General features: G+C 70.3%; 63 protein-coding genes (2 of these 63 only partly in view). 29 read left to right on the plus strand and 34 right to left on the minus strand.

The genetic code is table 11. The features are described 5' to 3' along the window. A protein-coding gene (locus AB0I43_RS32660; RefSeq protein ID WP_357433223.1) for a DUF4173 domain-containing protein crosses the window boundary here: on the plus strand, window positions 1–840 show its 3' portion. The gene continues 624 nt to the left of window position 1, outside the view; only the last 840 of its 1,464 coding nucleotides appear in the window; its start codon lies off the left edge, out of view; it ends in the stop codon at window positions 838–840. A gap of 2 nt (window positions 841–842) precedes the next feature. Here AB0I43_RS32660 and AB0I43_RS32665 read toward each other — a convergent pair whose 3' ends face one another. After that, window positions 843–1,607, minus strand: coding sequence for an SDR family NAD(P)-dependent oxidoreductase (locus AB0I43_RS32665; protein WP_357433225.1), 765 nt, complete (start codon window positions 1,605–1,607; stop codon window positions 843–845). 116 nt (window positions 1,608–1,723) lie between these two features. On the opposite strand from AB0I43_RS32665, the gene AB0I43_RS32670 reads away from it, so the two are divergent. After that, window positions 1,724–2,566, plus strand: coding sequence for a helix-turn-helix transcriptional regulator (locus tag AB0I43_RS32670; protein WP_357433260.1), 843 nt, complete (start codon window positions 1,724–1,726; stop codon window positions 2,564–2,566). A gap of 2 nt (window positions 2,567–2,568) precedes the next feature. Here the strand turns inward: AB0I43_RS32670 and AB0I43_RS32675 are convergent, their stop codons facing one another. Beyond that, window positions 2,569–3,216, minus strand: a complete 648-nt coding sequence (locus AB0I43_RS32675) for a GNAT family protein (protein WP_357433227.1) — start codon at window positions 3,214–3,216, stop codon at window positions 2,569–2,571. 126 nt (window positions 3,217–3,342) lie between these two features. Here AB0I43_RS32675 and AB0I43_RS32680 point away from each other — a divergent pair, with 126 nt between their 5' ends. Beyond that, a complete protein-coding gene (locus AB0I43_RS32680; RefSeq protein ID WP_357433229.1) occupies window positions 3,343–5,382 on the plus strand; it encodes a hypothetical protein in 2,040 nt (679 codons plus the stop codon). Here AB0I43_RS32680 and AB0I43_RS32685 read toward each other — a convergent pair. Further along, complete coding sequence (locus AB0I43_RS32685) at window positions 5,379–5,777, minus strand: VOC family protein (protein ID WP_357433230.1); 399 nt, start codon at window positions 5,775–5,777, stop codon at window positions 5,379–5,381. The two genes, AB0I43_RS32680 and AB0I43_RS32685, sit on opposite strands and share 4 nt — an antisense overlap. Before the next feature lie 141 nt (window positions 5,778–5,918). Between AB0I43_RS32685 and AB0I43_RS32690 the strand changes: the two genes are divergently transcribed. Genes AB0I43_RS32690 through AB0I43_RS32705 form a run of 4 tightly spaced genes read left to right on the plus strand, consistent with a single transcriptional unit; the run spans window position 5,919 to window position 9,700 of the window. Continuing rightward, a complete protein-coding gene (locus AB0I43_RS32690; protein WP_357433232.1) occupies window positions 5,919–7,058 on the plus strand; it encodes an LLM class flavin-dependent oxidoreductase in 1,140 nt (379 codons plus the stop codon). A 38-nt stretch (window positions 7,059–7,096) separates the two neighbouring features. After that, entirely contained in the window at window positions 7,097–7,879 is a 783-nt protein-coding gene (locus tag AB0I43_RS32695) for an ABC transporter permease (protein WP_357433262.1), read from the plus strand. Then, window positions 7,876–8,910: a glycine betaine ABC transporter substrate-binding protein gene (locus AB0I43_RS32700; protein WP_357433234.1), complete on the plus strand. Its 1,035-nt coding sequence runs from the start codon at window positions 7,876–7,878 to the stop codon at window positions 8,908–8,910. The genes AB0I43_RS32695 and AB0I43_RS32700 overlap by 4 nt, the downstream gene beginning before the upstream one ends. Beyond that, window positions 8,897–9,700: an ABC transporter ATP-binding protein gene (locus tag AB0I43_RS32705; protein WP_357433236.1), complete on the plus strand. Its 804-nt coding sequence runs from the start codon at window positions 8,897–8,899 to the stop codon at window positions 9,698–9,700. The genes AB0I43_RS32700 and AB0I43_RS32705 overlap by 14 nt, the downstream gene beginning before the upstream one ends. 1 nt (window position 9,701) lies before the next feature. On the opposite strand, the gene AB0I43_RS32710 is transcribed toward AB0I43_RS32705, so the two are convergent. After that, the gene (locus tag AB0I43_RS32710; protein ID WP_357433238.1) at window positions 9,702–10,199 is read right to left on the minus strand and encodes an SRPBCC family protein; all 498 of its coding nucleotides are present in this window, start codon (window positions 10,197–10,199) and stop codon (window positions 9,702–9,704) included. Window positions 10,200–10,361: 162 nt separating this feature from the next. After that, window positions 10,362–10,556 (minus strand): hypothetical protein, encoded by a 195-nt coding sequence (locus AB0I43_RS32715; protein WP_356976570.1) that lies wholly within the window; start codon window positions 10,554–10,556, stop codon window positions 10,362–10,364. Between the two features lie 153 nt (window positions 10,557–10,709). On the opposite strand from AB0I43_RS32715, the gene AB0I43_RS32720 reads away from it, so the two are divergent. After that, a complete protein-coding gene (locus tag AB0I43_RS32720) occupies window positions 10,710–11,345 on the plus strand; it encodes a class I SAM-dependent methyltransferase (protein WP_357433240.1) in 636 nt (211 codons plus the stop codon). Between the two features lie 13 nt (window positions 11,346–11,358). Here the strand turns inward: AB0I43_RS32720 and AB0I43_RS32725 are convergent, their stop codons facing one another. The 5 genes from AB0I43_RS32725 to AB0I43_RS32745 form a co-directional block, all read right to left on the minus strand. Beyond that, a complete protein-coding gene (locus tag AB0I43_RS32725; RefSeq protein ID WP_357433241.1) occupies window positions 11,359–11,556 on the minus strand; it encodes a hypothetical protein in 198 nt (65 codons plus the stop codon). A 112-nt stretch (window positions 11,557–11,668) separates the two neighbouring features. Next, entirely contained in the window at window positions 11,669–13,105 is a 1,437-nt protein-coding gene (locus AB0I43_RS32730; RefSeq protein WP_357433243.1) for an FAD-dependent monooxygenase, read from the minus strand. Between the two features lie 112 nt (window positions 13,106–13,217). Then, on the minus strand, window positions 13,218–14,201 hold the full coding sequence (locus AB0I43_RS32735) for a cyclase family protein (RefSeq protein ID WP_356976577.1): 984 nt from the start codon (window positions 14,199–14,201) through the stop codon (window positions 13,218–13,220). An 85-nt stretch (window positions 14,202–14,286) separates the two neighbouring features. Beyond that, on the minus strand, window positions 14,287–15,117 hold the full coding sequence (locus AB0I43_RS32740; RefSeq protein WP_356976579.1) for an SDR family NAD(P)-dependent oxidoreductase: 831 nt from the start codon (window positions 15,115–15,117) through the stop codon (window positions 14,287–14,289). Between the two features lie 109 nt (window positions 15,118–15,226). Beyond that, window positions 15,227–15,727 carry a GNAT family N-acetyltransferase gene (locus AB0I43_RS32745; RefSeq protein ID WP_356976581.1) on the minus strand — a complete coding sequence of 167 codons (501 nt, stop codon included), beginning with the start codon at window positions 15,725–15,727 and terminating at the stop codon, window positions 15,227–15,229. Window positions 15,728–15,933: 206 nt separating this feature from the next. Here AB0I43_RS32745 and AB0I43_RS32750 point away from each other — a divergent pair, with 206 nt between their 5' ends. Next, a complete protein-coding gene (locus tag AB0I43_RS32750) occupies window positions 15,934–16,422 on the plus strand; it encodes a DinB family protein (RefSeq protein WP_356976582.1) in 489 nt (162 codons plus the stop codon). 10 nt (window positions 16,423–16,432) lie between these two features. Here the strand turns inward: AB0I43_RS32750 and AB0I43_RS32755 are convergent, their stop codons facing one another. From AB0I43_RS32755 to AB0I43_RS32805, 11 genes are read right to left on the minus strand one after another with little or no spacing between them, the layout of a single operon-like run. Further along, entirely contained in the window at window positions 16,433–16,729 is a 297-nt protein-coding gene (locus AB0I43_RS32755; protein WP_356976583.1) for a hypothetical protein, read from the minus strand. Continuing rightward, entirely contained in the window at window positions 16,726–17,349 is a 624-nt protein-coding gene (locus AB0I43_RS32760) for an SRPBCC family protein (protein ID WP_356976584.1), read from the minus strand. Before AB0I43_RS32760 ends, AB0I43_RS32755 begins: the two co-directional genes overlap by 4 nt. Then, window positions 17,346–17,900, minus strand: a complete 555-nt coding sequence (locus tag AB0I43_RS32765; RefSeq protein WP_356976585.1) for a hypothetical protein — start codon at window positions 17,898–17,900, stop codon at window positions 17,346–17,348. Before AB0I43_RS32765 ends, AB0I43_RS32760 begins: the two co-directional genes overlap by 4 nt. A 22-nt stretch (window positions 17,901–17,922) precedes the next feature. Beyond that, a complete protein-coding gene (locus tag AB0I43_RS32770; protein ID WP_356976587.1) occupies window positions 17,923–19,185 on the minus strand; it encodes an MCE family protein in 1,263 nt (420 codons plus the stop codon). Next, the gene (locus AB0I43_RS32775) at window positions 19,182–20,264 is read right to left on the minus strand and encodes an MCE family protein (RefSeq protein ID WP_356976588.1); all 1,083 of its coding nucleotides are present in this window, start codon (window positions 20,262–20,264) and stop codon (window positions 19,182–19,184) included. Before AB0I43_RS32775 ends, AB0I43_RS32770 begins: the two co-directional genes overlap by 4 nt. Further along, window positions 20,261–21,361 (minus strand): MCE family protein, encoded by a 1,101-nt coding sequence (locus tag AB0I43_RS32780; RefSeq protein WP_357433245.1) that lies wholly within the window; start codon window positions 21,359–21,361, stop codon window positions 20,261–20,263. Before AB0I43_RS32780 ends, AB0I43_RS32775 begins: the two co-directional genes overlap by 4 nt. Beyond that, window positions 21,352–22,440: an MlaD family protein gene (locus tag AB0I43_RS32785; RefSeq protein WP_357433247.1), complete on the minus strand. Its 1,089-nt coding sequence runs from the start codon at window positions 22,438–22,440 to the stop codon at window positions 21,352–21,354. The genes AB0I43_RS32780 and AB0I43_RS32785 overlap by 10 nt, the downstream gene beginning before the upstream one ends. Beyond that, entirely contained in the window at window positions 22,440–23,465 is a 1,026-nt protein-coding gene (locus AB0I43_RS32790) for an MlaD family protein (RefSeq protein ID WP_357433249.1), read from the minus strand. The genes AB0I43_RS32785 and AB0I43_RS32790 overlap by 1 nt, the downstream gene beginning before the upstream one ends. Before the next feature lies 1 nt (window position 23,466). Then, window positions 23,467–24,804: an MCE family protein gene (locus AB0I43_RS32795; protein WP_356976595.1), complete on the minus strand. Its 1,338-nt coding sequence runs from the start codon at window positions 24,802–24,804 to the stop codon at window positions 23,467–23,469. An 8-nt stretch (window positions 24,805–24,812) separates the two neighbouring features. Next, a complete protein-coding gene (locus AB0I43_RS32800; protein WP_356976629.1) occupies window positions 24,813–25,652 on the minus strand; it encodes an ABC transporter permease in 840 nt (279 codons plus the stop codon). A gap of 23 nt (window positions 25,653–25,675) precedes the next feature. Beyond that, window positions 25,676–26,503: an ABC transporter permease gene (locus tag AB0I43_RS32805; protein ID WP_356976631.1), complete on the minus strand. Its 828-nt coding sequence runs from the start codon at window positions 26,501–26,503 to the stop codon at window positions 25,676–25,678. A gap of 238 nt (window positions 26,504–26,741) precedes the next feature. Here AB0I43_RS32805 and AB0I43_RS32810 point away from each other — a divergent pair, with 238 nt between their 5' ends. The 4 genes from AB0I43_RS32810 (at window position 26,742) to AB0I43_RS32825 (ending at window position 29,435) form a co-directional block, all read left to right on the plus strand. Continuing rightward, window positions 26,742–27,527: a TetR family transcriptional regulator gene (locus tag AB0I43_RS32810; RefSeq protein WP_356976596.1), complete on the plus strand. Its 786-nt coding sequence runs from the start codon at window positions 26,742–26,744 to the stop codon at window positions 27,525–27,527. Beyond that, window positions 27,524–28,573 carry a serine/threonine protein phosphatase gene (locus AB0I43_RS32815; protein ID WP_356976598.1) on the plus strand — a complete coding sequence of 350 codons (1,050 nt, stop codon included), beginning with the start codon at window positions 27,524–27,526 and terminating at the stop codon, window positions 28,571–28,573. The genes AB0I43_RS32810 and AB0I43_RS32815 overlap by 4 nt, the downstream gene beginning before the upstream one ends. A gap of 10 nt (window positions 28,574–28,583) precedes the next feature. Continuing rightward, window positions 28,584–28,976, plus strand: coding sequence for a PPOX class F420-dependent oxidoreductase (locus AB0I43_RS32820; protein ID WP_356976600.1), 393 nt, complete (start codon window positions 28,584–28,586; stop codon window positions 28,974–28,976). An 87-nt stretch (window positions 28,977–29,063) separates the two neighbouring features. Beyond that, complete coding sequence (locus AB0I43_RS32825; protein ID WP_356976601.1) at window positions 29,064–29,435, plus strand: VOC family protein; 372 nt, start codon at window positions 29,064–29,066, stop codon at window positions 29,433–29,435. On the opposite strand, the gene AB0I43_RS32830 is transcribed toward AB0I43_RS32825, so the two are convergent. Together AB0I43_RS32830 and AB0I43_RS32835 are read right to left on the minus strand one after the other, a co-directional pair. Further along, complete coding sequence (locus AB0I43_RS32830; RefSeq protein WP_356976603.1) at window positions 29,413–30,222, minus strand: LLM class flavin-dependent oxidoreductase; 810 nt, start codon at window positions 30,220–30,222, stop codon at window positions 29,413–29,415. The genes AB0I43_RS32825 and AB0I43_RS32830 overlap by 23 nt on opposite strands. A 35-nt stretch (window positions 30,223–30,257) precedes the next feature. After that, window positions 30,258–30,458 (minus strand): hypothetical protein, encoded by a 201-nt coding sequence (locus AB0I43_RS32835; protein WP_356976604.1) that lies wholly within the window; start codon window positions 30,456–30,458, stop codon window positions 30,258–30,260. Between the two features lie 216 nt (window positions 30,459–30,674). On the opposite strand from AB0I43_RS32835, the gene AB0I43_RS32840 reads away from it, so the two are divergent. From AB0I43_RS32840 to AB0I43_RS32860, 5 genes are all read left to right on the plus strand, one after another. After that, a complete protein-coding gene (locus tag AB0I43_RS32840; RefSeq protein ID WP_357433251.1) occupies window positions 30,675–31,688 on the plus strand; it encodes a TIGR03617 family F420-dependent LLM class oxidoreductase in 1,014 nt (337 codons plus the stop codon). Next, window positions 31,685–32,482: an enoyl-CoA hydratase-related protein gene (locus AB0I43_RS32845; protein ID WP_356976607.1), complete on the plus strand. Its 798-nt coding sequence runs from the start codon at window positions 31,685–31,687 to the stop codon at window positions 32,480–32,482. The genes AB0I43_RS32840 and AB0I43_RS32845 overlap by 4 nt, the downstream gene beginning before the upstream one ends. Before the next feature lie 112 nt (window positions 32,483–32,594). Next, window positions 32,595–33,377: an SDR family oxidoreductase gene (locus tag AB0I43_RS32850; protein WP_356976609.1), complete on the plus strand. Its 783-nt coding sequence runs from the start codon at window positions 32,595–32,597 to the stop codon at window positions 33,375–33,377. Between the two features lie 103 nt (window positions 33,378–33,480). Continuing rightward, on the plus strand, window positions 33,481–35,472 hold the full coding sequence (gene ligA, locus AB0I43_RS32855; protein ID WP_356976610.1) for an NAD-dependent DNA ligase LigA: 1,992 nt from the start codon (window positions 33,481–33,483) through the stop codon (window positions 35,470–35,472). A 50-nt stretch (window positions 35,473–35,522) separates the two neighbouring features. Next, the gene (locus AB0I43_RS32860; RefSeq protein WP_356976611.1) at window positions 35,523–35,885 is read left to right on the plus strand and encodes a hypothetical protein; all 363 of its coding nucleotides are present in this window, start codon (window positions 35,523–35,525) and stop codon (window positions 35,883–35,885) included. A 24-nt stretch (window positions 35,886–35,909) separates the two neighbouring features. Here the strand turns inward: AB0I43_RS32860 and AB0I43_RS32865 are convergent, their stop codons facing one another. Then, window positions 35,910–36,965 (minus strand): saccharopine dehydrogenase, encoded by a 1,056-nt coding sequence (locus tag AB0I43_RS32865; RefSeq protein WP_356976612.1) that lies wholly within the window; start codon window positions 36,963–36,965, stop codon window positions 35,910–35,912. A gap of 82 nt (window positions 36,966–37,047) precedes the next feature. Between AB0I43_RS32865 and AB0I43_RS32870 the strand changes: the two genes are divergently transcribed. The 3 genes from AB0I43_RS32870 to AB0I43_RS32880 all read left to right on the plus strand — a co-directional run bounded on the left by AB0I43_RS32870 (window position 37,048) and on the right by AB0I43_RS32880 (window position 40,389). After that, window positions 37,048–37,629 carry a TetR/AcrR family transcriptional regulator gene (locus AB0I43_RS32870; protein ID WP_356976613.1) on the plus strand — a complete coding sequence of 194 codons (582 nt, stop codon included), beginning with the start codon at window positions 37,048–37,050 and terminating at the stop codon, window positions 37,627–37,629. Window positions 37,630–37,870: 241 nt separating this feature from the next. Then, a complete protein-coding gene (locus AB0I43_RS32875) occupies window positions 37,871–39,052 on the plus strand; it encodes an MFS transporter (RefSeq protein WP_356976615.1) in 1,182 nt (393 codons plus the stop codon). 86 nt (window positions 39,053–39,138) lie between these two features. After that, entirely contained in the window at window positions 39,139–40,389 is a 1,251-nt protein-coding gene (locus AB0I43_RS32880) for an SGNH/GDSL hydrolase family protein (protein ID WP_356976616.1), read from the plus strand. 52 nt (window positions 40,390–40,441) lie between these two features. Here the strand turns inward: AB0I43_RS32880 and AB0I43_RS32885 are convergent, their stop codons facing one another. Together AB0I43_RS32885 and AB0I43_RS32890 are read right to left on the minus strand one after the other, a co-directional pair. After that, the gene (locus tag AB0I43_RS32885) at window positions 40,442–41,128 is read right to left on the minus strand and encodes an MspA family porin (RefSeq protein WP_356981337.1); all 687 of its coding nucleotides are present in this window, start codon (window positions 41,126–41,128) and stop codon (window positions 40,442–40,444) included. Further along, complete coding sequence (locus tag AB0I43_RS32890) at window positions 41,128–41,769, minus strand: MspA family porin (RefSeq protein ID WP_357433253.1); 642 nt, start codon at window positions 41,767–41,769, stop codon at window positions 41,128–41,130. The genes AB0I43_RS32885 and AB0I43_RS32890 overlap by 1 nt, the downstream gene beginning before the upstream one ends. A 689-nt stretch (window positions 41,770–42,458) precedes the next feature. Here AB0I43_RS32890 and AB0I43_RS32895 point away from each other — a divergent pair. After that, window positions 42,459–42,887, plus strand: coding sequence for a response regulator (locus AB0I43_RS32895; protein ID WP_356981339.1), 429 nt, complete (start codon window positions 42,459–42,461; stop codon window positions 42,885–42,887). Between the two features lie 32 nt (window positions 42,888–42,919). Here AB0I43_RS32895 and AB0I43_RS32900 read toward each other — a convergent pair whose 3' ends face one another. Together AB0I43_RS32900 and AB0I43_RS32905 are read right to left on the minus strand one after the other, a co-directional pair. Then, window positions 42,920–44,119 (minus strand): phospholipase D-like domain-containing protein, encoded by a 1,200-nt coding sequence (locus AB0I43_RS32900; RefSeq protein WP_356981340.1) that lies wholly within the window; start codon window positions 44,117–44,119, stop codon window positions 42,920–42,922. A gap of 168 nt (window positions 44,120–44,287) precedes the next feature. Continuing rightward, a complete protein-coding gene (locus tag AB0I43_RS32905; protein ID WP_356981341.1) occupies window positions 44,288–45,442 on the minus strand; it encodes a hypothetical protein in 1,155 nt (384 codons plus the stop codon). A 110-nt stretch (window positions 45,443–45,552) separates the two neighbouring features. Between AB0I43_RS32905 and AB0I43_RS32910 the strand changes: the two genes are divergently transcribed. Next, a complete protein-coding gene (locus AB0I43_RS32910; protein ID WP_356981342.1) occupies window positions 45,553–46,296 on the plus strand; it encodes a class I SAM-dependent methyltransferase in 744 nt (247 codons plus the stop codon). Here the strand turns inward: AB0I43_RS32910 and AB0I43_RS32915 are convergent. The 3 genes from AB0I43_RS32915 to AB0I43_RS32925 form a co-directional block, all read right to left on the minus strand. Beyond that, on the minus strand, window positions 46,293–46,868 hold the full coding sequence (locus AB0I43_RS32915) for a dihydrofolate reductase family protein (RefSeq protein WP_356981343.1): 576 nt from the start codon (window positions 46,866–46,868) through the stop codon (window positions 46,293–46,295). The two genes, AB0I43_RS32910 and AB0I43_RS32915, sit on opposite strands and share 4 nt — an antisense overlap. Window positions 46,869–46,939: 71 nt before the next feature. Beyond that, window positions 46,940–47,335: a metalloregulator ArsR/SmtB family transcription factor gene (locus AB0I43_RS32920; RefSeq protein WP_356981344.1), complete on the minus strand. Its 396-nt coding sequence runs from the start codon at window positions 47,333–47,335 to the stop codon at window positions 46,940–46,942. Then, window positions 47,335–47,997 (minus strand): SRPBCC family protein, encoded by a 663-nt coding sequence (locus AB0I43_RS32925; protein ID WP_356981345.1) that lies wholly within the window; start codon window positions 47,995–47,997, stop codon window positions 47,335–47,337. Before AB0I43_RS32925 ends, AB0I43_RS32920 begins: the two co-directional genes overlap by 1 nt. An 82-nt stretch (window positions 47,998–48,079) precedes the next feature. Between AB0I43_RS32925 and AB0I43_RS32930 the strand changes: the two genes are divergently transcribed. The 5 genes from AB0I43_RS32930 to AB0I43_RS32950 all read left to right on the plus strand — a co-directional run bounded on the left by AB0I43_RS32930 (window position 48,080) and on the right by AB0I43_RS32950 (window position 51,029). Next, window positions 48,080–48,736 carry a TetR/AcrR family transcriptional regulator gene (locus tag AB0I43_RS32930; protein ID WP_356981346.1) on the plus strand — a complete coding sequence of 219 codons (657 nt, stop codon included), beginning with the start codon at window positions 48,080–48,082 and terminating at the stop codon, window positions 48,734–48,736. A 4-nt stretch (window positions 48,737–48,740) separates the two neighbouring features. Beyond that, window positions 48,741–49,142 carry a RidA family protein gene (locus tag AB0I43_RS32935; RefSeq protein ID WP_356981347.1) on the plus strand — a complete coding sequence of 134 codons (402 nt, stop codon included), beginning with the start codon at window positions 48,741–48,743 and terminating at the stop codon, window positions 49,140–49,142. A 52-nt stretch (window positions 49,143–49,194) separates the two neighbouring features. Continuing rightward, window positions 49,195–49,680 carry a DUF488 domain-containing protein gene (locus AB0I43_RS32940; protein WP_356981348.1) on the plus strand — a complete coding sequence of 162 codons (486 nt, stop codon included), beginning with the start codon at window positions 49,195–49,197 and terminating at the stop codon, window positions 49,678–49,680. Between the two features lie 14 nt (window positions 49,681–49,694). Next, window positions 49,695–50,066 (plus strand): DUF4186 domain-containing protein, encoded by a 372-nt coding sequence (locus AB0I43_RS32945; RefSeq protein ID WP_356981349.1) that lies wholly within the window; start codon window positions 49,695–49,697, stop codon window positions 50,064–50,066. Between the two features lie 294 nt (window positions 50,067–50,360). Continuing rightward, complete coding sequence (locus AB0I43_RS32950; RefSeq protein ID WP_356981350.1) at window positions 50,361–51,029, plus strand: HAD family hydrolase; 669 nt, start codon at window positions 50,361–50,363, stop codon at window positions 51,027–51,029. A 41-nt stretch (window positions 51,030–51,070) separates the two neighbouring features. Here the strand turns inward: AB0I43_RS32950 and AB0I43_RS32955 are convergent, their stop codons facing one another. Next, the gene (locus AB0I43_RS32955) at window positions 51,071–51,919 is read right to left on the minus strand and encodes a hypothetical protein (protein ID WP_356981351.1); all 849 of its coding nucleotides are present in this window, start codon (window positions 51,917–51,919) and stop codon (window positions 51,071–51,073) included. Window positions 51,920–51,949: 30 nt separating this feature from the next. After that, window positions 51,950–53,095: an MFS transporter gene (locus AB0I43_RS32960; RefSeq protein WP_356981352.1), complete on the minus strand. Its 1,146-nt coding sequence runs from the start codon at window positions 53,093–53,095 to the stop codon at window positions 51,950–51,952. A gap of 140 nt (window positions 53,096–53,235) precedes the next feature. Between AB0I43_RS32960 and AB0I43_RS32965 the strand changes: the two genes are divergently transcribed. Further along, the gene (locus tag AB0I43_RS32965; protein WP_356981353.1) at window positions 53,236–53,682 is read left to right on the plus strand and encodes a helix-turn-helix domain-containing protein; all 447 of its coding nucleotides are present in this window, start codon (window positions 53,236–53,238) and stop codon (window positions 53,680–53,682) included. 27 nt (window positions 53,683–53,709) lie between these two features. Here AB0I43_RS32965 and AB0I43_RS32970 read toward each other — a convergent pair whose 3' ends face one another. Continuing rightward, window positions 53,710–54,115, minus strand: the end of a protein-coding gene (locus tag AB0I43_RS32970) for an FAD-dependent monooxygenase (protein ID WP_356981354.1). The gene runs 653 nt beyond the window's last position; only the last 406 of its 1,059 coding nucleotides appear in the window; its start codon lies beyond the right edge, outside the window; it ends in the stop codon at window positions 53,710–53,712.

The raw sequence follows: 54,115 nt of genomic DNA on the forward strand, positions 1-54,115 counted from the left end.
GGGCTCGCCGTGGCCGGGGCGCTGTATCTCCTGGCCGCTCCGGCCGCCGGTGGCGAGGCGAATTCGGTTGCGGCGCAACTGGTGCGCAAGCGCTGGACGCCGCTGGAGTGGGGTCTGCCGCTGGGCGCACTGACCGCATTGTTCGCGGTGTTCGTGGCCACCCAGCTCGCGGTGCTCTTCGGCGGCAACGGCTATGTGCAGCGCACCGCCGAGCTGACCTACGCGGAGTACGCGCGCGGCGGGTTCTGGCAGCTCTCGATCGTCAGCATGCTGACCCTCGGCGTCATCGCCGCCGTGCAGTCCTGGGCGGCCCAGGACTCGGCGGGGGAGCGGCGCTGGCTGCGCCTGGCGGTGGCGGTGCTCAGCGTGCTCACCCTGGTGATCGTCGCCTCCGCCGTGCACCGCATGTGGACCTACCAGCAGGCCTACGGTTTCACGGTGCTGCGCCTGCTGGTCGAGGTGTTCGAGGTGTGGATCGGCCTGATCTATCTGCTGGTGCTCGCCAGTCTGGTTCGCCTGCGCCGCCACTGGATTCCGCGCGCCGCCGCCGGTTCGGCCGCCGCCACCCTGCTGGCCCTGGCGTGGGTGAACCCGGAAGCCCTGATCGCCGATCGCAACATCGACCGCTGGCTGAGCGGCGCCACCGTCGAAACGACCGACGGCCGCCAGGTCAAACCCGCGCTCGATCTCGAGTATCTCGGCAGACTCTCCCCGGACGCTCTTCCCGCCACCGAGCGCCTGCCCGCGGACTGGCGAGACCGCATCGCCACCGCGATCCGCGCGGATCTCGACGAGGATTCCTGGCAGGGCTGGAACCGGTCGCGCGCGAACGCCCGCTGACCTCAGTTCCCGTGCGGGTCGTTGCTGTTGAGCACGGCCACCACCTGCTCGTAGTCGCCGCGCGCTTCGCCATAGCGCAGGAATTTGACGTTCTCGACCTGGATTTCGGTGGCGTCGGGCTGGGTGGCGAGCAGGTGCATCACCTCGTCGGCGAAGTCGTCGAGCGGCATCGCCCAGGCGCTGTCCTGCTGGCCGGGCATGAGTTCGGTGCGCACGGCGGGCGGCTCGAGCTCGACCACCGAGACCGTGGTGCCGGCCAGTTGCAGCCGCAGTGATTCGCTGAGCATGTGGATGGCGGCCTTGGTCGCGTTGTAGGTGGGTGTGACTTTCAGCGGCGCGAAAGCCAAGCCGGAGGACACCGTGATGATGGTCGAATCCGGCTGTGCGGCAAGGTGTTCGATGAACGCGGCGATGAGCCGGATGGGGCCGAGCAGGTTGGTGGTGACGGTGGCCTCGGCGGTGTCGAGGAAGCCCGCGGGGGTGTGCCAGTCCTCGACGCGCATGATCCCGGCCATGGTGACCAGCACGTTGAGTTCGGGATACTTGCCGAGCACCTCGGCGGCGGCCTCGGCGATGCTGCCCGGGTCGGTGGTGTCGATTCGCACGGTGCCGATCCCGGGGTGGTCGGCGGCGATGCGGTCCAGCAGCTCCCGGCGGCGGCCGCCGACGATCACGGTGTTGCCCGCGGCCTGCCAGCGCAGCGCCAACGCCAGCCCGATGCCGCTGGTGGCGCCGGGAATGAAGAGGGTGTTTCCGTCGATGTTCATGCCTCCACCCTCACACCGGGCACGGGAAGGTAAAAGCGGACTCGCCAGCCAGGGATCGGCGATCCCTGGCTGTGGTGGGGCCGCGCGGCCATGGTGGGGACATGCATCATGAACAGGTGGATCGCGCACAGTTGGCGGCGTTTCTGCGCCGCCGCCGGGAGAGCCTGCAACCGGCCGACGTCGGGCTCGCGGGCGGTCCGCGGCGGCGCACGCCCGGTCTGCGCCGGGAAGAGGTGGCCGGCCTGGCGGGCATGTCGCCCGACTATTACGGCCGCCTCGAACAGCGCCGCGGCCCGCAGCCGAGTCCGCAGATCCTCGACGCCCTGGCTCGCGCGCTGCGCCTGACCGGGGACGAACGCGATTACCTGCACCGCGTCGCCGGGCACAATCCACCGCCGCGCACCGGTACCGGCGCCTATGTCGCTCCGGCGCTGCTGCGCGTGTTCGACCGGCTCGCCGATACCCCGGCCATGATCCTCACCCAGGTGGCGGAGGTGCTGGTGCAGAACGACCCCGCCCGCGCCCTGCTGGGCGAGCGCACCCGCTACACCGGTCTGGACCGCAGCGACATCTACCGCTGGTTCGCCCACCCCGGCACCGAACGCCGTTGGTATCCCGAGGACGATCACCCGCGCCAGAGCCGCGCGCACGTCGCCTCGTTGCGGGCCGCGTACGCCGCTCAGGGACCGGACGGGCCCGCCCACCGGATCGTGCGGGCCCTGCATCCGCGCAGCGCCGAGTTCCGCGATCTGTGGGAACGCCACGAGGTCGCCGTCCGGTTCACCGACCACAAGGTCATCCTGCACCCGCAGATCGGTCCGATCGAGGTCGACTGCCAGGTGCTGTTCACCGAAGACCAATCGCAGGCGCTCCTGGTGCTGACCGCACCGCCCGGCACCGAGGACGCCGACAAACTGCGGCTCGCCGCCGTCCTGGGCCATCAGCAATTCGCGCGATAGCGCTATCGGGCTCCGAACAGCGGCAAACACTCCGTCAGCCCGCTCACTCGCACGGGCAGGCTGCGCCGCGCCGCCCAGCGCTCGCGAGTCAGTCGTAATCGGTGCAATACCACGGGCTTTGCGCGCACGGCGTGCCGCTCCAGCCCGTCCGGTTCATAGCCGAGTTTGCGCGACACTGCGAGCGAGGCCGCGTTGTCCTCGAAGGCGCCCGAGGTCGCCGCGACCGCCCCGAGGCGCTCGAAGGCCAATTCCAGCACCGCGGCCCGCATCTCGGTTCCCAGCCCCTGACCGTGGTGCGCGAGGCCCAGCCACGACCCCGTGCCCACCTCGCCGCACACCCCGAAATCCCGTGCACTCAGCGATTGCGTGCCGACCACCGCGCCGTCGCGCAGCGCGACGAGGTTCAGCGTCCAGGCGGTGGCCTGCCACTCGGCCCAGCAGCGCCAATGCCATTGCAGGACCGCCCGGGCCCGCTCCGGCGGCTCCGCGTCGGTCCACTGCGCCGTGAACGGCTGCACCGCCGGATCGTGGACGCCGGAGGCCGACAGCGCGGCCAGCGCACCCAGGTGCGCCGGCTCCGGCAGGCGCAGCTCCAGGCGTGGGGTGCGCACCCGCAGCCCGGCCGGTGGCCAATGCGTCATCAGGCTCATGGCCGACATCATGGCAATCTCGGCTCGGGCCGCGCCAACGGTTTCGGTGGCGCGTTACCGCGTGCGCGGTTGTCGGTTGTCGTCGCTACAGTGGCCGCTGTTCGGAAAACGGAGGAAGGTCGCGGGGTGTTGTACGAATTCGAGGAGATCGATGACGAATTCGCGGACATTTCGGAGCTGCTGAGCGAACTCACCGCCGCCGACGGGGCGGCCCGCGCACGAGCCCTGGACAGCCTGGAAATCCAGCTGGGACACGACGATTGGAGTTACGACGACGATTGGTGCTCCGATGACGAGCGCCTGGCGGCGATGTGCGCGCCGGTCCTGCTCGAGCTGGCGGTGCGCCCGCACTGGCCGGACCGGCTGCGGCTGCTGCGCCTGACGGCGATGCTGGTGGGCGACGACGCCTCCGCCGCCGACGGCGCGATTCTCGCCTCGGCGAGCCGGGCCGAAGTCGGCCGCGCCGCCGACGCGGTGCTGCCGAGCCTGCTGCCCCTGCTCGGCGACACCGACGCCGAAGTCCGCTCCGCCACCCTCGAACTGCTCGCGGTCTGCGGCGACGAGCGCAACCTGCTGATTCCCGCATTACAGGCGCGGTACGCGGCCGACACCGAATCGCGGATCCGCCTCCAGATCCTCGATGTGCTGGACGTCGTCGCGCGCCGGCGACCGGAACACGCGGCGGCCCTGCGTCTTCCGCAGTGGCTCACCCGCTTACTGCACACCGCGGCCGCGCCGCAGGATCGACTCTCGGCCCTGAGCCACCTGCTGGCCTTGGAACCGCGGGCCCTACCGGGAGCCGTGGTGCCCGTGGTGCTGGCCGCCGCGCGCGAACTGGTGCGCGGCGGCGCGATCGAGCACCATCCCGACGCGCCGGTCCGGGATATCTACCTGCGGTTGGATTCGCGGCCCGATGAGCAACTCGCCCTCGTCGAAGCCCTGTTCGCGCTCGACGACTCCGATATCCGGGCCCTGGCCTGCTATCTGGCCGAGCGACTGATCAGCACCTGGCGCACGGAATACCCGCGGTTGCTGGAATGCCTCGCCGACCAGCTGAGCGATCCCGAGACCTGGCGGCCCGCGGCCGAGGCGCTGGCCCGCCTGGGCACCGCGGCCGCGCCGGTGGCCGACCGGATCCTCGAGCAACTCGAGCGCTGCCGCCGGATCACCGAGTGGGATGACCCGGCGGTGCTGCCGGTCCAGTTACCGTGGCTGACCATCGACACCGCGACACCGACGCTGAGCGGGCCCGGCCCCATGCTGCGGGCGGCCGCGAACACCGGCGACCCGCGCGCGCTGCCCGCCGTGCGCTGGGCGCTCACCCTGGACCGGACACCGTGGGGGCTCGACACTCTGCTGGCACCCCTGGGTGCGCACGCGGTCGAGCTGGTGCCGCTGATCCGCGAGCGGATGCGGCACGCGCACGCGCATCGCAGCGATCCCTTCCTGGATGTGCGCTACTACCAATTGGCCTGCGCCCTGGGGCAGCTCGGCCCCGCCGCCGCGGCCGCGGCTGCCGACATCGTCGCCGTGCTGGACGACCGCAGCGCGAGCCTGGTCGAGGTGCTGGGCCGCTTCGGGGTGGATGCGCGGTCCACGATGCCGGAGGTGCGCCGCTACCTGGAGCACGATCGTCTCGCGGTGCGCCTGCGCGCCGCGGTGACCCTGTGGCAGTTCACCGGTGATCCCGCGCCGGTGCTGCCGCAGCTGGACGCGGCGCTGTCGGACTACGAGGAGACGATCCCGGCCAGCGAACTGCGGCTGCGCGCCATGACCGCCGCCGGTGAGCTCGGTTTCGCGGCGGCCCCGTGCGCTCCGGCACTGCGACGGCTCATCGCGGAAGACCTCGGCCCGCGCACCACCGTCGCCGCGGCGGCGGCGCTCTGGCGGGTGACCGGCGAACCGGAACCGACGGTCACCCTGCTGCTCGGAGTGTGCGGCCGGCCCGAACCCGACCCCGCGGAATGGCCGCAGCGCGGAGCCCAGCGGCATTGGCGCACGGTCGCCGCGGAATGCTTCGCCGAAATCGGCCCCGCCGCCGGGCTCGCCGCCTCGCTGCTCGCCGCCGAACTCGCCGCACCACGCCGCCGCTGCGACAGCGTGCCCGCCGACGAGGAACTGCGCCGCGCCTGCCGCGACGCACTGGACGCGGTCCGCACCGGTTAGCCCACCCCGGCTTCCGGAACGCCGGTGGCGCTCGCGACCGCCAGGCAGACCGGATGGCCCGCCGGATCGATCAGCACCCGAAACCGTTGCCCGCCAGGCTGTTCGGCGGCCAGCACGGCACCGAGATCGAGCAGCAGGCGCTCGGCCCGAGGCAGATCTTCGACGCGGAAATCGAGGTGCAGGCGGCGCGCGGCCGCAGCGTCGGGCCACTGCGGCGGCCGGTGGTTCGCGACGCGCTGGAAATCCAGGCGCACGTCCAGAGCGCTGGTGAGAACGACGAAATCCGGTGTAGCCGAACGCAGTTCACCGCCGAGGAAGCCCTGGTAGAAGCGGGCCAGCCGAACCGGGTCGGGGCAGTCGATGGTCACGGCGAAAAGACGGGCGATGCTGGGCATCTACCCACCCTTACCACGCGCGGCAGTCCGCCGCGACATCCAGGATCAGTGGACCTGGTCGTGCCGGCTCCGGGGCGATAGTTCGAATCTGTCCGATCCGATCCCTGGTCGACGCGGGCGCTGCCGCGTTGGATCTGTCGAATGCCCCTTACCTTCCACTGGTTTCTGCCCACCAACGGTGACAGTCGCGATGTCGTCGGCGGTGGCCACGGCGCCCACGCGACGCATTCGGCGGGTGACCGGCCGCCCAGCGTGGCCTACCTCAGCCAGATCGCGGTCGCCGCGGAGAACCTGGGCTTCGAGGCGGTGCTGACCCCGACCGGGGCGTGGTGCGAGGACGCGTGGCTGACGACCGCGATGGTCAGCCAGGCTACGAAGCGGCTGAAGTTCCTGGTCGCGTTCCGCCCCGGTTTCCTGTCGCCGACCCTGGCCGCGCAGATGGCGGGAACCTTCCAGCGCCACACCGGCGGCCGGCTGCTGATCAACGTCGTCACCGGCGGCGAATCCAGCGAGCAGCGCGCCTACGGCGACTTCCTGGACAAGGACGGCCGCTACCAGCGCACCGGGGAATTCCTCGAGGTGGTGCGCAAGCTGTGGGCGGGCGAGACGGTCAGCCTGACCGGCGAGCACGTCCACGTCGACGGGGCCACGCTGGCGCAGCCGCCGAACCCGGTGCCGCAGATCTACTTCGGCGGCTCCTCGCCGATCGCGGGCTCGATCGCGGCCCGGCATACCGATGTCTACCTGACCTGGGGCGAACCACCGGCCCAGGTCGCGGAGAAGATCGCCTGGATCCGCGAACTCGCCCAGCGCGAGGGCCGCACCGTGCGCTTCGGCATCCGGCTGCACGTGATCACCCGCGACACCGCGGCCCAGGCGTGGGCCGAGGCCGAGCGCCTGCTCGCGGGTTTCGATCCCGCCGCCGTCGCCGATATCCAGAAGTCGCTGGCGCGCAGCGAATCCGAGGGCCAGCGCCGCATGCTCGCGCTGCACGACGGCTCCAGCGACGGCCTCGAGATCTACCCCAACCTGTGGGCGGGCATCGGCCTGGTGCGCGGTGGCGCGGGCACGGCGCTGGTCGGCAGCCACGACGAGGTCGCCGACCGCATCCTGGAATACCACGACCTGGGCATCGACGAATTCGTGCTGTCGGGATATCCGCATCTGGAAGAGGCGTACTGGTTCGGCGAGGGGGTCCTGCCCCGGCTGGCCGCGCGCGGAGTGTGGCAGCACCCGGGCGATCCGGTGGTGCATCGCGCCCTCGACGTCGCGTCGTTGTGACCGCGACTCTCGAACGCGCCCCGGCGACACGCCGCCGCCTGCCGGGCATCCGAATCCTGTTGCCGCTGCTGTCGGTCGCGGTGTTCCTGGCGGTGTGGCAGGCCGTCGCGACGGCCGGTCTGTGGAACGAGACGTTCGTGCCGCAGCCGATCACCGTCTGGCGTGCGGCCGTCGATATGTCCACCACGCACGACGGCGTGATCGGCTACCAGGGCTATCTGCTCTGGGAGCACCTCTACATGACCCTGCGCCGGGTGCTGGCCGGTGTCGTGGCCGGTGTCGCCGCCGGTGTGGCGCTCGGCATCGCCATGGGCACCGTCGGCTGGCTGCGCAGCATCCTGGAACCCTGGCTGACCTTCCTGCGGACCCTGCCGCCGCTGGCCTACTTCTTCCTGCTGGTGATCTGGCTCGGCATCGACGAGGCGCCCAAGGTGACGCTGCTGGCGCTGGCCGCGCTGCCCGCCGCCGCCATCGCCACCACCACCGCGGTGGCGGCCGCGCCGATCGGGTCGGTCGAAGCCGCACGGGCGCTGGGGGCCTCGCGTGCCCAGGTGATCCGGGACGTGGTGGTCCCGGCGGCGCTGCCGGAAACCTTCACCGGTATCCGGCTGGCGGTCGGCATGGCCTACTCGTCGGTGGTCGCGGCGGAGCTGTTCAACGGCCTGCCCGGCATCGGCGGCGTCGTCAAGGACGCCAGCAATTACAACAACACCCCGGTGGTGCTGGTCGGGATCGCCGCCATCGGCGGTTCCGGTCTGCTGATCGACGGCCTGCTGCGTGCGGCCGAACGGCGCGCTGTGCCGTGGAGAGGAAAGATATGAGTACCCAGAGGTTTCGGCGTGCGGTCGCGGCGGCGGTCGCCGGTGTGGTTGCCTTCGCGGGAGCCGGCTGCGCCGTGGACCGCTCCGGCGCCGACGACGGCAAGCCGACGATTCGCCTTGCCTACCAGTCGTTTCCGAGCGGTGATCTGATCGTCAAGCACAATCGGTGGCTGGAGGACGAGCTACCCGGTTACAACATCGAATGGACCAAGTTCGACTCCGGTGCGGACGTGAACACCGCGTTCGTCGCCGGGCAGGTCGATTTCGGCGCGCTCGGCTCCAGTCCGGTGGCGCGCGGGCTGTCCGCGCCGCTGAACATCCCCTACCAGGTCGCCTACGTCCTGGACGTGGCCGGCGACAACGAGGCGCTGGTGGCGCGCAACGGAACCGGGATCGAGTCGATCGCGGATCTGCGCGGCAAGCGCATCGGCACCGCGTTCGCCTCCACCGCGCACTACAGCCTGCTCGCCGCCCTGGACCGCAACGGCGTCACCGACGCCAAACTGGTCGACCTGCAACCCGCCGCCTCGCTCGCGGCCTGGGAGCGCGGCGACGTCGACGCCGTCTACACCTGGCTGCCGACGCTGGACCAGTTGCGCAAGAGCGGCAAGACGTTGATCACCAGCCGCGAGCTCGCCACCGCGGGCAAGCCGACCCTCGATCTCGGCGTGGTGTCCACGGCCTTCGCCCAGGCCCACCCCGAGGTCGTCGACATCTGGCGCAAGGTGCAGACCCGCGCCATCGACACGATCAAGAACCGGCCCGCGGACGCGGCCGTGGCGGTCGCCGCCGAGATCGGCACCACCCCCGCCGATGCCGCGCAACAGCTGGCCCAGGGCGTGTTCCTGACCAAGGAGCAGCTCACCTCCGCGGAGTGGCTGGGCGCCGAGGGGCGGGTCGGGGAGATCGCGGCCAGCCTGCGCAGCGCCGCCGAATTCCTGGCCGCGCAGAAGCAGATTCCGGCCGCGCCGTCGGTGCGGACGATCGAGGACGCGATCTACGTCAAGGGATTGCCCGGTGTCCTCGATTAGCGAACTCGCCCCCGTCGACGCGCCGACGGGCCAGGGCGGCATCAGGATTCGGCAGGTCTCGCATCGGTTCGGCCGCGGCGGCGACGCCGTCACCGCGGTCGGGCCGATCGATCTGGAGGTGCCGCCGGGGGAGTTCCTGGTGCTGGTCGGGGCTTCCGGCTGCGGCAAGAGCACGCTGCTGCGGTTGATCGCCGGCTTCGAAACCCCGGCCGAGGGCAGCATCGAGGTCTCCGGCCGCGCCCCCGCGCCGGGGCGGACCGCCGGGATGGTGTTCCAGCAGCCGCGGCTGTTCCCGTGGAAGACGGTGGGCGGCAACATCGATCTCGCGCTGAAGTACGCGGGCGTGCGGCGCGAGCACCGCGCCACCCGGCAGGCGGAGTTGCTGGCCCGGGTGGGGCTCGAGGGCACCGCGCGCCGCCGGATCTGGGAGATTTCCGGCGGGCAGCAGCAACGGGTGGCGATCGCCCGGGCGCTGGCCGCCGAGCACTCGCTGCTGCTACTCGACGAGCCGTTCGCCGCGCTGGACGCGCTCACTCGCGAACGACTGCAAGACGATCTGCGCCGGGTCGGCACCGGCCGGACCGCGGTGTTCGTCACCCACAGCGCCGAGGAGGCGGTGTTCCTCGGGTCACGGATCGTGGTGCTGACCAAGCGGCCCGGGCAGATCGCGCTAGACCTGCCCGTGGGCCTGCCGCGCACCGGGGTGGACGCGGACGAGGTGCGGGCCTCGCCGGAATTCGCGGCTCTGCGGCGGGAGGTGGGGCTCGCGGTGAAGGCCGCGGCGGCCTGAGCTACGCCTCCAGCTGCTGTTTGAGATTGCGCAGCGTGCGGCGGATGTTCTTGGTCTGGAACTCGGCGAAGGTGTTGCCGCCGGTGGCGATTCGGTCGAAGACCTGCACGGCCGCGTTCGGCCAGTGCGTGCGGTCATCGGTCCAGGTCTCGGTGACGCGAGTGCCGCCGTCCTCGGGGGCGAAGCGGTACTCCCAGGACGCGATGCGCCCGCGCAGCCAGGGTTTGCGCGGGCCGATCGCCTCCACGCGGAACGCGAATCGTTCCCCGGGTTCGGCGGCCGTCACCACGCAGCGCGTCACCCACCGGGCGCTACCGCGCTTGTTGCGGCCGATGAATTCCATGCCCACATAGCTGGATTCGCGCGGTTGCTCGACGGTGGCGCCGAGATTCTCCGGGCTCCAGCGGCCCATCAGCGTGGGATCGCTGATCTGCTGATAGACGGCTTGCGGATCCACGGCGACATGGATGCTGTCGACGACCGTCGTCACGCGGCTCACGGCTGGCCCCTTCACTGATCTCGGCTCGTGCCGAGCGTACCCGACACCGGCCGGCCGGATTCCGCCCGTCCCGGGGCGGTCTCGAACTGAGAACGGCCCGAGCGAGTGTCTCGGGCCGTCGGGTCTCACTCCTCGGAGTTCCGGAATATCGCTAGCGGCGGTTCACCACTGGGCGGTGAACTCGGCCGGCGGCAATCCCTCCGCGCTCCGCAGCTCGTCGGCGACGGAGGCGAGCTCGGCGAGTGAGGCATCCGACAAGCCCGGCGCCACTCTGCTCAACAGATGCACGGCGCGACTGCGCTCGCCGTGGAAGCAGGCGGCTCTGTTCTGCAGCGCGGACTCTCGGGTTTGTGGCACAGGCGTTCCTCCATCGTCGGTCGAACGGGCAAAGGGGATCCCCCGGAACATGATCCGAACGTCGATCTTGTGACTCGACAGACATCAATACCCGGTGACCCAGGTCACCAAACTCATCGGGTCGGATATTTTTCCCGCAGGTAGGGTTTCGGGGTGACCGAAGCCTCCGCTCTCCCCGACACCGGCGCGGCCTACGACGCCGTCGCCACCCTCTACGCCGAACTGGTCAGCGACATCCTCGCCGGGTTACCCCTGGAGCGCGCGCTGATCGCCGCGTTCGCCGACCTCGTGCGGGCGCACGGCGGACCGGTCGGCGACCTCGGTTGCGGGCCCGGGCATCTGACGGCCCACCTGCACACCCTCGGTCTGGACGCGTTCGGCGTCGACCTCTCGCCGGAGATGATCGCCCTGGCCCGCCGGGCCCATCCGGAGTTGCGGTTCGAACAGGGAACGATGACCGCCCTCGACCTCCCCGCAGCGACGCTCGGCGGGATCCTGGCCTCCTACTCGATCATCCATCTGCCACCCGCGCACCTGCCCACGGTCTTCGGCGAGTTCGACCGTGTCCTGGCCCCGGGCGGCCACCTGCTCCTGGGATTCTTCGCCGGTGACGACCCCGCCCCGCAGGCGTTCGACCACAAGGTCACCACGGCCTACCGCTGGTCACCCGAGAGCCTCGCCGACCTGCTGTGCGCCGCCGGTTTCACCGAGGTCGGACGCCTGCGGCGCGAGCCGCGCGAGGGCGAACGGTTCCACCACGCTCAGCTGCTGATGCGTAAACCGGCCTGAGCGTGGGCGGCGTTCACTTCGTGCAGAAATCCACGTTGCCGTCGTTGGGGTAGCCGCTGCTCAGCGAGATCAGGTGGCCGAGGGGCACGCACCGCACGATCCAGGCCATCAGATCCGAGGAGCCGCTGGTAGTCGGTGCCGCGGAAGCTGGTGCGGCGACAGCGGGCAGGGCGAGGAGAACCAGCGCGGCCGCCGTGGCAAGAGTTCGCAAAGCGATAATCCTTTCGAAACGATTGTCGCAGTGCAGTATTGACCGGCAGGGTGCGATCCTGCACGCCCTCGGAAGTGGTGGCACCGAAACTCCCGTGCGAGACCGCCGACCGCTAGGTTGCCGCGCCGTCGGTCGGCGCTCCGAACCAGCGGGTGAGGTGGTGGTCGAGGTCCTGCTGGTCGGTGCCGATCCAGGCGACGTGCCCGTCGGGGCGCAGCAGCACGGCCGGGGCGTCGAGGGCTGCGGTGGGGTCGGAGAGGACGTCGACGCGGGTGGACCAGCGGGCGGCGGTGAGGGTTTCGGTGCGGTCGAGGAGCAGGCCGCGGGCCTGGTGCAGGTGCGGGTAGAGGCGGCCCTGTCGCAGGTCGAGGTCGGGGAGGCGGCGGCCGAGGAGGTCGGGGCCGGGGCCGAGGTCGTAGCGCAGGTCGAGCGCGGTGATCTTGCCGACGAGGTGGCGGTTCACCTGGGGGATGTCCATCAGTTCGGTGAGCAGCCCGCGCAGGGCTCGGGCTCCCGGCTCGGGTGCGGCCAGCGCCACCTGGGCGCGGGTGTTGTCCAGGACGTCCGCGGCGACCGGGCGGCGTTCGGATTCGTAGGTGTCCAGCAGGGTTTCCGGGGCCCAGCCCCGGATGTGGGCGGCCAGCTTCCAGCCGAGGTTGACCGCGTCCTGCACGCCCAGATTCAAGCCTTGCCCCCCGGCGGGCGGGTGGATGTGGGCGGCGTCCCCGGCCAGCAGGACCCGCCCGCGGCGATAGTGCTCGGCCAGCCGGGTCGCATCGCCGAAGCGGGACAGCCAGCGTGCGGAGTGCACACCGAAGTCGGTTCCGGCGAGCAGGCGTAGCTGTTCCCTGAAGTCCTCGAGGGTGGGCGGTTCGGCGCGGTCGCTGATCCGCGCGGCCGGGACGACGACGCGGTAGTTGCCGCCGCCGAACGGGCCGAAGCTGAATGCCCGGGTGGTTTCGCGGATCTCGGCTACCTTGGCGGCGATTTCCTCCGGTGGCGCGCTCGCCGCCATTTCGCCCATGAGGGTTTCGGTGCGGGCGGGCTCGCCGGGGAAGCCGACGCCGAGCGCCTTGCGCACGGTGCTGCGGGCGCCGTCGCAGCCGACGAGGTAGCGCGCGCGGAGTCGTTCGCCGGTGCCCAGTTCGACGGTCACACCGTCCGCGTCCTGCGCGAAACCCGTTACCGCGCACTCGGTCCGGACTTCCGCGCCCAGCTCGACCGCGCGCTCCTCGAGCAGGCGCGTCACGACCGGCTGCGGGATGCCGAGCTGATAGGCGTACGCGGAGTCCAGATCATCGGGCGTCGGTGCGTCGATGGCGGCGAAGACGCCGCCGACGGGGCGTTGCCGGCCGTGTTCGAGCAGGCGATCCAGGAGTCCGCGCATGGCCATCAGTTCCAGGCTGCGGATGTGCAGGCTGACGATGCGGACGTAGGACGCGGGTTCGGGATCCTGCTCGAGCACGAGCACACGCACCCGGTGCAGGCGCAGTTCGGCGGCCAGCATCGCGCCGGTCGGCCCGCACCCGGCGATGATCACATCGAACATGCCCCTCCGATCCTTCGGTCCGGGAATCGGATTCGCGCAGGTCCCGGCGTCGGCCGCCCATTGTGCGGCAGTCGCGGGGCGGGTCGCAAGCGATTTAGCGGGTGTCCGGTCGCTACTTGACGGCGACGGGGCTGATCGGGGTGCCCACCGCGCCCGGGATCCGCAGGGCGGGCGCGCACAGCAGGAATTCGTGGATGCCGTCCTCGGCGCAGTCGCGGCCCAGCGCCTCCAGATCCCAGATCTCGCCCAGCGGCATGCCCATGTCCCGCAGCGCGAGCATGTGCAGGGGCATCAGCACACCGTCCTCGGGGGCGAGCACCTCCACGGCCGGGTTGTCGACGGCGACGGCCGCGACGTCGTTCTCGTGCAGCCACTGCGCGCACCGCCAGCTCAGCCCGGGGCTGGCGGCGAACCACTCGGACTGCTTGCGGGTTTCGGTGAACCGCGTCCACCAGCCGGTGCGCACCAGCACTATGTCACCGCCGGCGAAGTCGACGCCCTGGGCGTCGGCGACCGCCTGCAACTCCTGCGGCGTGATCACGCTGTTCGCTTCGAGCCGGGGCACGTTGCGGTGCCGGGCGACATCGAGCAGCACGCCGCGACCCACCACGCCGCCGCGCTCGGCGACCCGCTCGATGCCGAGCGCGGTGGCCCCGAAGCTGGTGACGGCGGCGGCCGGGACGCCGTTGTAGAGCAGCCCGTCGTAGTAGACGTGGGACAGCGCGTCCCACTGGGTGGCCGCCTGCAACGGCATCATGATGTAGTCGTCGTTGAACCGCATCGGGCCGTTCGCGTACATGGCCGCCACCTGGGCTTCGCTGCGTCCGCCCCAGCCGCCGAGCAGGTCGGCGAAATGCGCGTCGCCGCCGTCCACCGACATCAGGTGTACGGGATTGCGGCGGAAGCCGCTCGCGCCCTGCGGCCCGTACGCGTCGAAGGGGATACCCAGCGGAATGGCCCGGCCCTGCCGGGCGCAGGCCGCGGCCGCGGCGAGCCGGGCAGGGGTGATCAGATTCAGGGTGCCGAGCTGGTCCTGCTCGCCCCACCGCCCCCAGTTGCGCACCCGCTCGCCGACTGCCCGCCACGCCTCGGTCACCGCACACCTCCACCTCGAACCTCGCACGATTGTGGCCGGTGTTCGCCAGGGCGGCAATCCCGGATCCCGGCGACAGGGACGCGGCTTACCGCGCCGCGGAAGCGACTGCGGCGTCGCTGATTTCGAGCAGACGACGACGGGCCGCCGGGTCCTCGGCCTGGGCGTGCGGGTGGACCGGCACGGTTCCGTCGAAGTAGTGACCCGTCACCTGGTCGAGCTCGGGGTCGGCGATCAGCCGGAGCGTGGCGTGCGCGCCCTCGTCGAGAGTGCTCATCGGGGCCGCCCCGGCCTGGCGCACCATCGTCGTCGGCATGAGTGTGGCCGGGTGCAGCGCGTTCACGGTGACACCGGTCCCGGCCAGTTGCTCGGCGTATTCGACGGTCCACATGATCATCGCCAGCTTGGACCGGCAGTAGGCGTCGAACGCGTCGTCGCGCTCGGGGGTGGGGTCGTCGAAATCGATCTCGAGCTGTCCGGCCGAGGCGACGTTCACCACCCGCGCCGGGGCCGAGGCGCGCAGCAGCGGCAGCAGCCGCCGGGTCAGGTGATACGGGGCCAGATGGTTCACCGCCCAGATCAATTCGTGGCCGTCGGCGCTGAGCGCACGTGTTCCGCCGGGCCAGCCGCCGAGACCGGCGTTGTTGACCAGCACATCCAAATGCGGTGTGTGGGCGAGTATCTCATCGGCGAGCCGGTCGACCTCCGCGAGCCGGGCCAGGTCGGCCAGGACGACCCGCGGCCGGTGACCGCCCGCGGCGGTGATCTCGGCCGACAGCGCCGCGGCCCGCTCGGCGTTGCGGCCGTGCAGGATCAACCGCGCCCCGGCCGCCCCCAGTCGCACCGCGAGCTCCCGGCCCAGCCCATCGGTCGCGCCGGTGATCAGCACGGTCTTGAAGGCCATAGCGGTATTGCCCATAGCTGTCCTAGCTTTCTGAATAGGTCGTGGGGACGGGTCGTGAGGTCTCTGCGGCCCACGGGAACCGGGTATGGCTTTCCTGGTTGGCCGGTGTCACCGATCGGCGCGGCTAACGCCGGGACAGGTCGATCTCGAAGGTCACCCGATCCAGCCCCGGGCCGTCGTAATCCGGCTGCGGGTCCGAGACCGCGAAACCCAGTGCGGCGTGAAAGGCTTGGGACGCCGCGTTTTCCGGGCTGGTGATGCACCGCACGTAGCGCCGTCCGTGCCCGTCGGCGACGCGGAAGAACGCCTGGTACAGCGTGCGGCCGACGCCCTGCCCGCGCAGTGCCGGGTCGACGCCGACGAAGTGCACGTAGGCGGCCTCGGGGTCGGTCTGCGACAGGAAACCCACCAGGAACGCGGCCACCTCGCCGTCCCGGCGCTCGACCACCAGGCTCGTGGTGGTGAAGTGCTGGAAGAACAGGCGCGGCAGCAGCAGCGCTCGCTCCCGCGCCCCGGCCTGCCCTTTGAGGCCGCCCCACCAGGAATCCAGGACGGCGAGCACGCGGAGGTGGTCGGATTCGGTGAGGTGTCGGGCGGTCAGGTCGGCGGGAAGATCATCGATCACCCGGCCAGTCTCGCATTCGCGCACCACCCGGTTTGCGGTAGGCTGCACGTGCGGCAGAGCCCTCTGACAGGTCTGGCCGCGGCCCTGCGGGCCATTCTCATTTCGGACGTTTCGTCCCTCTCCCGAGCCGAACAGCGGTGCCGCCGCGCTGTGCGGCCGATACCTGCCGTGCGCCTCGGGCACCACCGGAAATGGAGCGAAAACCCATGCACACCACGCCGATTGCCAGCGGCCCCGAGCGCGCGATCCTCGAGGACATGCTCGATCGCAACCGTCAGGCGTTGGTCGAGACCGCCCGCGGGCTGTCCGAGGCCGACGCGCGGCGGCGGCTCGTCGCGTCGCTGACCACGCCGATCTCCCTGCTCAAGCACGCGGCCGCCGCGGAAAGGATCTGGTTCCAGCGGTTCTGGGCGGAGCTGGACGAAGCCGAGTGCGACGGGTATTCGCGTCGCGACGAGGGCACCTTCGCCGTCGCCGAGCACGAGACCCTGGCCGATGTCATCGCCGAGTTCGAGCGCGCCGGCGCGCGATCACGAGAGATCGCCGCGCGTTTCGAACTCGCCGACACCAAGGTCAACCCGCGCGAGGGCGAGGTCAGCATGCGATGGACGCTGCTGCTGATGATCCAGGAGATGGCCCGGCACGCCGGTCACGGTGACATTCTGCGCGAGCAGATCGACACGCCGCTGCGCTGACCGGCGCTGCTCACCGTCGCCGTGCCCGGGCGCGGATCGTCATCGAGCAGGCGCCGACGAGCGCCAGGCCGAGGGCGCCGAGCGCACCGGCCAGGATGAGCATCGCGACCCAGCGGGGCACGAGCTCGCTCAGGCCGGCGGCGGCGAAGGAGAGGAAGAAGTAGGCGCTGGTGGCCAGTACCGCGAGGGCGGCCGCGGCCGTAGCGAGACCGAGGGCCAGCAGCCGAAGTCGGGCGGCGAGCGCTGCGCGGGTCCGGGCGAGCCGGGTTCCGAGCCGGCGAAGCAGCGGGTAGGTAGGGTGCGTCATCGCCGGGCCGCCAACTGCCCGAGCACGATTCGCGCGAAGGGCCGAATGAATACAGCCGTCCAGCTCAGCGGCACGAAGGCGAAGATCGCGGGCCGTCCGGCCACGGTCCAGGTGAGATCGGTCCCGCCCTGCGAGGTTTCGCGCAGCTGGAAGTCCTGGAGGTAGGAGTCGACCAGCAGCGGGATCGAGGTCTCGATCCCGGCCACGCTGAGCCGGGTGGCCGGGATCCGGCGGGTGACCTGTTCGGCGGCCGCGAACAGCAGGAGATCGAGCGTGCGCACCGTGCCCGGGGCGCGTTCGTCGTCGCGATACCGGACACCGTCGACGATCGGAATCCCGCCGAAGGCACCGGCTTCCAGCGTCGACCACACCTGCTCCGGTGGGGCGGCGAAGCGCCGGGTCACGGTCATCGTGAAGGTGGGTCGTCGCGCTTCGCGCGTCTGGATCGTGCGCTCGTCGACCGGGGCGATGTCGGTGTCGAGCAGCCGCTCGGCGCGGCGTCGCAGCACGATCGGAGCCACGACGGCGACGATCGCGCCGAGCACGAGTACGCCGATCGCCACGAAGAGGAGAAGCCGGATCATCGGTGTGCCGTTCTTGTCGGTGGTGGAAAGGTTCACGAGGTGCGCAGCAGGGGCGAGGAGACCTTGCCGGCCAGCCAGCGATCACCGGACTTGGTCAGCGACAACGTGATCGAGAGCTGACCGCGGCGCGGCTGCGACTGGGTGCCGACGCTGGCCACCGACTGATCGATCACGACGATCGCCTCGGCGTCCGCGGCCCCGCTGGTGGCGATGGCGCAGTGGACGTCGCCGGAGGTAGAGCGCACCTGGCCCTGGGCGAGCACCTCGCGCAGATCGGTGCTGCTCGCTTCGAACTCCTTCTTCCACTCGCCGGTCGCGCCGGCCAGGACGGCGCTGAAATAGGAGTCCAGATCGGTGGAGGCGTAGTTGGCGAGCAGAGCGCCGTAGGCGCAGGCGGCCTCGCGTGCGGCGCCGCGCGCCTGCTCCAGCTCGCGGGCATGGTGGTTCTGCCAGCCGAAGTAGACGCCGGCGGCCGGTCCGGCGACGGCCAGCGTGATGGCGGTGGCCAGGAGTGCTCGCGAGCGCCGGGATCGCGGTGGGTGCTCGGTGCGTGTGTCGTCGGCGGGCACGGCATCGTTGTCGGTCATGGTCGGGCTCCTCGGGGTGGGTTCAACGGCCGGGCAGCGGCACCGATTTCTCGTCGCCGGTGACGCCTGGCGGCGGGCCGGCGGTGTTGTCGGGTAGGTCGGGGCGCGGCGCGTTGGCCGACCCGCGGATCTGCTGGGCGGGATCGGCGGTGACGCAGTAGTTGTAGAGCCGCACGCTGCCGTCGGAGACGGTCGCCGGGGCCACCGGGATGGTGTCGTACTCGCAGAACGGCCGCGGCCAGATGTCCATCATCGTGTGAAAGGCGTTGTCGTGCGAGGGAATACCGAGCAGGGCGGTGCCCGAGCGCAGCGCCGGGAACAGCGCCGCGAGCGCGGGTGTGCGCAGGCGTGCGGCCTTGGTGACGGCCAGCATGTTGGTCACCAGCGCGGTGATCGGGTCGGTGGTGTCGGCGACCACGCCGCCGAGGGTCGCCAGTTGCCCGGGACCCAGGTCGAGCAGGCGGCGCAGTTCCTGGTCGGCGGCGGCGAACTGGCCGAACAGCACCCCCGAACCCGTGACGAGGGTGTGCAGGTCGGGTTGCGCGTGCGAGGTCGTCTCCGCGATCACCGCGAGTTTCTCGAGCAGATTGCGGGTCTGCGGGAGCAGCCCGGTCAGGCCGTTCATCGCCTGACTGAGTCCGCTGATCACGGTGCGCAACTGATCGGGTCCCCCGGCCAGGGCTCTGTCCAGCTCGGCGACGATGACATCGAGACGCTCCGGATTCAGGCCGTTGATGAAACCCGAAGTGTTGGTGAGGAACTCGTTGATCGTGACCGGTGTCGAGGTGCGCGGGCGCTCGATCACCGCCCCGTCGCGCAGATAGGGCGCCGCGTCGGTGTCGGGCCGGAAATCGAGGTACTGCTCACCCGCCGCGGAGAGCCGGGCCACCACGACGGCGCCGCCGGCGGGAATGCGGTGCACGGCGTCGATCTCGGCGATCGCGGTCACCCCGGAGTCGGAGAGTTCCACCGCGCGCACCGTTCCCACCCGCACGCCGCGGAAGCTGACGTCGGAGTGCTCGAGCAGTCCGCCGGAGGCGGCGAGTTCGACTCGCACGGTGATGGTTTCGCGGGTGGGATCGAACCGCACCACCTCGACGAGCAGGTATCCGCCGCCCAGCAGCAGGATCACGACCAGGCCCGCCATGGCCAGCCCGACCAGATGCCGCCGCGCCCGGTCGGCCAGGCGCAGCACGACGTCGGCCACGACCTCGAGGGTGACCTCGAGCAGCCAGAGCCCGAACCGGATCAGCACCCCGGGGGTCGAGGGCCGCGGTGTTCTCATCGCGGGCCTCCCTGCAGCCGGCCCAGCACCCGTGCGAGGACCTCGGCGAGGCTGCCCAGGAACCCGGTCACGTCCGAACCGTCGGGCAGTCTGCTGCCGTTCGGGTCGGTCAGGGCGCCGACGCTCAGATACGACACGGTCGCGGCCACGGCGAGCGTGGTCCCCTCGGTGCCGGCCAGCAGCGAGGGCTGCAACGCGTGCAACTGGTCGAGTGCGCCGGCCAGATCGTCGCCCATGGCGGTGAAGCCGTCCATCAGCGCCTGCACGCTGTCGAACAAGCCGACCAGGTCCGCGCCGCTGCTGCCGGTGAATTCACCGAGTGCGCCCAGGGTGCCGGTGACCTTGCTGGTGAGCGCGGTGATGGCCTGGTTGTTCTCGGTGATGACGGAGAGCAGTTGCGGGAAAGTGTCGGCGGCCGCGCCGAGTTCGCTGCGCCGCTGCCCGAGGGTGCGACTGAGATCGTCCATCCCGTGCAGCACGGCGTCGATCTGATCGGTGCGCGCGTTCAGCGCGGACAGGGTGGCGGTCATCTCGGTGAGCAGGTGCGCCAGCTGCGGACCGCGTCCGCCGAGCATGGAGTCGGTCTCGCTGGTGATGCGGGCGACCTGGCTGAGCGCGCCGCCGTTGAGCAGCATCGCCAGCGACATCATCAGTTCCTCCACCGAGGCGCCCGCCGAGGTGTGCTCCCTGTCAATGACCGCGCCGTCGGCGAGCAGCGGTGTGCCCGAGTCCCGTTCGGGCAAGGTCAGGGCGACGTAGATGTCGCCGAGCGGCGTCGGCTGGCGCAGTTCGGCCCGCGAGCCGCGGGGCAGGCGGATCGCGTCCTGGATCTCGAGTTCGACGGTGGCCACGAAGTCGGTGGTGTCGATGGCGGTGACCACCCCGACATCGGTGCCGCCGATCTTCACGTGGGCGCGCTCGGGCAGGTTGAGCGCGTTGTCGAAGAGCGCGCGCACCCGGTAGGTGGGTCCGTCCACGCCGGGCCGGGGCAGCGGCAGGGCGTCGATACCGGTGGCGCAGCCGGCGGCCGAGAACGCCACCAGGCACAGGGCGGCGGCGCGGGCGCGGGGCCGGGTCATCGGGTCAGTCCCAGCAGTGCGGCCATGATCGCGAAATCGGGGCCGAAGTCCTGCAGTTTGCCGGTGCGGCAGCCGTCCGCGCGCAGTTGGACCCGGCTACAGAACAGGGCGAGCAGTTCGTTGTCGAGCAGGCTCTTGTCGGTGAGCAGGTGCAACCGGACCGCGCCGGTCTCGGGGCTGACGGCATTGCCGATGTTCTGGAAGAACAGCGGTGTGATATCGACGATCTCGGTGAGCCCGCGGGCGTGCGCGCGCATCTGGTCGGTGATGGTGGTCAGGCGCAGCAGCGCGTCGGTGAGGGGTTGCTTGTTCTCGGCGACGACCGCGCTGGTGTCGGCGACGAAGTCGTTGATCTGGGTGAGCACGGCCCGCAGGCCCGGGGACTGATCGCGCATGAGGGTGACCAGCTGGGTGAGACGGTCACTGAAATCGCGGACGGTGGCGTCGTTGTCGGCGACGATCTGGGTGATGTCGTTGAGCCGGACGATGGCGTTGGAGATCTGATCCTTGTTCGCGAGGGTGACCTGGAAGGCGCCCGAGAGCGCGTCGAGGGTCTGCCGGATGCGGTCGCCGTTGCCGTCCAGCAGCGGGAACAGCACGCGGCTTGCCATCGGGCCGCCGGTGTTGTCGCCGGACAGGGATTTTCCGATGTCGTCGAAGGTGCGCAGGATGCGGTCCAACTCCACCGGCGTCCGGGTCCGGGCGATCGGAATGTGCGCGCCGTCGGCCAGGGTGGGGCCGCCGGTGTAGCCGGGGGTGAGTTCGATGTGGCGGTTGGTGATCAACTGCGGTGAGACCAGCGCGGCGATCGCCGCCGCAGGCACGTCCACGTCGGGATCGACCACCATGTGCACCTCCACGTACGGTCCGCGCGGCACCAGCTCGGTGACGCGGCCGACCGGCAGGCCCAGCACCGAGACCTCGTTGCCGACATAGAGGCCCGCGACGTTCTCGAAGTCGGCGGTGAGGGTCTTCTCCTGGCGCAGCAGGCGATCCGGCAACGAGGTGAGGCCGTGCGGCAGCATCGAGCACCCGGCCAGCAGGACGGCGGCCACGGCCGCGACGGTGAGACGAAGCACGGTGCGCATCAACGGCATCCCGCCACCACGTCGGTCGCGCACAGCCAGTTGTCGGGGAACAACCACGGCAGATACACCTCGCCGTAGGGCCCGTTGCCCAGGCTGTTGTTGAACTGGCGCAGGGTCACCGGCATGATCTGGAAGAGGTTGTCGAGGTTGTCCTTGTTCTTCTGCAACCCCGCCGACATGGTGTTCAGATCGGCGATCAACGGCGCCAGGCCGCCGTTGTCCTCGATGCCCATCTCGCGCAGGTTCTTCGAGACCAGCGCGATGTTGTCGAGCAGCTGGGTGACCAGGTGCTGACGCCGCACGACCGCGTCGCCGATGGCTTGGCCGCGGGTCAGCAGCAACAGCACCGCGTTCTGGTTGTCCGACACCACCCTCGAGACGGCGTCGATGTTCTGCAACAGCCGCTGCACCTCGTCGCGGCGGTCGCTGATCACCTCGGCCAGCGCGCCGACCGAATCGAGCGCCTGGGCGGTCAGCCGGGGCGAGTCGCCCATCTGCCGGGCGAGGGCGTCGAGGGCGGCGCGCAGCGCGGCGGGGTCCAGCCGCTCGAGGTGTTCGAAGGACTGGGTGTATTTGCTGTCGTTGACGACCTTGGCCAGGTTGTAGGGCACCTTCGTGCGCTCCAGGCCGATCCGGTCGCCTGCGGGCGCGGCCGTGCTGCCGGGGTCGAGTTCGACGTGCATGCGCCCGAGGATGGTCGACATCTTGATCTCGGCGGTGGCGTCGGTGTGGACGCCGATGTCGTCGCGGATCGACAGTGCCACCTCGATGCGGTCACCGGCCGGCCGCGCGGATTTCACGGTGCCGACCTCGATTCCGGCGATGTCGACGCTGTCACCGTCGCGCAGGCCGGCGGCCTGCGCGAATTCGGCGTGCACGGTGTGCTGACCGAGATCGAGCCGGTTCAGCGCGCTCGAGCCGACCAGCAGTGCCAGCACCGCGGCGCCCGCGCCGAGCCCCAGCCACCAGTGCCGGTTGGCCGAGTAGCGCGGAATCGATTCCCACAGATAGTCCAGCGGCGGCAGCCGCAGCGCGGTCAGCGCGTCGTTGACCCGGCCCAGGCGGGCGAGTCGCTGCTTGATGGTCATTACCGGCATACCTCCGAATGCGCGTTGCCGCCGACCTGGCTGAGCAGGCCGGGGGGAAACAGCACTCCCCACAGCGAGACGTCGAGTCCGCAGATGTAGGAGCTGATGTAGGTGCCGTTGCCGCTGATGCGCGCCAATCCGGCGAGCGCGAACGGCAATTCGGCGGCGGTGCGGTCGAGTCGGGCCCCGTTGGACAGCAGCAGGCGCACGCCTTCGCTCGCCGACTGCCGGGCGCGGGCCAGCCCCGGTTCGATGCGCACGATCAGATCGGCGAGCGCGGTGGTCGAGCCCGACGCCTGATCGACCGCGCCCTTGAGCACCTCGCCCTGCGCGTAGAGCTCCGCGGTGAGCGTGCGGGACTGGGTGATCAGCGTTTCCAGTTCGCCGCTGCGCTTGGCCAGCCCGTCCACCACGCCGCCGAGATTGGTGATGACCTCGCCGAGGATCTCGTCCCGGTCGCGGAAGGTGGCGGCCAGCGCGGCGGCCTGGGTCACGAGCGCGCTCAGGGACACGCCGTCACCCTGTAGTGCCTGAATCAGCGTGTTGGACAGTGAGTTGATGTCCTCGGGTTGCAGCGTGGCGAACAGCGGCTCGAACCCGGCCAGCACGGTGGAGACGTCGAAGGCGGATTCGGTGCGTTCGTAGGGGATCGTCGCATCGGCCGGCAGCGGTTGGGCCGCACCGGTTCCGGGGGCGAGCGCCACATAGCGCTGCCCGATCAGGTTCTGGTAGCAGATCAGCGCCTTGGTGGTCGTGGTCAGCCGGTGCCGGGCCTGCACGCGCAGCACGACTTTCGCGCGCCGGTCGGGGTCGAGTTCGATGGCGTCCACCCGGCCGACGCGCACCCCGGCCATCCGGATGTCGTCGCCGACCCGCAGGCCCAGGACGCTGCCGAAGATCGCGGTGTAGCGGGCGGTGTCCCCGCTGACGCCGCGGTTCAGCGCGGAGAGAATGGTGTGCGTGGCGAGCAGGGCCATCGCGACGAACAGCGCCAGGATCAGCACAGCCGTGCGGGTTCGCATCATGTCAGTTGCCTCCTGCGGCAGGGGTGGAACTCACGGTCAGCGCGCCGCCGGCCAGTACGGGACCGAGCAGGATCAGCTGAGCGGCATTGGGTGGGGCGCCGACGACGGCCGCGATCGCCTCGACGCCGTGCAGTTCCTGGGCATCGGTCGCGGCGGCGGGAGCCGCCTGCGGTGCGGGCAGGCCGGGCAGCACCGGGAGCGTGGGCAGCGGCCCGGCTCCGACTATCCGACCTGGCAGCAGCGGGGTCGGGAAACGCTGTGCCGGACCGGATTCCGGCACGGTGGGACCACCGCACCGCGGTCCGGTCAGGGGTCCGTAGCGGGGGCAGTCCGCGGCGGTGTACTGCTGGAACGGGGTGAAGCTGATATCGACGACCCAGCGCATCTGCTTGTTCGGGCCCCAGTTGAAGACCGTCGCCAATTTCGCCAGGGCGGTATTGAGATTGGCGACCGAGACGGCGATCGCGGCGGGGTCGGCGGCCAGCGCGCCGAAGGTGTCGTTCAGTCCGCCCACCAGCGCCGGGCCCGCGCCCGGATTGCGGGCGAACAACTCGTCGGTGCTGTCGAGCGCGCCGCCGGCGGCGGTGAGCAGCGAGATCAGCGCGGCCCGCTTCTCGGTCAGGGTGCGCGCCGCGGTCACCGAGGTGCTGAGCGTGTCGATCAATTCGGGCGCGGACTCGTTGACCGCCGACGCGGCGGCGCCGAGATCGCCCAGCAACGCACCGATTCCGGGAGTGGCGCGGACCTGCGTGGTCCAGGCGTCGAGTCGTTCGATCGTCGAGCCCGGCATGCGATAGCTCGGATCGAGGGCGTCGGCGAGTGCGCCGAGCACGGCGGCCAGCTCGAGCGGATCGATGGCGTCCAGCACGGTGCGCAAGGTGGTCAGCGTGGTCTGCAACTGCGTGCTCACCGTGCTGGTGTCCTGGCTGATCGTGGCGCCGGAAGACAGCGGCCGGGCGGCCGGGCCCTGGTCGATGAGCTCGACGGCGGTGACACCGAAGATGTTGTTCGGCACCACTCGCGCGGTGACCGTCGACGGGATCCGCTGCGCCAGCGCGGGTTCGAGGCGCAACAGCATCTCCTGGCTTTCGCCCCGGGCCGCGATCGCGGTGTGGGCGACCTGGCCGACGAGCACGCCGCGGAAGGTCACGTCGGCCCGTTGCGGCACCCCGTCGCCGGTGCTGGTCATCCGGGCGGTCACCTCGACGGATTCGGTGAACGAGCCGGTGTAGCGCAGGCCGAGCAGATACACGCTCAGCGCGCCGAGCGCGGCGATCAGGACGCCGAACAGGCCCAGTACGGGCGTGCGCACGCCGCGTCCGCTGTGATCGATGATCATCCCGGCTCCTATCCCGAAATCCGGATGCCGGGGTCGATGCCCCAGATCGACAGGGAGATGAGCAGATTGACGAAGACCACGACGATGATCGTCATGCGGATCGCCCGCCCGGCCGCCACGCCCACGCCCTCGGGCCCGCCGGCGGCGACAAAGCCGTAGTAGCACTGGATGAACGTCGCGATCGCCACGAACACCACGATCTTGAGGATCGAGTAGGCGATGTCGATCGGATCGAGGAACTGGTGGAAGTAGTGGTCGTAGGTGCCCAGGGTGGTGCCGCCGAGCAAGACGACGGTGAACCGGGTGGTGAGGTAGGCGACGGCCAGACCCACGGTGTAGAGCGGCACGATGGCCACCACCGCGGCCAGCATGCGGGTGGTGATCAGATAGGGCAGCGGCCGGATCGCGATCGATTCCAGCGCGTCGATCTCCTCGGAGATGCGCATCGAGCCCAGCTGTGCGGTGAACCGGCAGCCGGCCTGTGCGCCGAAAGCCAGGGTGGCCAGCAGCGGGGCCAGCTCACGGGTGGTGGCGAAACCGGAGATGGCGCCGGTGAGCGGGCTCATGGTGAGCAGGCTCAGGGCCGAATGCGATTCCATGCCGACGGTGATCCCGCCGAAACCGCACAGGATGACCACCACGCCGATCACCCCACCGCCGACCACCAGCGAGCCGTTGCCGAAGCCGACGTCGGTGATCAACCGCAGCAGTTCCTTGCGATAGTGCTTGACGGCGAACGGAATCGCGGCCAGGGCTTGCAGGAACACCACGCCCTGATGGCCGAGCCGGACCGGGATCGCGGCGGGCGCGACCAGGGCCTGACGGGCCCGATGCCACGGGCGCAGCACCGGCGGAACGTATTGGGTCACCGTCAGATCACCTTCGTCGGCAGCACGGTGTTGTAGAGCTGGGTGAGGATGATGTTGGCGGCGAACAGCACGATCGCGGAGTTCACGACGGCCGAATTCACCGCGTTCGCCACCCCGGCCGGACCGCCCCGGGTGTGTAATCCGGTGTCGCAGGCGATGATCGCGGCCAGCGCGCCGAAGATCATCGCCTTGATCAGGGCCACGATCAGGTCGGCGGCCACCGCGAACGAGGCGAAGGTGCTGACGTAGGAGCCGGGCGTGCCGTCCTGGATGTAGACGTTGAACGCGTAACCGGTCGCGAAGCCCACGAACACCACCAGCCCGCACAGCAGGGTGCTGACCACGACCGCGGCGGCGAGGCGGGGGGCGACCAGGCGGCGTACCGGGTCGACGCCCATCACCACCATCGCGTCGATCTCCTCGCGGATCGACCGGGAGCCCAGGTCCGCGCAGATCGCCGAGCCGACCGCGCCCGCGATCATCAGGGACGTCACCAGCGGTGCGCCCTGGCGAATGATGCCCAGTCCGTTGACCGCTCCGATGAAGGTCGTCGCTCCGACCTGGCTGACCAGCGAGCCGACCTGGATCGACACCACGACGGCGATCGGAATCGCCACCAGCAGGGTGGGCGAGGCGGACACGCTGGCCATGAACGCGCACTGCTTCACGAACTCCCGCACCGGAAATCGGCGGGTGAGCAGGGCGCGGACGAGTTCGGCGCCCGCGCGGCCGGTCATCAGGACCTGCCGACCAGCCGTCTCCACCGAGCGCTGTGGATGCGCACGCCAGTAGTCCAGTCCTGCGGCGAGCAGGCGTTCCCGCGCGTCGATGTTGGGTGCCGTTGTGCCAGAAGGGAATTCGGTTTGTGCCCGGATGTGCGACTGCTGCACGTTTTTCGTCTCTCGGAGAGGGTGGATCACTCGATGGCCGGAGGCATGCCGCGCGCCCCCGCACCGGAAGGTGAAATCTACGGAGCCGTAGAATTGCTTTCTACGGTCGAGTAGATATCTATCTGGGACAGTAGCAAAGCCGAAATCGGGACGCCAGACATTGAGGGATCATTTCTGGATGAGCATCGAGAAGAAGGAAGCGGGCGTCTGGCAGATCTCGCCGCCGCCACCGGCGCGGCCGCGCCGCCGCAACGGGCCGCGACTGCCGCCCGCGCAGCGCCGGGAGCAACTGCTCGACGCGGCCCGCGCGGTCGCCGGGCGGGCGGGCCTGTCCGATCTCACGATGCAGGCGGTGGCCCAGGCGGCCGGTGTCGCGAAACCGGTACTGTACGCGGTGTTTCCGACCGCGCCGGAGCTGCTCGGGGCGCTGCTGCGGCGCGAGCACGCGCGCGGTATGCAGCAGGTGCTCGCGGCGCTGCCGGACAACCTGGCCGAGTCCGATCCCGACGCGGAGTACGAGGCGGCGGTCATGGCGTTCTTGACCGCCGTGCAGCAGGATCCGATTCGCTGGCGGCTCATCCTGTTGCCCGCCGAAGGCGCTCCCGCCGACTATCGCGAACTGCTCGCCGGGGCGCGCGAAGCGGTCGTCGAACGGTGCGTGCACCTGCTCCGCACGGGGATCGGCCTGCGGGGCGGGCCACGTGAGGTCGACGTCGAGCTGGTCGGGCGGGTCATGCTGGGGTTCATCGAATCGCTCGGCCGGCTGGTGCTCTCGGATCCGGAACGCTTTCCGCCGCAGGTGCTTCGATCGACCGTGCACGCCTTGGCGCGCACGCTGCCCAAGGGCGGCGACGGGACCTCGGTGTTCGCCGGTGAATCCGTGGTCGCGGCATGGCGGCAGGCCCGGCCCGAAGATTCGGCAGCGCTGACCCAGACAGATGGGGCTGGCAGACTCGAATCATGACTGCGGCCAAGGTGAATTCGCACCGGCGCCTCGCGGTGGCGTTGGCCGCGCGCGGCGACACCGAGCTGGCCGGACTGATGGCCGAAGGGCGGTCCGCGACGGTGGGCGTGGGCGGAAGCTCGTCGGTCATCGACATCGACGGCGCGCCGGTCTTCGCCAAACGCGTCCCGCTGAGCGAGCGCGAACTCGCCCATCCAGGCTGCACCGCAAATTTTTTCGACGTGCCGACCTACTGCCAGTACGGCATCGGCGGACCGAGTTTCAACACCTGGCGCGAGCTGGCCGCGAACACGATGGTGACCGAAGCTGTGCTGCGCGGCGAGACCGGGGCCTTCCCGATGCTGTACCACTGGCGAGTGCTGCCCGGACGGTCGCCGATCGCCGAAGACCACGCCGACATCGACGCCGTGGTCGCGGCCCAGGGGGATTCCCCGGCCGTGCGCGCCCGCCTGGAAGCGCTGGTCGTCGCGCCCGCCAGCCTGGCGCTGTTCTGCGAGTACATCCCGAATACGGTGGCGGACCTGTTGTCCGAGGATCCGGCGAGCAAAGCACTGAGCTTCGCCCAGCAGCTCTCGGAGATCGTGACGTTCCTGCGCGGACGCCGTCTGCTGCACATGGACTGCCACTTCGGGAACCTGCGCAGTGCCGGTGACCGGATCTACCTGACCGACTTCGGGCTGGCCACCTCGCCGTTGTTCGATCTGTCGCCCGCCGAGCGGGCCTTCGTCGACCGGCATGCCGGGCACGATGCCGACTATGCCGCGATGCGACTGGTCAATTGGCTGGCCACCGATGTCTGCGGTGCGTCGAGGGGATACCCGCCAGTCGGGCGCAACGAGTTCGTCCGCCGGTGCGCCTCGGGGCGTATCCCGGACGATGTGCCGCCCGTCGTGGCCGCCCTGCTGGCCCGTCACGCCCCGGCCGCCGCGCGGCTGAACGCTTTCTTCTGGAAGTTGTTCGACGGCGAGGTGCACGCCGAATATCCGAGCGGATCGGATATGAGCCTGAGCGATTGGACCATCCACGGCGACGCCGCGCGCGGGTAACTTCGGATGCATGACCGAAATTTCCGAGAATGTGCGAAAACTGTTGGATGGCAAGAACTTCGGGGTCGTCGCGACGATGAACGCGGACGGCTCACCGCACACGTCGGTGATCTGGGTGGACCGGGAGGGGGACGCGCTGGTGTTCACGACGACCGCGCAGCGGCGCAAGGGGCGCAATCTGGCCCGGGATCCGCGCGTCAGCGTGACCGTGTCGGACGCGCGCGATCCCTACCGCACGGTCGATATCGCGGGAACCGCCGAGCTGATTCCGGATCTGGAGAAGCGGCTTCCGGCGCGATTGTCCCGGAAGTACGTGGGCGAGTTGCCGCCGCCGGAGAGCGCGGAGGTCCAGCGCTGGATCGTGCGGGTCGTCCCCGAGCGGATCACCGGGTACGGGATGTGACGCGCCGGGGGAATGCCGGACGGGACGAACGGGTTGTCGGGTAGAGAGCCCCGGTACGAGGCTGGGGCGCAACATGTTCGGGGGAGTATGTCCGGAATAGCCGAATTCGGTGCCATCGCGCTCGACAGCCGGGATCCGCGCCGCCTCGCGCAGTTCTACAGCGCGCTGCTGGGCTTTAAGATCCGCCACGAGACCGAGGAGGTGATCGTGCTGGGCGGGAAAGGGACGCTGCTGACGATCGAGCGGGTGGCGGACCACGTTCCGCCGATCTGGCCCGGCAATCAGGTGCCCAAGCAGATGCATCTGGATCTGTTCGTCCAGGACCTCGAGCTGGGTGAGCGGGCGGCGATCGAACTGGGCGCGGTGAAGGCCGAGTTCCAGCCCGCGCCCGGGAAATGGCGGGTACTGCTCGACCCCGCCGGGCATCCGTTCTGCCTCACGACGCGTCCCGGGGCGTGAGCGGGCCGCGGCGCACAATGGCCAGGGCCTCGTCCACGGTGCTGATCTCGGGAACCTGGGTGAGCCACCAGGTGGCGCCGGCCGCGCGGTAGGCGTCGGGATCCTTGTCGGGAGTGCCTGCGACGGCCACCTCGAAACCGTCGAGCCCGCCGCGGTATTCGGCGATGATCGCCAGCATCGCGGCCAAGTCGCCGGGGGCGGCTTCCGGGCACAGGCCCTCGTAGCGGGCGGCGCGGCGGAGCGGGGCGCGGTGCAGCGACTGCGCGGCGATCCAGATCGGGATGCGAGGTCGCTGGACGGGGGTCGGCAGGAAACGCAGCCCGTCGACCCGGTAGTTCGGGCCCGTGTGCCGGACCTCCTCACCGGACCAGAGCCCGGTGATCACCTCGAGGCTTTCGTCGAGCAGTCGGGCCCGCTCGCGCGGTTCCTCGACCTCGCCCAGGCGGGTCAGTTCCGCGCCGGTGTTCGAGCCCAGCCCGGCGCCCAGGATCAACCGGCCCTCGCTGAGCTGATCGAGCGCGACCGCCTGCCGGGCCACCTCGTGCGGGCGGCGGCGCGACAGTGGCGTGACGCGCGGGCCCAGCACGACGCGGTCGGTGCGGGCGGCGATCGCGGCCAGCGCGATCCAGGCATCGCAGACGGGAAGGCCGGGGCGCTGGGGGCGCACCACGTGGTCCCAGACGAAGACGCCGTCGAACCCGGCGTGTTCGGCCGTCTGGGCGAGACCGGCCAGGACCGCGGGATGGGCCAGCTCGCCGAACGGCGGCAGATACACACCATGGCGCATCCGGCCAGCGTAACTGGCTATTTGCTGTCAGGCGGTTATTTGTTCTCGGTGACCGTGGTGTCCGGGTGCCGCCGACTGGTGTCGGGCTGGACGAAATGTCCGGTGATCGCGGAGCGATCGCGCCGGTTGTCGCCCTCGTGCGGCTCGTTCTCACCGAGCGTGGTCCGCGGGTTCTCGGCCGCGGTCTCCTCGGTGACGTATTCGCCGGTCTCGGCGGAGCGGTGCTTGTCGGCCATGACGTCCTCCTTGCTTCGGCACGGCCCAGGGACGGACCGTGCAGTCGTCTGCCGCATACCGCGCTGGGGGCGGGTGAAACCTGTGTGATGTCGAGAGCCGGTCCCGCCCAGTGGGCCGGGGTATGTCGCGAGCGGGGCTTCTTACGTATACAGAGCGGGATCCGAAGGAGCGCCCATGCCGAAGAGTCCGTCCGACGGCGTCGAGGAGTACCCGGCGTGAAAGTCGACATCCAACTGGACGGCCGGATCGAGCATTCGGCCGCGCGCGCCGCCGAACTGGTCGCCCTCGGCGCGGACGGACTGTTCACCTTCGAGGGACCCAACGACGTGTTCCTGCCGCTGGCCCTGGCGGCCGGGGCGGTGCGCGCCGATCTCATGACCAATATCGCGGTCGCGCTGCCGCGCAGCCCGATCCACCTCGCGCACCTGGCCTACGATCTGCAAACGCTGAGCCAGGGCCGGTTCCGGCTCGGCCTCGGGTCGCAGGTGCGCGCGCACATCGAGAAGCGCTACGGATCCACCTGGTCCGAGCCCGCTGCGCGGATGCGGGAGATGGTGCAGGCGATCAAGGCCGTCTTCGACGCGTGGGAGGGGCGCGCGCCGTTGCGATTCCAGGGCCGGTTCAGCTCGCACACGCTGATGCCGCCGATGTTCGACCCGGGGCCGAATCCGTTCGGGCCGCCCGAGATCTGCCTGGGCGCGCTCGGGCCGCACATGACCCGGACCGCCGCCGAGGTAGCCGACGGGCTGCTGGTCATGCCGTTCAACAGTGAACGGTATTTCACCGAGCGCACCTTGCCGGCGGTCGCCGAGGGGCTGGAGCGGGCCGGGCGCGACCGCGCGGACTTCCGGCTCTATCCGCAGGTGATCGTCGGAACCGGCCGCAGCGCGGACGAATTGGCGGCCGCGGCGCGCGGGGTGCGGTCGCTGCTGGCCTTCTACGGCTCGACTCCCGCGTATCGGCCGGTCCTCGACGTGGAGGGCTGGGGGACGTTGCAGCCCGAACTGAACCGCCTGTCCAAGCTCGGCGACTTCCCCGCCATGCTGGACTCGATCGACGACACGATGCTGCGCACCCTCGCGGTGCACGGGACTCCCGAGCAGTGCGCGGCGGAGATCCTGCGCCGCTTCGGTGCGCACGCCGAGCGTGTCTGCTGCTATTTTCCCGGCTACCCGATCTCGGATCAGCATGTCGCAGATCTCATTACGGCCCTTCGGGCCGCCGGGTGATCCGGCTCGACGTCGACGGCGGGGTCGCCACACTCACGTTGCACCGGCCCGCGCAGCGCAACGCCTTCACCAAGGCGATGGGGACGGCACTGGGGGAGCACTACGCGAGCCTGGACGCGGACGACAGCGTGCGCGTCATCGTGCTGACCGGTACGCCGCCGGCCTTCTGCGCGGGTGCGGATCTGTCCCGGGGCGAAGGCACTTTCGACGCGCCCGCCGATGCCGGGTTCAGCGCCGCGCCCGTGCGCCCGGCGGCCTTCGACCTGCGCAAACCGGTGATCGCCGCGCTCAACGGGCACGCCGTCGGCATCGGGCTCACCCTGGCGCTGCAAGCCGACATCCGGATCGCGGCGGACGAGGCGGTGTACGCGATCCCGCAGGTGCGATTCGGGGTGCTGCCGGACGCCGTCTCGCACTGGACCGTCCAGCGTCTGGCGGGGCTGGCCACCGCCGCGGAGCTCCTGCTGACCGGTCGCCGGTACAGCGGGGCGGATCTGGTCCGGCTCGGGTTGGCGAGTCGCTCGCTGCCGGCCGATCAGGTGCTGCCCGCCGCCCTGGAGCTGGCGCACGACATGGCGGTCAACACCGCCCCGCGTTCGGCGGCGCTGTGCAAACGCCTGCTCTGGGACACCGCGCGGCTCGGTCTGGGGCCCGAGCAGGTCGCGGACCGCGAAACCGCGCTCCACCACCGCGTCATGGGCACGCCCGACGCGGCCGAAGGGGTGCGCGCGTTCCTGGAACGCCGGACGCCGCGCTGGTCCGGGCGTGTCGGTGACGATGCCGAGGGGCACTGACCGCACTCAATGCGAGCTGGCACGCGGTGCACCCATTACTCCGGATCTCCCGCTCGCGCGGGCGTGAAATCCGCCTAAGGTGTTGGTGAGCAACGACATCGGAGGGGGCTCGATGACAAGCACGGCCGGGCGCACATATGTGGTCACCGGCGCGGCGTCCGGGATCGGCGCGGCGACCGCGGCGCTGCTGCGGGCGCGCGGGGCGAAGGTGATCGGCTGCGATCTCGACGAGGCGGAGGTGCGGGCCGATCTGTCCACCGCGGCGGGCAGGCAGTCGCTGGTCGATCAGGTCGGCGCCTACGGGGCGATCGACGCGGTGCTCGCCGTCGCCGGCGGCGGCCGAACCGGTCTGCTGGAGACGAACTACTTCGGCGCGGTGGCCACGCTGGAGGGGCTGCGTCCGCTGCTGGCGCGCAGCGCCGCGCCACGCGCGGTGGCCGTGTCGTCCACGTCCTCCCTCGCGCCGGCCGACGAGCGCCTGGTGCGGGCCTGCCTCGACGGTGACGAAACCGCCGCCGTCGCCATGCTGGCTGCCGACCCGTCCCTCGGCGGCGAAACCGGTGGTTACGGCGTCGCCAAGCGGGCCCTGAACCGCTGGGCACGGCGGGCCGCACCCGGCCCCGACTGGGCCGGCGCGGGCATCGCCCTCAACGTCGTCGCCCCCGGCGTCGTCGATACCCCGGCCGCCGCATGGATTTTCGACAACCCGGCCGCCCGCGCGGCGATCGAAGCCGCGGCACCGCAGCCCTTCGGTGGATTTCCGGGCCGCCCGGAATGGGTCGCTGAACTTATTTGCTGGCTCGCGAGCGCCGAGAACCGATTCGTCACCGGCCAGATCGTCTTCGCCGACGGCGGCTCCGAGGCGGCAGCCCTCGGCGAGCTGCATTGGAAGTGAGGCGCCGAATCGGAGTCGTGGTCGGCGCTGAGAACAGCCGCGTGCACGCGAACCTTGGTCCCTGACCTGCCAGTTGTCGGTGGGTATGGGTAGCGTTCGGGGCGTGGAAACAGGGGAACGAATCCGAGAGCTCGCGGAGCGCATCGTGGCGCTGCGCGACGCCTACTATCAGGGCGCACCGCTGGTCGCCGACGCCGAGTACGACGTGATCGAGGACGAGTTGCGTGCCTTGATCCAGGCGCATCCCGAGCTCGCGCCCGAGCCGAATCCGCTGGAGCAGGTCGGCGCGCCCGCCGTGCTGCACGCGCCGATCCGGCACTCGCGTCCGATGCTGTCGCTGGAGAAGGCCACCAAGCCCGAGCAGGTGGCGGCGTTCTTCGCGCGGTTCCCCGGCCAGCCGGTGGTGGTGATGCCCAAGCTCGACGGCCTGTCCCTGGCCCTGGTTTTCGAGGACGGGCGGTTCACCCGGGCGATCACCCGCGGCGACGGCACCACCGGTGACGACGTCACGATGCTGGTCCGCGCCCTGGTCGACGGCGTGCCCGAGCGGATCGAGGTCCCCGGCCGGGTCGAGGTGCGCGGCGAGGCCGTGATGCTGCGCTCCACCTTCGTCGCCTACAACACCGCGCATCCGGACAAGCCGCTGATCAATCCGCGCAATGCCGCCGCGGGCACACTGCGGGCGAAGGATCCGGCGACGGTCGCCGAACGACGGCTGCAATTCTTCGGTTTCGACCTGGACACCTCCGAGGGCGGCGCCGCGGTCGACCTGGGCGAGGGGCTGCGCGCGCTCGGCGTCGCGGGCGCGCAGATGCGCCTCTGCGCCGACGCCGAGCAGGCGCAGGCCGCGATCACCGCCGTCGAGCAGGGCCGCAACGAGCTGGATTACGACCTCGACGGCGCGGTCCTGCGCTTGGCCGATCGGGATGCGTACGCGGCGGCCGGAACTCGGTCCAACTCCCCGCGCGGCGCGCTGGCCTTCAAGTTCGCCGCCGAGGAGAAGACGACCCTGCTCGCCGATGTGGTCTGGGATGTCGGCAAGACCGGCAAGATCGTTCCGGTCGCGTGGCTGGAGCCGGTGTTCGTCGGCGGCACCACGGTCACGCGGGCGACGCTGGCCAATCAGGAGGTGATCCGCGCCCGCGACATCAAGGTCGGCGACACGGTGCTGGTGCGGCGGGCGGGCGATGTCATCCCGTTCGTCGCGGGCGTGCTCGATGCGGCCAAACGCACCGGCGCGGAGCGCGAGATCATCGCGCCGACGGTGTGCCCCTCGTGCGCACAGCCGGTCACCGAGCAGGGCAACAGCCGGGAACTGTTCTGCACCAACGTGGCCTGCCCCGCGCAGACGGTGCGCCGGCTCATCCACTGGGCCTCGCGCGCCGCCGCCGATATCGACGCCATCGGCGGCGTGTGGATCGAGCGGCTGGCCGATGCCGGAATCCTGGAGCGCCCGTCCGATTTCTACACCCTCACCAAGGAACGCCTGCTGGAGTTCGATCGCATCGGTGAGGTCTCCGCCGGTCGCATGATCGAATCGATCGACGCCAGCCGTGAGGTCGGCCTGCGCCGCGCGTTGATCGGCCTGGCCATCCCGATGGCTTCCGACGGCACCGCCGCGCGTCTGGCCCGCGCCGGTTTCGGCTCGCTGGAGGAGGTCGCCGACGCAGGCGAGGAGCGCCTGGTCGCGGTCGACGACATCGGCCCGAAGGTCGCCGCCTCCCTGGCCGCCCACCTGACCCGCCTGCGCCCGGAGCTGGAACGCCTGCGCGAACTCGGCGTCTCCCTGGACGTGCGGGCCGAAGATCTGCCTCCGGTCGTCGCCGCCGGCGCGCCGCTGGCCGGCAAAACCGTCGTCATCACCGGCGCGATCAGCGACCCGCGTTCCGGTGAGAAGGTCGCCCGCCCCACCTTCCAGCGCATGTGCGAAAAGGCGGGCGCGACAGCCGCTTCCTCCGTCTCGGCAAACACCGACCTGCTCATCACCGGCGCCGGCGTCGGCGACAGCAAGTTGACCAAGGCTGAGAAACTGGGCGTCGAAGTCGTCGACCAGGGCGAAATCTGGCCCCTGCTGATCGCTGCCAACATAGCCTGACCACCTAAAACGCCATGCGCCGAACCGCATTCACCTTCTAGCGTCGGCACATGGCCATCGCGAAGAAGAAGCGGCGCAGGATCGTGGTCGGCAGCCGCGAGTTCTGGTGGTGGATCCACGAAGACTGGGAGAACCCCGCGAAGCCCGGTGCCCCGACCCTGACGGTCGCTACCGATGATCGGCGGATCCGGCTCTATTACGTGCTGGATCAACCGGAGCAGCTGCGGCACATTACCGCGGCGGGTCCGGAGTTTCGCGGGCTCACGCAGGGCGGCCGGCATCGTCGTTTTCGCTGTCCGGGGTTCGGATTGCCTGATGAAGTGCGTCCCTCGGATGTCGCCGAGCTCATCACCTGGTGCACCGAACCCGGGCCGCTGCCCGCCCGCACCGACTGGCGGGGCGAGAGCGAATAGCGCGTTCCTCGGCCGGGCTGCTTTTTAAGAGCCCGCGGCAATTTCGGTGCGCCCCGCGGTTGCGGAGGTTTGCTGGTCCGTTGGCACGTCGGTGAAAGTCGCGCCGATTTCTCGCATGCGGTCGACAGCGTAGGACGGATCGATCAGGGATTCCGGGGTGTGGATGCCGGGGGTCGGGACGCTGCCGCGCAGCCCGAGCAGGCGTTCGACGCCCAGGGCGATGCCGAGGGCGGTGAGCGGGCGTTGGCCCTGCGGGTGCTGGAGGTAGCGGTGGGTGCGGCGCGGGCCGCCGGACCGATCGGTGCCCTCCAGGAGGATCCCGAGCTCGGTCGAGGGAGCGCCGCCCGCGCGTCGACCGGCGGATTCGCCTACGGCCAGGTCGAATCGGACGTTCGGGGCGCCGGTGGCCAGGGCGGTGCTGGGCACATCGAGGATGGCGATGGATTGGCCGGGCAGGGTCGTGCCGTCGACGCTGCGGACCACAGCCTGGGCGTCGGAAGCGGCGAGCCAGGTGAAAACGCCGTCGCGGCGCAGTGTCGCGGATTCGGTGGCGACCACGAGCCGGTCCAGATCCGCCATGCCGGCGGGGCCGCCGGTGTCGGTGTCGTCGAGAACGGCGCCGAATCGGAGGGTCTCGACGTGGTCGAAGTCGGCGGCCCGGTGCAGTGCCGTGAGGACGCCGAGCCCGGCGAGGTAGTGGCTCGCGAGGAGAACCGGTGCGGCGGACGACTGCTGGGCACCGGCGACGACCTCGGGCGCGATATCGACCAGGCCGTTGGAGATGCTCAGATACCCGGCTCGGTGTTGTTGCGCGTAGCGCAGGCCGTGCAGCCTGCTGTCCCACAGCGTCGCGACGACCGCGGCCGGTGCGGGTTCGTCGGGGAGCCCGAGGTCGGCGCGGGTCATGTCGACGGTGACCGCCCGCGCGGTACCGAGGTCCTCGGCGACGCGCCGGGCGCGGTCGAGATCGCGGCCCGCGATGACGAGCGGCAGATCCGGATACCACCGTCGCAGGACGGAAGCCGCGCCCGAGCCCGCCTGTCCCGAACCGCCGAGGATCAAAACCGATTGCGCTGCCATGCTTTTCGCCTCCACTCATAACCCACATTTTGTAACCTACACTTTGTAGCCTAGAGTCGGTGGTGTCCGCAAGGGAGGAATCATGGCCGTTCCGCCGACCCGCCTGTCCAAACAGGCCCGCCGCGCGCAACTGCTCGACGCCGCGCTGGCGATCGTGCGCGCGCAGGGCACCGACGCCCTGACCCTGGTCACCCTCGCGGAATCAGCCGGGGTGAGCCGGCCGATCGCCTACGACCATTTCGGCACGCGCCCGGGCTTGCTGCTGGCCCTCTACCGGGAGCTCGACGAACGTCACCAGGCCGCCGCGGCCGCGGCGGTCGGCAATGCCGGGCCCGCCGCCGCGGAACTGGCTCGCGTCATCAGCGCCGCCTACTTCGCCTGCCTCACCGACATGCCGGAACTCACCGCCCTGTCCGCCGCGCTCAAAGGCGACCCGGACATGGAGGCGGCGCAGCGCGAAATGCACGACGCCTACACCGACCTGGTCGCTGGCGCCCTGCAACCGCACACCACACTCCCGCCCGCCGCGCTTCGCCTGCGGTGCACCGGAATCCTGGGCGCGGCCGAGGCCATCGCCGCGGAACTGAACCACGACCGCGCCACCCTCGAATCCGCCGCGGCCGCACTGACGGACCTGATCGTCGGCAGCCTCGACCTGCGTTGAGCGGAGCCGGGTGCGTTACCCGCACGGCGTGCATGTCAGCAGTCGGTGCAGGCAATAGCGGCAACCGAGGAGCATGCGCACCGGCATCGCTGCGGCGGTGCCGAACGTGCGGGCGCATGTATTCCGAGCTGGCTGCCGATCACCGTGCGGGCAATCCGATGCACGCTCTCGCTCACCGTCGTCGACACTGAGGGTGGTCCGAAATTCCTCCCATGAGTTTCGGTTGGACGGGAGAGCGGTTGTGATTGCCACGAAAGTCGAAGAGCGGCAGGGTGCGGCGCGCCCGGCGACTCCGTTGCTGGCGGCGGTGTTCGTGAGCAGTTTCGATCGGTTCGCGATCAGCCCCATGCTGGTGCTGATCGCGCTCGCGCTGGAGACGCCGCTGGCGTCGGTGGTCGCGCTCGCGGGCGGCTACTTCCTCGCCTACGGTCTCTCGCAACCGATGTGGGGTGTGCTCTCGGATCGGTTCGGCCGGTTGACGGTGATGCGGATCGCGCTGCTGGGCGCGGCGGTGGCGGGCACGGCCTCCGCGTTCGCCCCGACGCTGGCCGCGCTGATCGTGGCGCGGGTGTTCGCGGGCGCGTGTTTCGGTGCGGTGCTGCCGACTTCGCTGACCTATGTCGGTGACACCGTGGAATCGGCGAATCGACAGCGGGCACTGTCGGATGTCGTGGCCGTCACCGCCGTCGGCACCGCACTGGCCACGGGACTGGCCGGTCTCGCCGCGGATCTGCTGCACTGGCGGGTGGTGTTCGCGCTGCCGGTGCTGGCCGCGCTGACCTGTGTGTTCGCTTTGCGCAGGCTGCCGGAACCGGAGCGACCCACGGTGGTCTCGCTGAGCGCCCAGCTGGGCACGGTGCTGCGCAATCGCTGGGCGGTCGCGGTTTTCGCGCTCGCCTTCGTGGAGGGCGGGGTGCTGCTGGGCGTCATGACCTTCTTCGCGGCCGCGCTCCAGGCGCGCGGTTCCAGTGCGACCGTGGCCGGGCTGGCGACCGTCGCCTACGGTCTCGGCGTCGTGCTGGCCTCGCGGATGGTGAAGGCGCTTACCCGGCGGCTGCCGGTGGCGGTGCTCATGCTGCTCGGCGGCGCGCAGATGCTGGTGGGTTATCTGCTGGCGGCGCTTCGGATCGATCCCGCCACCGTCGCCGTCTCGACGCTGTTGCTCGGCGGCGGCTGGGCTTTCCTGCACACCTCGTTGCAGACCTGGGCCACCGAGGTCACCCCGCACGCGCGCGGCACTGCGGTCTCCTTGTTCGCCGGGGCGCTGTTCCTGGGCAGCGCGACCGCGACGGCCGTCGCCGCGCCGGCCGCGCAGCACGACCGGTACGGCCTGTTGTTCGCCGGCGCCGCCATCGCCACCGTTCCGCTGACGCTGGCCGCCGTTCTCGGCTGGCGGCGGTGGCAGCGCACCTCTCGGAACTAAACGGGAATAGATTCCCATTAGCTCCGGTTGGGTCGAGTGAACAGCGGTTCCCAGACCCAGCGCCTGGGGCGTCGAGAGGAAAAACGATGAAGCACAACACCTTGCGCGTGCGGCTCGCGGCGGCAGCGGCGGCGACCGCCGTCTTCGGCGGGCTCGCGGTGGCCTACAGCACGGCCGAGTCCGAGACACAGTGGGACACCGGCTGGATGGCCGCGCCGCAGCTACCGAGCATCGGCTTCGAACCCAACTGGGCGCAGGACGGATTCGACAACCAGACCGTGCGGCAGGTGGTCCGGCTGACCGACGGCGGCACCGCGGCCCGGATTACGCTGTCCAACCGCTACGGGACCACCCCGTTGCGCGTCGGCAACGTCACCCTGGCCCGTACCGCCGCGGGCGCCGAGGTCGACCCGGACTCGGTGCGCCCGTTGACCTTCGGCGGCAGCACGACCACCGAGATCCCGGCGGGCGGCACCCTGACCAGCGACAGCGTCGATCTCGACCTGCGCGCCCTGGACTCGGCGACCGTCTCGATCTTCTTCCCCGAACGCACCGGCCCCGCAACGTTCCACTCCCAGGCCTACGCCAGCACCTATCGCGCCGCGGGCGACCAGGCCGGCGCCGCGGCCGGACCGTTCACCGAGGCCACCCACTCCTGGTACTACCTGACCGACCTCCAGGTCTCGGGCGATGACGACGAGGGCGGCACCGTTGTCGCCATGGGTGACTCGATCACCGACGGCTACGGTTCCGGATACGACACCAACACCCGTTACCCGGATTGGCTGGCCCAGCGCCTGGCCGACGCGGGCACCCCGCGCCCGGTCCTCAACGCCGGCATCGGCGGCAACCTGATCCTCAACGATTCGTCGTGGTTCGGCGAGGCGGGGGTGCGGCGCTTCGAGCGCGACGTTCTCGGGCAACGCGATGTCAGCAGTGTCATCGTCTTCGGTGGGCTCAACGATTTCGGCTTCTCCGAGGTCGACCTGCCCACCTACAAGCCGAATCCACAGATCTCGGTGGCGCAGTTGATCGCCGGGCATCGCGAGCTGATCGCCGCCGCGCACCGGGCCGGTGTGCGGGTGACCGGCGCGACGCTGCTGCCGATGAAGGGCGCCGAGTACTACAACGAGGTCTCGGCGGCGAAGATCCGCGAGTTCAACGAGTGGCTGCGCACCAGCGGTGAATACGACGCGGTCGTCGACTTCAACGCCGCCGTCCGGGATCCGGCGGACCCCGAAAGCCTGCTGCCCGCCTTCGATTCCGGTGACCACAAGCATCCCAACGCCGCCGGCTACCGCGCGATGGCCGAGGCGATCGACCTCGCCACGCTCTGACCGGAAGCCCGAGGGGCGGACGCCGACCGGCGTCCGCCCCTCGGTGTGCGCGCTATCCGATGCTGAAGGGCTGACCCCAGAGCAGCACGTTGCCCACATAGTTCGAACTGTCGATCTCGACCGCCACGAACGACCGGGCCTGAGCGAAACCGCCGCAGCCGTTGACCGCGAAGGTCTCGTCGATCCAGGTCACCGCGGTGTGCGGGCCCTTGATCTTGTTGTAGCGCTTGTGCGATTCCTGCCCGTAGTCGTCGGGCATCTCCAGATCCAGCATCAGCTGCGCGACGGACTGCCCCGGTCCGAAGGTGATTCCGGCGCCGAAGGATTCGGTCGGCGCGATCGGGATGTTCGGATTGCCGCCCGCGGTCGCCGTCTCGTTGTTGTTTCCGGAGAAGCCGCCGATGTCGACCTGGCAGCCGACGAGGTAGCCGGGGCTGATCTTGATGGTGGCGGTCGACGCGGTCGGCCCGGCCATATCCACGCTGGCCCGGGCGCTCACCCAGACGTTGCGGTGCATCGGCGTCGCGCCCATCGAGGGGGTGATCCTGGCCGATTCGCCGGTCAGGGTGACGGTGACGGTGGTGCCGTCGGCCAATTCGCGCGTGATCGAGCCGCCGGGCAGCGGAACGAAGGTGTCGGCGGCGGCCACCCCGGTCTGCCCGATCCCCACTGCCGTCGCGACCACGACCGTTCCGAGAATCTTGCCGAACATGCGATCCCTTCTGTCGGAGCGGAGCATCAGCCGAGGCTGAACGGTTGGCCGTAGAGCGTGGCTTTGACATATTCGGCGCCGATGATTTCGACCACCGCGACCTTGCGGGCCTGCGCGTAACCGCCGCAGCCCTGAATCTCCATCGGCACATCCTGGTAATTGATGGTGTAACTGCCGCTTTTGACCAGTTCGATGTTGTTGATCGAGACCCACTGCACCTGCCCGGGCGCCAGCGGGAAACTGAATCCACCGGTGACACTCGGTGTCGCACTGAGGGTGAAGGCGGCGTTCGCGTTCAGTGCGCTCAGTGCGACCTGGCAGCCGACGACATAACCGACGGTCAGATTCGACGAGCCGTGCGTGCCTGAATTGTTCGTTCCCGGGTAGTTCTTGGGGCCGTTGTTGGGACCTACGACGCCGTCCGGGGTTTCGACCTCGGCCGTGACATCGCCGGTCAGCCACGAGGTGCGCCCCGCGCCGTTCGCCGCGAGCGAGGCCGAAATGATCGCGCGCTCATTGCGACCGGTGATTTTCACGCCCGGTCCCTCGACGTGCCCGTCGGGCAGCGGGACGATCGTGTCCGCGGCCGCGCCGCCCGGAACCGCGATGAGCACGGTGCACACAGCTAGCGCCGTCGCGGCCCGCTTGCCTATTCGATTTCTGCTCATTCACCCCTCGCTCATCGTGGCGCGGCCGTACCCGGGCACGACCGCGCTGCGCCAATATTCCTGAGGTAAAGCCGGAATTCCTGAGGTAAAGCCGGAAAAGCGATGACAGCCGGACAGCGATCGAGGCAGACGGTGCAAGTGGTCCGGCGTCGGCGAACGAATCTAACCACAGATCCGCCGGATTCGATGCCCGCCCGAAACGCCGAGGTCACCTGTGGCGGAGACGATCCCGCCGGCAGTGTCGCCCTGGGACGCGTCGAGCTCGGGGACGTCGTCAACCAGTGCGTCGGCTTCCGGGCTGGACAGCTTCGTATACATGCGACCGCGCGTTCGGCACCGCCGCGGCGATGCCGGTGCGTTCGTTCATCGGTTGCTGCTCGTCTGCGACCGGTGTGGTCGCTGGCGAGAAGGACAGTGCGGTGCCCCGGATGCACAGGGGTTCCAGCGCGGTCTCAGCGACCGGAAGCCGCTGAAATCGGGGGAGTGAGGTCTGTGTCAGTGCACGTCAGCTGTCGGTGAACAACTGGTGGCGGCCGTATCTCGTTTCGATCACTGTCCCATTGGGTACGAGACGGGTGGGTCACGAAGACATGACGATCACGGCAAACCGGAGGACTTATCTCCCATTCCTATTGCTGGATGGTTGCTGGCCGGTTTAGCGTCAAAGCCCGGCTGACAAGGGGCACGCCATGAACATCCATCCGCTAGCCACGAATCGCGCGCGAAGCCCGCTCATCACGGGCAGCGATACCGATGTCGGCCTCGCGCGCGTCCTGGTCGTCGAACAGCACGCCGCCACCGCCGAGATGACGTTGCTGGTGCTGGCCACGGCCGGCTACGACGCGGCGCACACCGCCACCGGCAACGAGGCGCTCGAGGCCGCCGACGACTGGCACCCCGATCTGGTGCTGCTGGATCCGCTGGTGCCCGACCTCGCGCCGAACGAAGTGTGCCTGCGGATGCGCCAGAAATCCACCGCGCCGATCATGATCGTGTCCACGGAGAACGAGGCGAGCATCCTCGACCTCGCGATGGCGGTCGGCGCGCGGGACTATCTGCGCAAACCGTTCCGGACCATCGATCTACTATCGCGCATCCACGCCCGCCTGCACTCCTGATCGCACGCGGTGCCATGTCGCATCGCGTGCGATCACAGGAATCTGCGGATCGGCTGGACCGCGAGTTCCCGGGCGCGCTGCGCGATCGAACGCCGCCGCCATCGCCCCGCCCGGATCCGGTCGCTGACCGTCAGGTCCTCGTCGAAATGCGCGTCCAGGGTCGCCGTGAACTCCACGTCCAGCACCGCAAGCATGATCTCCTCGTCGTGATCGAGGGAGCGGCGATTGAAATTGGTCGAGCCGATCAGCGCGGCCACCCGATCGACGGTGATCACCTTGGCGTGCATCATCGTCGGCTGATACTGATGGATTCGCACCCCGCACTCGATGAGATCCTCGTAGAAGTGCTGGCCGGCGAGCTGGCAGACCCGCTTGTCGGTGTGCGGTCCGGGCAGCAGGATCTCCACCTCGACTCCGCGCCGGGCGGCGGCACACAGCAATTCGATGAAGTACGCGTCCGGCGAGAAGTAGGCGGTGGCCAGGCGGAAGCGTTCCTCGGCCGATTCCAGCATCACCCGCAGTAGGGTCTGCATGTCCTGCCAGCCGAAACTGGCCGAGCCGCGGACCACCTGCACGATGGCCTCGCCCTGCGGGCGATGGTCGATGAAGCGGTCCCGGTCGTCGAAGAGTTCGGTGTGGCACTCGGCCCAGTTCTGCGCGAACGCGGCGGCGATGCCGTCGACGGCCGGGCCGCGCACCTCGACGTGGGTGTCGCGCCATTCGTTCTCGTTGCGTGCGTCGCCGCACCATTCCTCGGCGATGCCGACGCCGCCGGTGAACGCGGTCTCCTCGTCGACGACCAGCACCTTGCGGTGGCAGCGGTGGTTCTGTTTCAGCGGCGAGAGATACAGCGGTTTGCGGAACCACGCGATCTCGACCCCGGCCCGGTCCATCTGCTCCAGCAGTTCGGTGTCGATCAACCGGCTGCCGAATCCGTCCAGCAGCAACCGGACCCGCACCCCGGCGCGCGCCCGCTCGGCGAGCGCCTCGGCGAACCGGCGGGCGATATCACCCTTCCAGTACACGAAGGTCATCATGTCGACGGTGTGCTCGGCGCGGGCGATCCCGGCCAGCATCGCTTCGAAGATCTGGTCGCCGTTGCGCAGGGGGATCAGGGCGTTGCCCTCGGTCGCCGCGATGCCGATCAGGCGCTCGAGGCGGCGGCGGATGCGCGCGATGCGTTCCTCGGGTGCGGCGGGGCTCAGTTCGGCGGGTTCTTGCGTGCTGGTCATCATGTCCCCTCGCCGGAACACGAGCTACCGCCGCGCGCCCCGTCCGGCCTGGGCTGCGCGGCCAGACGACTTTACCGGATCGCCGCCGACCGCCGAACTCGCCACCCCGCCAGTCGATCTCGGTGACCGTTAGCCGAGGTCAGGGTTTCGCGCTGCCGGTTACGCGGGTCAGCGGTGGCTGCCGCCGTGATCGTGGGCGCAGGTGTCGGTGCGGCGGCCGTCGGCGGAGGTGGCGGCCTGTCCGGCGCCGTGGCCCTCCAGGGCCGCGAACGGGCCGCACTGGTTCGCGGCGATCCAGACATGCACCATCGGGTTGCCCGAGCCCGGGTTGATGGACTGCGGCGGGCAGTTGCCCTGCGCGTCGGTGACGCCCGCGACCTGCGGTCCGTCCGGGCCGGACTTCCAGCACAGGTTGTCGTGGACGTGCCACTGCATCAGCGATCCGCCGTAGTTCACCAGATCGGGGTCGTCGATCTTCTTGCCCTTGGCGATATACATCGCCGAGACCAGGGTGCGCGAGGAGCCGTCCACCCGGTAGACCAGCGATTCCGGAGCGTTCGCGTCGAGGAAGCGGTCGTCGCGGATGTAGCCGAAGTTGATGAAGTGCTCGTAGCCGGTGGACGCGTCGCCGATCGACCGGAAGCCCAGCGCGCCGACCGAATTCACGTCGGCGAAGGCGGGCAGCCGCTCCAGGGTGGTGCGGATCAGGGCGGACGCGCGCTGTTCCTGGTCGGCGGTGACACCGGGCACGCCGGAGACGTCGATCGCCTGCGCCGGATCCCACGGCCGGGGCCAGGCGGATCCGTGCTCGGCGTGGTCGCCACCCGCGGCATGGGTGTGCTCGCCGCCGCCACCGTGGCTGTGCACGTGGCCGACGCCGCCGAGCATCGCGGCGACCGCGAGCACGCCCGCCAGCGTGGCGGCGGTCGCGGTGGGCGCCGGGCGCAGGGTCGCGGTGGGGCGCAGCAGGGCGACGGCCGCACCGGCGATGGCCAGCACGCCCAGTGCGGCGCAGACGCTGTCGAGGAACTGCGGTGACTCGGCGGTGTCCAGGCCCTCGGGCCACGGCAGACCCGCGAAACGCGTGTATCCCCAGATCGCGACGGCGACCAGGTTGACCCCGATCACGCCGACCGGCACCACTTTCCGCGCGCTCAGCACCGCGATCAGACCGGCCGCGCACTGCGCCGCCGCGAGCACGACCATCAGCCGCGCCAAGGTGGCGTGCTCGGTGTGCAATCCCGCGGCGAACAGGTGCAGGGCGCCCGCCCCGACCGACGCCGCACCACCGAGCAACAGAAATCCGTTGCGCCCACCAGCCATTTTCGTTCTCCTCCAAGCTCGCCTTGGACGGTACTGGGTCGAGCCGGGTCGCCGCTGCGGTGGTTTGTGAGAGATCTCTGTGGTTCCGCGTGGCGAAATAGAATGCGCGCATGGTCGACCCGATGCATTTCGAGCAGCACGCGGAGGTCTACGACCGCGCCCGGCCGCCCTATCCGGACGCGCTCTGGCAGCGGTTACGCGAACTGGAGTTGCTCGGCCCGGGTGTCCGGGTGATCGAGTTCGGCGCCGGAAACGGCCTGGCCACCGGCCCGATGCTGGGGGCGGGCGCGCACGTCACGGCGGTCGAACCCGGTGCGGCGCTGGCCGAGCGGCTCCGGACGCGCTGGCCGGCGGCCGTCGTCGTGCGCGCGACCGCGGAGACCGCGGCCCTGCCGCCCGCCGCGTTCTATCTGGCGGTCGCGGCGACCGCGGTGCACTGGTTCGACCTCGAGGTGCTGCTGCCCCGGTTACATCGTGCGCTGACGCCCGGCGGGCATTTCGCCGTGTGGCGCAACGCCTTCGGCGACCCCGCGGTGCCGCGCACGCCGTTCCGGGAACGGGTCGCGCGGATCGTCGCTCGCCGGGAACCCGGCGCGCCACAATCGCGCGCGGGCGAATTCGACACCGAGCTGTGGGTGGACCGGATGACCCGCGACGGCTACTTCACCGTCGTTCTGACCGATAGCTTCGCCTGGTCGATCACCTTGGACGCCGACCGGATCCACGACCTGTTCACCACGTTCAGCGACTGGAGCGCCGCCGAGGTCGACGCCGCCGCCGAGGCCGTGCGGGAACTCGGCGGCGAGGTCGTCGAGCACTATCGGACCCCGTTGATCGTGCTGCGGCGCGCCTAGCCCGGTATCCGGTAGCGCTGCAGGACGACTCCCGACGTCGTGAACGGGATCGTCTCGATCAGGCGCAGTTGGCGGCGGGCGTTGTCGTCGGGGAACAGTGGCCGTCCGCCGCCCAGGACGACCGGGAAGACGAGCAGTCGATATTCGTCGATCAGGCCGGTGGGCAGGAACGCCTGCGCGGTCTCGATCCCGGCGAACACCACCAGCGGCTTGCCCGGCTGTTCTTTCCGTGCGGCGATTTCGGCGGCCAGGTCACTGCCGATCGCCTCGGCGGGCTGCCAGGGCAACTCGGGCTGTCGCTGTCGTGATACGACGAGCTTGGGCAGCCCGTTCACCGCGGGCGCGAGCATCTTGTCGCCGGGGGTGGCGGGCCGGCTCTCGGCGTCGGGCCAGTACTGGCTCAGCAGTTCGTAGCTCACCCGTCCGTAGATCTGGGCCCCGACGCTGCCCAGGAATTCGGCGAGGTAGCGGTCGAGGTCGGGGTCGTCGACCTCGATCCAATCCAGGTTCTGCCCGGGCCCCTCGGCCATACCGTCCACCGACACCATCATCTGCAGGATCAGTTCGCGCATTCGAGTCCTCACTCGTCGACATCACACCTGTGCGAATCGAGACGGGATCGCGGCGCGAAAATCATCGGCGCTCAAGCGAGTTCGGCTTCGCCGTAGGGCTCCTGCCGGGCGGGTGCGCCGCGGCGGCCGCGTTTGCCGCGGGCGATTTCGGTGCCGAGCGCGTCGAGCGGGTTGGCCAGCTGGTGCAGTGGATCCACGAGCAGGGTGAGCCAGGTGCGGGCGAGGTCGACGCCCGCGGGGTCCAGGGCGTAGAAGCGGCGGGTGCCCGCGGCGCGCACCCGGACCAGCCCGGCGTCGCGGAGCACCTTGAGATGCTGCGAGACACCGGGCTGGGAGATCGGTGCGCGCTCGCGGACCGCGTCCACGAGAACACCCGCGGGCTGCTCGCCGCCGGCCACGAGTTCCAGGATGTGGCGGCGGACGGGATCGCCGAGTGCCTCGAAGACCTTGGCGGGGGAGGCGGTCATCAGGACTCGGCGCCGGCCTCGGGTTCGGGTTCGACAGTGTAGAAGGTGAAGGTCTGTTCGACGGCGGCCGCGGCCACGGCCGGGTCGTCGCCGTCGGCGATGGCCGCGGCGCCCCAGGCGTCGGCGGCGGTGCGGATGAACTCCAGGCCCTCGGGCGTCTTGTGCAGGGTGAGGGCGACGTCCGGATCCACCGGCTCGTCGGTGGACAGGTGCATGCCCAAGCCGAGCAGGGCCAGATCCCAGCCGACGCCGACCGCGCCGGGGCCGAACTGCTTCCACATCTCGGGGTCGACGGGCGCTTCGTGGACGAGTTCGAGTTCCGTGCCGTCGCCCGCCGGCGTGAGCGTGACCGACAGCCAGGACACCTGCGGGCCCATCTCCCAGGTGACGGCGAACTGCTTGGGAGCGTCGCAGCGCTCGACCACGCCGTTGGCGTTGCCTTCGAGCTGGTAGCGGCCGCCGATTTCCAGCGAGCCGGTGATGGGCAGGAACCAGCGCGGGATGCGCTCGGCATTGGTGACCGCGTCCCACAGGTCGGCCTGATCGGTGGGGTAGGTGCGACGGGCGACGGCGATGCGGGTGGTGGCGCCGGCGCGGGAACCGGTGCGTACCTCGCGGGTGACGAGCCCCGCGAGTGCGGCGGGATCGGACAACAATGGCATGTCAACCTCCTTGGATAAGTTAGAGCTTATATTAGCTGAGATTGATGAGCATGGTCGTACCGTATCGTGATACGGTACGACCATGAGCAATCGAGGCCCCAGCCGCACCCGCCGCGCGGGCGGCGCCCGGCGCACGCTCGTCCTCGACCAGGTCGTCACAGTGCTCGCCGAGCGCGGCTACGCGGGCACCCGCTTCGTCGACGTCTCCGAGGCGTCCGGTGTCGCGGTGAGCACGTTGCAGGGCTACTTCGGTTCCCGGGAAGACATGCTGATCGAGGCGTTGCGCCGGGTGACGTCCATCGCGGTCGTGGCCATGCGGGAGCTCGCCGCGCAGTTCGACGATCCCTGGCAGCAGCTGGTCGCGATGGTGGATCGCGGTCTGGGCACCGATATCGGCACCTGGCGGGTGCTGATGGAGTTCTGGACCGCCGCCGCCCACGACGCGGAGTTGCAGGAGCACGCCGCCACGCTGGCGGGCCAGTACCGCGAGCCGTTCCTGGACGCGGTGCGCCGGGGGATCGAAAGCGGTGATTTCACACCGCGTTTCGACCCGGTCGCGATCGTCGAGGCGGCCGTCGCGGCCATCGTCGGGCAGCTCTACCCGGTCGTCCTCGGTCATCGGATCGAGGGGGAACTCGACTATCGCGAAATCGTTCTCGCGCAGCTGGCCTTCGCGCTCGACACAGACACGCGGATTCCGAACGGGGCGCACGTCGCGCCCGGCTCCTCAGAAAGGTGATCTCATGCCCCACACCATCGTCAACCCGGACGGCCTGCACAATCCGGTCCCGCGCGGCTACAGCCACACCGCCGCCATCCCGGCGGGCACCGAGCTCGTGCTGGTCGCGGGACAGTACGGGTCGGACGTGAACGGCGAGGTGGTCTCGGCCGACTTCGCCGATCAGGTGAAGCAGACCTTCCACAACATCGGTCTCGCGCTCGCCGCGCACGGGCTCGATCTCAGCCACGTCGTGCAGCTGCGGACCTACGTGGTGAACCACGACGTCAGCAAGCTCGGCCCGATCGCCGGCGCCGTGCAGGAGAACTGGGGCGCCAACCCGCCCGCGCAGACCTTGCTCGGCGTCGCGAGCCTGGCCACGCCGGACGTGCTGTTCGAGGTCGAAGCCGTCGCCGCGCGGCCCTAGTTTCGGAAAGCTGTGGGCGGCATCGTATTCCGGTGCCGCCCACAGTGCTCAGGTGGTGATTGTCGTGTTCACGATCGGCGTCTACGGTTTCGACGGCGCGTCCTTTCTGGAGCGCCTGCGGGCGGCCGATATCGGGTTGCTGCTCGATGTGCGCCAGCGGCGCGGTGTCCGGGGTCCGGAGTACGCGTGGGCCAATTCGCGCCGGTTGCAGGCCGCGCTCGCGCAGGCCGGGATCGCCTACCGGCACCATCCCGAACTGGCCCCGACCACCGAGCTGCGTCACCTGCAATACGCCGAGGACGACCGCCTCGGCGTCGGCAAACGTTCCCGCCGGGAACTCGCCGCCGGCTACACCAGGCGCTACACCGCCGAGATCCTCGATCCGGCTGATCTCGGTCCGATCGTGGCGGCGCTGTCCGCCGGTGTGCGCGCGGCCCTGTTCTGCGTCGAACGCGATCCGGAGGCCTGCCATCGCTCGCTGATCGCCGGGCGACTGCGCGCGGACTACGGCATCGCGGTCGAGCACCTGCGCCCGTGAGAGCATGGAGGGCGATGGACGTGCTCGACGCCCGGCTGGCCCGCATCGGGCAGCACCACTTCCGCGCGAAGTTCCACCTGCGCGGCCGGGACCGCGCGATCGTCGACCTGCGTGGCATCGGCGCCGTCCGCAAGCACGCCGCCGAGTTCGTCGACCGCCGCCTGGCCCCTGCCGAACCCCGCAACGACGGCCGCCAGACGCCCTACCGCGGTCACCCCGTCTTCGTCGCCCAGCACGCGACCGCGACCTGCTGCCGCACCTGCTTGGCGCGCTGGCACGAGATCCCGGCCGGCCACGCGCTGGACACCACCGAGCGCGAGTACGTCGTCGAGGCGATCTGCCGATGGATCGAAGGCGAGTACGCCCCGGGCGCACCACCGCAGTAATCGGCAGACTGGTACTCGTCATGGCGATGTTCAGCGCGGGGCCGCCGACCGGGCGGGCGGTGCCTGCCGCGCTGCCACGCCGACAATGGCCGCAAAGTCGATACCGATTCGATTTGCGCGAATGGCTACCCGAACTGCTCGCCGATACCGGTCCGCAGAGCGCTGCGGCGTCGGCGGTGGTTCGAGTCACGCGAACGGTTCACCCAACTGCCGGCCAGCACCGGTCCGCAGCGATTCGAGTCGCGTGAACGGGGTAGCCCGTTGCGAGGTGAATTCCCGATAGAGGAGGTTGTCGTGGCCGATCCCGCAGCGGTGCTGTTCGATATCGACGGCACGCTCGCCGATTCCAACTATCTGCATGCCCGGGCCTGGCATCGGGCCTTTCGGGAGGCGGGCGCGATCGTGCCGACCTGGCGGATCCACCGGGCAATCGGCATGGACGGCGACGAGCTGATCCGGACGCTGGCGGGCGATCTCGACGAGGCCGCCGCCGAGCGCGCCGATGAATTGCACTCGCGCTACTACCTCGACAGCGCCGAGGAGCTGACCCTGCTGCCGGGTGCCCGCGAAATCCTGGCCGACCTGCACGGGCGCGGTCTGCGGGTGGTGCTGGCGACCTCCGCGCCCGACGACGAACTGGAGCGCCTGCGCAAGCTGCTCGACAGCGAGTCGGTGCTGTACGCGGTGACCGGTGGGGCGGATGTCGAGACCGCCAAGCCCGATCCGAGCATCGTGCGCGTCGCGCTGGATCGGGCGGGCGTGCCGCCGGAGCGGGCGGTGTTCGTCGGCGACACGGTGTGGGATGTGCGTGCCAGCGCACGGGTCGGCGTGCCGACGATCGGGGTGCTCAGCGGGGGCATCTCGCGGGCCGAACTGCTGGACGAGGGCGCGGCCCACGTCTGCGACGATGTCGCGGATCTGCTGCGCACGGTGGAGCGGACCCCGATCGCCGAGCTGCTCTGATCAAGCGGATTCGCGCAGGCCGCCCAGCAGGGAGAGGGGGCTCACTGCCGGATGTACTCCACCAAGTGCTCGGGCTGTGCCGAACACACGAACACACCGGCGTGGCTGCTCCGGCCGACCTGCAACCCGGTGGGTTGTGCGGCCGAAATGTATTTGTAGGTGCCGGGACTCAGGTGCCGTTCCTCGAGCGGTTGCCAGCGTGAATCGGCGGTGAACTCGCGGCTGTCGAGCTGGAGCAGCAGGAACGGCGGCGCGGAGCAGACCGCACACGCGAAATCGGACGGCATGTCGGTGCCGGACCAGTTCATGCTGCCGCCGACCTTGAACCCGGGAGCGGTCGCCACCTCGGCGTAGTGCGGCGGGTACAACTCGGGGCCGGGTTGCCACGCGCGCAGGGCGCGCCGCAGTTCTTCCGGAAGCTCTTGGTGCCAAGGGTATTCCAGCACGCGCTCCGGATGCAGCACGCACGGCAGCGGAAAGTATTCCTCCTGCGCGTCCTCGAATTCGGCGGCGAGCGGGAACGGCCGCACCCGCTTCACCTCGGCGGCGGCCCGCCAGCGGACCTGCACGGTGTCGGCGCCGTGATCGCCGGTGCACCACAGGAACTGCACGAGATCAGTGCCCTCCGGGAAGGTGATCTCCGGGAAATCCGCCGCCCGCAACTGTGCCAGCGGAGTGAGCGGGGTGCCGAAAGCTGTGTCGCAGTACGGGGATTCGCAGCACGGCCACTCCTGGGCCACCGGCCACAGCAGCGGGCCGCCGACATGGCTGTCGCGCACCCGGGGAATGCCCAGGCGGGGATGGAGCCGAACGGTCCACCGCGCGTGCGCCGCCATGCCGGGTACGAGATCGGGCACATCGAACGGTGGCGCGCCGGTGGTGCGGGTCATCGTGCCATCGTGTCGCAGCACCGGCCGATGTCAACCGGCGGCGCAGTCGGCGTTCGCGCGCCGGTGCGCCGGCACACGCTGCGACAGCGTCCAAAGTGCCAGTGCGGCAACGGAGTAGGCCGCCCCCGTCCAGCAGGATCCGGACCAGCCCCAGGTGCTGTACGCCCACGTGGTCGTGACGGCGCCGAGGGCCGATCCGAGCGAATAGAAAGCCATGTAGGCGCCGATGACGCTACCCGCGCGGTCCGGATGCGCCTGGGTCAGCAGGTGCTGACTGCTCACGTGCACGGCCTGCACGGCGAAGTCGAGGAGCACGATGCCGAGCACGAGCGGCCACAGCGTCGCCTCGGTGCGGGCGATGAGCAGCCACGAGACGGTGAGCAGAGCGAGCGCGGTACCGGTGATCGCCTGTGCGTGACCGGAATCGGCCCAGCGTCCGGCGCGGGCCGCGCCCAGCGCTCCGGCCAGGCCCGCCAACCCGAACAGGCCGATCGCCGTGGCCCCGAAGTTCCAGGGCGCGGCGCCGAGTGGCAGCGCAAGGCCGCTCCAGAGCGAACCGAAGGAGGCGAAGGCGAAGAACGTGAGCAGGCCCCGGTTCCGGAACAGGCGATCGGTGAACAGCAGCTCGCGCATCGAGGCGAGCACCTGGCGGTAGCGGACGCCGGGACGGCGCGAGTCCGGAACCAGGGTGCGGCGCACGGTGGCCGCGAGGACCAGGCACAGCACCGCCAGTACCGCGTACACCGCGCGCCACCCGGCTGCGTCGCCCAGCAGGCCCGCGAGCACGCGGACGCCGAGGATGCCCAGCACCACGCCGGAGGTGACCGCGCCGATGTCGCGGCCGCGCTCGCCCGGGGCGGACCGGGTCGCGACGTAGGCGACGGTCACCTGCACCACGACCGCGAACAGGCCCACGATCGCGAGACCGGCCAGGGCGAGCGCGGCGTTCGGGGCGACGGCCGCGATCGTCGCCCCGAACGCGGTGAGCACGAGGTGCGCGGTGATCAGCCGGCGGCGGTCGACGATATCGGCGAGCGGCACCAGCAGCACCAGCCCGGCGAAGTACCCGATCTGCCCCGCGGCGACGAGCAGGCCGATCGACTCGGACGGCAGCCCGAGTTCCGCGCCCGCGGATTCCAGGACGGGCTGGATCGCGTAGACGGCCGACACCGCCACCGCACACACCGTTGCCAGCACCAATCGCTGTGACCGTGACACTCCGGTCCCCACTGCGCCTCCCGAAATTAGTAGCAAATTGAAACCAATTTGACCGTAGGGCATAATGGTTTCGAATTGCAACCGATGACGGGAGGCGCATGACCCCGACGCAGCCGTGGACCGACCCGCCCTGCCCCGTAGCGCGCGCCGCCGATCTCGTGGGGGATCGCTGGAGTCTGCTGATCGTGCGCGACGCCATGGACGGCGCGACGGCGTTCACCGAGTTCCAGCAGCGCCTCGGGATCGCCAAGAACATCCTGGCCGACCGGCTCCGCAAACTTGTCGAACACGGCATCCTCGCCACCGGCACCGTGCCGGGCGGCAAGCGGCAGCGCTACGAACTCACCACCGCCGGGCAGGACCTGTTCGGGCTCGTCGTCAGCCTGCGGCAGTGGGGTGAACGCCACGCCTTCGCCGAGGGTGAACCGCACTCGACGCTGGTCGACCGTGACGACCGGCCGCTGGCTCCGCTGCGCCCGGTCGACCTCGACGGCACGCCGGTGACGGCGGCGACGACGCGGGTGCGTCGAGTCGACGAGGGGTGATCGCACCGGCGTTCCGGCACCAGCCGGTCAGGTAGCGGCGGGCCTGCCTGTGCTCTGCCGGATGAGGCGCTGGGCGCGTTCGCGGTCGGCGCGGATCCCGGCTCGGCGCTGCGCCATGGCCGCGGCGGGCGAATCGCTGCCGCGCAGGGCGAGATACACCGCGTGGACGTCCTCGAGGGCGTCGCGGGCTCCGACGCCCGCGGCGGGGGTGATGGCGTGGTCGGCGTCGCCGACCAGCAGGACCGGCTCGCTCGGTACGGCGGCGCCGTCCAGCGGGACCGTGCGTGCGTTGGAGACGTGCACCGAATCGGTATGCGCGAGCAGGGTTTCCATGAGCCCGGAGTTGGACGGAGTCGCGGCGAGGACCTCCGCGGACCACTCCGCGACGGGGCGCGAGCCCAGATCGTCGACGGGCAGCGGAGCGCGGGGGATA

Origin of the sequence: Nocardia sp. NPDC050435 (assembly GCF_040655395.1) — a bacterium.
Classification (GTDB): Bacteria; Actinomycetota; Actinomycetes; order Mycobacteriales; family Mycobacteriaceae; genus Nocardia.

Bases quoted from the DNA above. Each gene is read 5' to 3' on its own strand.
- AB0I43_RS32665 (WP_357433225.1), bottom strand. From the start codon at position 1,607: ATGAACATCGACGGAAACACCCTCTTCATTCCCGGCGCCACCAGCGGC.
- AB0I43_RS32675 (WP_357433227.1), bottom strand. From the start codon at position 3,216: ATGAGCCTGATGACGCATTGGCCACCGGCCGGGCTGCGGGTGCGCACC.
- AB0I43_RS32685 (WP_357433230.1), bottom strand. From the start codon at position 5,777: ATGCCCAGCATCGCCCGTCTTTTCGCCGTGACCATCGACTGCCCCGAC.
- AB0I43_RS32690 (WP_357433232.1), top strand. From the start codon at position 5,919: ATGCCCCTTACCTTCCACTGGTTTCTGCCCACCAACGGTGACAGTCGC.
- AB0I43_RS32700 (WP_357433234.1), top strand. From the start codon at position 7,876: ATGAGTACCCAGAGGTTTCGGCGTGCGGTCGCGGCGGCGGTCGCCGGT.
- AB0I43_RS32730 (WP_357433243.1), bottom strand. From the start codon at position 13,105: ATGTTCGATGTGATCATCGCCGGGTGCGGGCCGACCGGCGCGATGCTG.
- AB0I43_RS32740 (WP_356976579.1), bottom strand. From the start codon at position 15,117: ATGGGCAATACCGCTATGGCCTTCAAGACCGTGCTGATCACCGGCGCG.
- AB0I43_RS32750 (WP_356976582.1), top strand. From the start codon at position 15,934: ATGCACACCACGCCGATTGCCAGCGGCCCCGAGCGCGCGATCCTCGAG.
- AB0I43_RS32755 (WP_356976583.1), bottom strand. From the start codon at position 16,729: ATGACGCACCCTACCTACCCGCTGCTTCGCCGGCTCGGAACCCGGCTC.
- AB0I43_RS32765 (WP_356976585.1), bottom strand. From the start codon at position 17,900: ATGACCGACAACGATGCCGTGCCCGCCGACGACACACGCACCGAGCAC.
- AB0I43_RS32770 (WP_356976587.1), bottom strand. From the start codon at position 19,185: ATGAGAACACCGCGGCCCTCGACCCCCGGGGTGCTGATCCGGTTCGGG.
- AB0I43_RS32775 (WP_356976588.1), bottom strand. From the start codon at position 20,264: ATGACCCGGCCCCGCGCCCGCGCCGCCGCCCTGTGCCTGGTGGCGTTC.
- AB0I43_RS32780 (WP_357433245.1), bottom strand. From the start codon at position 21,361: ATGCCGTTGATGCGCACCGTGCTTCGTCTCACCGTCGCGGCCGTGGCC.
- AB0I43_RS32785 (WP_357433247.1), bottom strand. From the start codon at position 22,440: ATGACCATCAAGCAGCGACTCGCCCGCCTGGGCCGGGTCAACGACGCG.
- AB0I43_RS32790 (WP_357433249.1), bottom strand. From the start codon at position 23,465: ATGATGCGAACCCGCACGGCTGTGCTGATCCTGGCGCTGTTCGTCGCG.
- AB0I43_RS32795 (WP_356976595.1), bottom strand. From the start codon at position 24,804: ATGATCATCGATCACAGCGGACGCGGCGTGCGCACGCCCGTACTGGGC.
- AB0I43_RS32810 (WP_356976596.1), top strand. From the start codon at position 26,742: ATGAGCATCGAGAAGAAGGAAGCGGGCGTCTGGCAGATCTCGCCGCCG.
- AB0I43_RS32815 (WP_356976598.1), top strand. From the start codon at position 27,524: ATGACTGCGGCCAAGGTGAATTCGCACCGGCGCCTCGCGGTGGCGTTG.
- AB0I43_RS32820 (WP_356976600.1), top strand. From the start codon at position 28,584: ATGACCGAAATTTCCGAGAATGTGCGAAAACTGTTGGATGGCAAGAAC.
- AB0I43_RS32825 (WP_356976601.1), top strand. From the start codon at position 29,064: ATGTCCGGAATAGCCGAATTCGGTGCCATCGCGCTCGACAGCCGGGAT.
- AB0I43_RS32830 (WP_356976603.1), bottom strand. From the start codon at position 30,222: ATGCGCCATGGTGTGTATCTGCCGCCGTTCGGCGAGCTGGCCCATCCC.
- AB0I43_RS32835 (WP_356976604.1), bottom strand. From the start codon at position 30,458: ATGGCCGACAAGCACCGCTCCGCCGAGACCGGCGAATACGTCACCGAG.
- AB0I43_RS32850 (WP_356976609.1), top strand. From the start codon at position 32,595: ATGACAAGCACGGCCGGGCGCACATATGTGGTCACCGGCGCGGCGTCC.
- AB0I43_RS32860 (WP_356976611.1), top strand. From the start codon at position 35,523: ATGGCCATCGCGAAGAAGAAGCGGCGCAGGATCGTGGTCGGCAGCCGC.
- AB0I43_RS32865 (WP_356976612.1), bottom strand. From the start codon at position 36,965: ATGGCAGCGCAATCGGTTTTGATCCTCGGCGGTTCGGGACAGGCGGGC.
- AB0I43_RS32870 (WP_356976613.1), top strand. From the start codon at position 37,048: ATGGCCGTTCCGCCGACCCGCCTGTCCAAACAGGCCCGCCGCGCGCAA.
- AB0I43_RS32880 (WP_356976616.1), top strand. From the start codon at position 39,139: ATGAAGCACAACACCTTGCGCGTGCGGCTCGCGGCGGCAGCGGCGGCG.
- AB0I43_RS32885 (WP_356981337.1), bottom strand. From the start codon at position 41,128: ATGCTCCGCTCCGACAGAAGGGATCGCATGTTCGGCAAGATTCTCGGA.
- AB0I43_RS32890 (WP_357433253.1), bottom strand. From the start codon at position 41,769: ATGAGCAGAAATCGAATAGGCAAGCGGGCCGCGACGGCGCTAGCTGTG.
- AB0I43_RS32895 (WP_356981339.1), top strand. From the start codon at position 42,459: ATGAACATCCATCCGCTAGCCACGAATCGCGCGCGAAGCCCGCTCATC.
- AB0I43_RS32900 (WP_356981340.1), bottom strand. From the start codon at position 44,119: ATGACCAGCACGCAAGAACCCGCCGAACTGAGCCCCGCCGCACCCGAG.
- AB0I43_RS32905 (WP_356981341.1), bottom strand. From the start codon at position 45,442: ATGGCTGGTGGGCGCAACGGATTTCTGTTGCTCGGTGGTGCGGCGTCG.
- AB0I43_RS32910 (WP_356981342.1), top strand. From the start codon at position 45,553: ATGGTCGACCCGATGCATTTCGAGCAGCACGCGGAGGTCTACGACCGC.
- AB0I43_RS32915 (WP_356981343.1), bottom strand. From the start codon at position 46,868: ATGCGCGAACTGATCCTGCAGATGATGGTGTCGGTGGACGGTATGGCC.
- AB0I43_RS32920 (WP_356981344.1), bottom strand. From the start codon at position 47,335: ATGACCGCCTCCCCCGCCAAGGTCTTCGAGGCACTCGGCGATCCCGTC.
- AB0I43_RS32925 (WP_356981345.1), bottom strand. From the start codon at position 47,997: ATGCCATTGTTGTCCGATCCCGCCGCACTCGCGGGGCTCGTCACCCGC.
- AB0I43_RS32930 (WP_356981346.1), top strand. From the start codon at position 48,080: ATGAGCAATCGAGGCCCCAGCCGCACCCGCCGCGCGGGCGGCGCCCGG.
- AB0I43_RS32935 (WP_356981347.1), top strand. From the start codon at position 48,741: ATGCCCCACACCATCGTCAACCCGGACGGCCTGCACAATCCGGTCCCG.
- AB0I43_RS32945 (WP_356981349.1), top strand. From the start codon at position 49,695: ATGGACGTGCTCGACGCCCGGCTGGCCCGCATCGGGCAGCACCACTTC.
- AB0I43_RS32955 (WP_356981351.1), bottom strand. From the start codon at position 51,919: ATGACCCGCACCACCGGCGCGCCACCGTTCGATGTGCCCGATCTCGTA.
- AB0I43_RS32965 (WP_356981353.1), top strand. From the start codon at position 53,236: ATGACCCCGACGCAGCCGTGGACCGACCCGCCCTGCCCCGTAGCGCGC.